This is a genomic window from Micromonospora lupini str. Lupac 08, assembly GCF_000297395.2.
Classification (GTDB): Bacteria; Actinomycetota; Actinomycetes; order Mycobacteriales; family Micromonosporaceae; genus Micromonospora; species Micromonospora lupini.
On the sequence record NZ_HF570108.1, the window covers coordinates 976,148 to 1,033,818 of the forward strand.

Genomic DNA, 57,671 nt, shown 5'->3' on the forward strand with positions numbered 1-57,671 from the left:
CGGCCGTTCCCTGAGCACCGCCGAATCGATCTCCAGGCAGGTGTACGAGTCGCCGCAGCCGAACGGGTGCGCCACCGCCATCTCGTCGCCCGGCCGGGTGAGCAGGACCGAAGTGGCGTCGGAGAGCCCCACCCTGCCGTTGAGCCGCCGCCGGTACGCCCCGGAACGACCCAGCACGATCTTGTGCCGGTCCTCCGCGGCGGCCTCCGTCCAGCCGTGGTCTTCCACGATGCAGCGCACCTGGTAGATCAACATCCCGTCCGGGTGCCCCAGCACCCGCCACCGCGCGGGCGTCGTGCGGCGACGCGGATCACTGCCGACTCCCTCAGCGGGCATCGCTTCCCCCTGGCGCGGTGACCGTCCACTCTCCATAGGAATGGTGCGGACTCACCATCCCCCCGTCCAGCCCTCGCCCGACGCGGTGGATCAGCAGGCGCTGCTGTTGACGTTGGTCGGCCGCACACGGACCCGGCGTCGCGGTCGCGTGGTCACCGGCCGACGACGGCGAAGGCGCGGACCGGGAACGTGCCCATGCCGGCCACCATCGGTGGGGCCGCGGTGAAGCGGAACCCGGCTGGCGGCAGCGCGCCCAGTCCGGTCAGGTGCTCCACGATCGGGATGCCGGCGGCGAGCAGGGCGCTGTGTGCGGGGCGTACGCCTCCGGCAGCCGGGCTCATGTCGTCGATGTTGATCGAGTCGATGCCGACCAGGGCCGCGCCGGCGTCGACAAGCGCCTGGGCGGCGTCCCCGGTCAGGTACGGCGCTTCCGGCGCGCCGTACCGTTCGGTGCCGAAGTGCGCGTCCCACCCGGTGTGCAGCAGCACCGCCCGCCCGGCCACCTCGTACGGGGCCAGCATCAGCCGGTCCACGGCGCGGGTGTCGGCCGGCACCCGGACCACCACCCCGGGCAGGTCGGCGAGGCGGTCCAGCGGCACCCCGGTGAGGTCGTCCCGGCCCGCCCAGCGGTGGGCGGGAGTGTCCACGTACGTGCCGGTGTTGGCGATCATGTCGATCCGGGCCACGTGGAACTCGGTGCCCGGCGCGTAGTTCGCCCGGGACGCCGCGAAGGTCAACCAGTTGGTGATCCGCGGCGCCGGCCAGCCGGGCAGGGTGGTCATCCCGTCGCTGATCACGTGGCTCAGCTCGACCAGCCGGCGATCGGCGCCGGACCCGTCGACGGCGACGCCCCGGCCGCCCTTGTGCGGCTCCTCGATGATCGTCTTCGCGCTGATCCGGACCTCCGCGACCATCAGCAGCCCCAGATGCCGCACGAACAACGCCGCCAGATCGCCGTCGGTGATCTCCCGACCGGGGATGTCCAGCCGGAACCCCTCGGTACGCAGCCCGCCGCCGTTGGCGAAGCTCACCTCCGCGTCGAACTGTGCCCGCCACTGCCCACCCATACCGAAACCCGACCACGCCGACTGCCAGCGGTCAAGATCTGCACAACAGCACCGAAGTTGCTGCCTCCCGCGCCCCGGAAGCAGCAACTTCCGGGAAGTTGCCCGGATCTTGGGCTGGGGTGGCGTGCGGGGCGTGCCGTGGGGCGTGGGGCGACGCGCCGGGGTGACGCGGACCTGGGCGGAAGGGGGTGGCTGTCGGTGGACGGGGATAGGCTTGTCGGCGTGCACCCCCCGTCCGGCTGGACGAGGGGCCGCAGTCGTGTGCGTCGACTCCCCGGAAAGGTTTCCCTTGCTCACCGGTCTGTTCTCCGCCGCCCTGGCCGACCCCGGGCTGGCCCGGGCGCGTGACCTGGCGCGCTCCGGTGCCGCCCAGGTCGACGGCCTCGACATCACCGCCCCCGCCGCGCTGCGCCCGTTCGCCGTCGCGGCGGTCGCCGCGGACAACCAGGGGGCCGGGCGACCCGTGCTCGCGGTGACCGCCACCACCCGGGAGGCCGACGACCTGGCCGCCGCTCTGGGTGGGTTGCTGCCGCCGGAGCAGGTGGTGGTCTTCCCCTCCTGGGAGACGCTGCCCCACGAGCGGCTCTCCCCCCGCTCGGACACGGTGGGCCGCCGGCTGGCGGTGCTGCGCCGCCTCGCGCACCCCGAGTCGACCGACGCGCACGGCGGCACCGGGCCGCTGCGGGTGGTCGTGGCGCCCGTCCGGTCGCTGCTGCAACCGCAGCTCAAGGGCCTCGGCGACCTGGAGCCGGTGCAGCTCGCCGCCGGCGAGGAAGCCGACCTGGAGGAGGTCGCCCACCGCCTGGTCGACATGGCGTACGCCCGAGTCGACCTGGTCACCAAGCGCGGCGAGTTCGCGGTGCGCGGCGGCATCCTGGACGTCTTCCCGCCCACCGACGAGCACCCGTCCCGGGTCGAGTTCTGGGGCGACGAGGTGGAGGAGATCCGCACCTTCGCCGTCGCCGACCAGCGGACCATCGAGCAGGTTCCGCTGCTCTGGGCGCCGCCCTGCCGTGAGCTGCTGCTCACCCCGGAGGTGCGCGGGCGGGCCGCCGCGCTCGCCGAGCAGCACCCCGAGCTGGCCGAGATCCTGGACAAGCTGGCCGAGGGCATCCCGGTGGAGGGGATGGAGTCGCTGGCTCCGGTGCTTGTCGGCCCCGACTCGCTGGAGCTGCTGCTCGACGCGATGCCGGCCGGCACCCACGTCCTGCTGTGCGACCCGGAGCGCATCCGCACGAGGGCGCACGACCTGGTGCGTACGTCGGAGGAGTTCTTGCAGGCGAGCTGGGCCGCCGCCGCGGTCGGCGGCCAGGCCCCGGTGGACGTCGGCGCCGCCGCCTTCCGCACCCTGGGCGAGGTCCGCGCCACCGCCGGCACGCTCGGCCAGCCGTGGTGGACGCTGTCCCCGTTCGGTCTGGTGGAGGCGGAGACCGCCGAGACGCGGCAGCCCTGGGAGGACGCGCCCGAGCAGGCCGCTGTCACCCCGGACGACGCCATCGCGGTGACCCTCGCTGCCCAGCCGGCGCCGCTCTACCACGGTGAGACGTCGCGGGTGGTCGAGGACCTCAAGCGGTGGGCCGGCGAGGGCTGGTCGATCGCGCTGGTCTTCGAGGGGCACGGCCCCGCCCAGCGGGCGGTGGAGGTGCTGCGTGACGCCGGGCTGGGTGCCCGGCTGACCGAGGAGGTGCCGACCGCGCCCGCCCCCGGCGAGCTGGTGGTCACCTGCGGCGCGCTGAGCAGCGGGTTCGTCGACGAGGCGTCCCGTTTCGTGCTGCTCACCGGCAACGACGTGACAGGCGGTCGGGGCACCTCGACGCGGGACATGCGCAAGATGCCGAGCCGCCGGCGCAACACCATCGACCCGCTGGAGCTCAAGGCCGGCGATTACGTGGTGCACGAGCAGCACGGCATCGGCAGGTACGTCGAGCTGGTGCAGCGCACCGTCAACGGCGCCAGCCGCGAATACCTGGTCATCGAGTACGCCGCCAGCAAGCGCGGTCAGCCCGGCGACCGGCTCTTCGTGCCGACCGACCAGCTCGACCAGCTCTCCCGCTACGTGGGCGGCGAGCAGCCGACGCTGCACAAGATGGGCGGCTCGGACTGGCAGAAGTCCAAGGCACGGGCCCGCAAGGCGGTCCGGGAGATCGCCGCGCAGCTCATCCAGCTCTACGCCGCCCGCAAGGCGTCCAAGGGCCACTCGTTCGGCCCGGACACCCCGTGGCAGCGCGAGCTGGAGGACGCGTTCCCCTGGCAGGAGACGCCGGACCAGCTCGCCGCGATCGACGAGGTCAAGCGGGACATGGAACAGACCGTTCCGATGGACCGGCTGATCTGCGGCGACGTCGGCTACGGCAAGACCGAGATCGCGGTCCGGGCGGCGTTCAAGGCCGTGCAGGACGGTAAGCAGGTGGCGGTGCTGGTGCCGACGACCCTGCTGGTGCAGCAGCACTACAACACCTTCGCCGAGCGGATGAGCCAGTTCCCGGTGGAGATCCGGCAGCTCTCGCGGTTCCAGACTCCGAAGGAGACCGAGCGCACGCTGGAGATGGTCGCCGACGGCACCGTCGACATCGTCATCGGCACCCACCGGCTGTTGCAGACGGCCACCCGGTTCAAGCAGCTCGGTCTGGTGATCGTCGACGAGGAGCAGCGTTTCGGCGTCGAGCACAAGGAGCACCTGAAGACGCTGCGGGCCTCGGTGGACGTGCTGAGCATGTCGGCAACCCCGATCCCGCGGACCCTGGAGATGGCGATCACCGGCATCCGGGAGATGTCCACGATCGCCACCCCGCCGGAGGAGCGGCACCCGGTGCTCACCTTCGTCGGCGCGCAGGACGACAGGCAGGTGGCCGCGTCCATCCACCGCGAGTTGCTGCGCGACGGGCAGGTCTTCTACCTGCACAACCGGGTCGAGTCGATCGACCGGGCGGCACGGCGGCTGCGGGAGCTGGTCCCCGAGGCGCGGGTCGCGGTGGCGCACGGCCAGATGGGTGAGGACGCCCTGGAGAAGGTCATGGTCGGCTTCTGGGAGAAGGAGTTCGACGTCCTGGTCTGCACCACGATCGTCGAGTCGGGGATCGACATCCCGAACGCCAACACCCTGATCGTGGAGCGGGCCGACCTGCTCGGCCTGGCCCAGCTGCACCAGATCCGCGGTCGAGTCGGCCGGGGTCGGGAGCGGGCGTACGCGTACTTCCTCTACCCGCCGGAGAAGCCGCTCACCGAGCACGCCCACGAGCGGCTGGCCACCATCGCGCAGCACACCGAGCTGGGCGCCGGCATGTACGTCGCCATGAAGGACCTGGAGATCCGGGGCGCCGGCAACCTGCTCGGCGGCGAGCAGTCCGGCCACATCGAGGGCGTCGGCTTCGACCTGTACGTGCGCATGGTCGGCGAGGCCGTCTCCGCGTTCAAGGGTGAGCGGCCGGAGGAGGAGACCGACGTCAAGATCGACCTGCCGGTCGACGCCCACCTGCCGCACGACTACGTGAGCGTGGAGCGGCTGCGCCTGGAGATGTACCGCAAGCTCGCCGAGGCCCGCGACGAGGAGCGGCTGACCGAGGTCGTCGCCGAGATGACCGACAGGTACGGCGAGCCGCCGGCCCCGGTGCAGAACCTGGTGGCGGTGGCCCGGTTCCGGCTGCTGGCCCGCCGGTACGGCCTGTCCGACGTGACCATGCAGGGCAAGCACATCCGGTTCGGGCCGCTGCCGCTGCCGGACTCGAAGCAGTTGCGGCTCAAGCGCTACCACCCGGACGCCGTCTACAAGCAGGCCACCGACCAGGTGAGCGTGCCTCGGCCGACCACCCGTCGGATCGGCGGCGAACCGCTGCGGGACCAGGCGCTGCTCGAGTGGTGCGGGCAACTGCTCTCCGACGTGCTGGGCGCCCCCGCCCCGCTTGTCGCCGCGGCCGGCTGAGCACGGCGCCTCCGTCGTACCGGCACGGCGCCGGTGCGGCGGAGCCGCCGGGCGGCCGGCGGATGGAGGTGGGGGGCGTCACAGCGCCGGGGTGCTGGCGTGAGAGAGTGACGGTCATGCGTGCTCGCCGTCTTGTCGCCGTCGCCACCGTGGCGGTCGGGATCGTCGCCCTCTCCGGTTGCCGTGCCGAGCCCGGTGTCGCCGCCTACGTCGGGGATCACCGCATCACCCAGGATGCGGTCACCGCCGTGCTGGACGACCTGCGGGCGAAGAACCCGACGCCCCCGGCGGAGGACCCGTCCACCGCCGCGCAGCCGCCGCTGCCCGGCCCGGCCCAGGTGGCCAGCGTGCTGGTGCTGGGCGAGGTGTGCGCGCGGGTGTCGAAGGAGAAGAACTACCAGCCGCGCGCCCAGGTGTCGCCGGAGCAGGCGGCCCAGCAGTTCGGGCTCGCGCCGGACACCAGGTACGTGCGCTCGGTCGCCGAGCTGTACACCTGCCTGTCCGGGGTGCCGGCCGGCGAGGCGGTCGCCCCGACCGAGAAGGAGTTGGCCGACGTGGTCGCGGCGGGTCGTAAGGCCGCCAAGATTCCGGCCAACGTGAGCGACGAGGACGCCGCCCGTCAGCTCGACGGCGAGCAGTCGCGTGAGCAGTTGCGCGCCGCGCTCGCGACCCGCAGGTCGCTTGTCGAGGCGGTCGAGAGCTACGACGTGACAGTCAACCCCCGGTACCGGCCGTTGGAGTTCCCGGTGTTGACCTTCGAGGGCAACGCTCCCGCGGTGAGCGTTCCGCTGGGCGAGGCGGGCACCGACACGGTCACCGACGTCTCCACCCCGGACGCGACGCCGTCGAGCGGGAACCCGGACGCCGAGGGCACGGCCAGCTGAGCATGACGGCACGGATCGTCCTGCTGGTCACCTCACCCCGGTTGCCGGCCGGTCTGCTGACCTCGGCCGCCTGGGACGTCGTACGCCAGCATCCGGTCCTGGCCGGCGCGGAGAGCGAGTTGACCACGGCCGTGCGTCAGGCGGGCGCCGAGGTGACGGTCGTCGACGGCCCGGCGACGCAGCCGCTGCTCGACACGGTGGCGGCGCACGGCGCGGCCGTCTGGTTGGCCGGCCCCGCCGGTGACGAGTCGCTGGCCCGGGAGCTGGGTCTGCGGCTGGCCCGGGAGCCGGGGCTGGCCGAGATGGAGCTGATGTACGGCTCGTGGGACCCGCCGGGTGCCCGGCTGCTCGACGCGGTGGCCGTGCTGGACCGGCTGGCCTCGCCGGGTGGTGACCCGTGGAAGCGGGCGCAGACGCACCAGAGCCTCGCGGGCTACCTGCTGGAGGAGAGCTACGAGGCGTACGACGCGATGATCGCGGACGACACCGACTCGCTGCGTGAGGAGTTGGGCGACGTGCTGTTGCAGGTGGTCCTGCACGCCCGGCTCGCGGAGGACCTGCCCGAGGGCGAGCGGTGGACCATCGACGACGTGGCGGGTGGCCTGGTCGACAAGATGATCCGGCGCAATCCGCACGTCTTCGCCGGCGCCCAGGCGGGCACGCTGGACGAGATCACCGCAAACTGGGAGCGGATCAAGCGGGCCGAGAAGGCGCGCGATTCCGTCCTGGACGGTGTGGCGTTCAGCCAGCCCGCGCTGGCCCTGGCCGCGCAGATCCTGGACCGCGCCGCGCGCAACGGCCTGACCACCCCACTGCCGAACCCGGACGCTGAGCCCGACGACGAGGCGAAACTGGGCGCCACCCTCCTGACGATGGTCGCCAAGGCCCGCGAAGCCAACCTGAACCCGGAATCAGCCCTCCGCAAAATCACCCTGACCCAAGCCGAAAAGATCCGCGAAACGGAGTCCCAACCCGCGGCTGACCCGCGTTGATCATGAAGTTATTGCCGCGACAGGCCGAAGCGGGCGGCAATAACTTCATGATCGACCGAAGTGGGGTTGGGGCAGCGGGGTGTCGGTAGGGTGGGTTGGTGGAGGAGTTCGGGGTACTTGCGGAGCGTGTTGTCGAGGCACTGCTGGAGTCGCGGCCGGGGGTCGCCACCGCTGCCGGGGATCATCGGTTCGACTCTCGGCTTCCGGATTTCTCCGTCGACGCGGTGGCCGCCGACCGGGTGATGCTCTCCGACGCGGCGAACGCGCTGTCCGAACTGGACCCCGACTCGCTTGACGTCGACGAGCAGGTCGACCACGCGCTGCTCGCCTCATTCGTGGACCGGGAGCTGTTCGAGCTGACCGAGATCCGGTCGCACGAGTGGGACCCGCTGCACCACAATCCGGGCCCGCTGCTGCACCCGCTGCTGGCCCGCTCGTACGCCCCCGCCGAGGTGCGGTTGACGCAGGTGGCCGGCCGGCTCGCCGCCGTACCCGACGCCCTCGCCACCGCGCGCGCGACGCTGCGGGACATGCCGCGGATCCACGCCGAGACGGCGGTCGGGCAGTTCACCGGCACGGCCGCGCTGATCCGGGACGAGCTGCCGGGCCTGATCGCCCAGGCGCCGGGCGGCTTCGACGAGGTCGAGCCCGCGGCCACCGCCGCGATCGCCGCGCTTGACGAGTTCGTCGCCTGGCTACGTGCCGGCCTGGCCGCCGACGCGGGCCCCGGCCGGGACCCGCGGCTGGGCCGCCGCCGCTGGGAGGCGCGGCTCTGGCACACCCTCGACAGCGAGCTGGGGGCCGCCGAGATCCAGCGTCGTGCCTGGGCCAACCTCGACCGGGTGACCGCGGAGATCCGCGCGGCGGCCGTCGAGCTGGTCGGTGGGCCGGCCGACGACGAGGCGGTACGGCGGGCGCTGGACGTGCTCGCCGCCGAGCACCCGGACGACTCGACAATCGTCGAGCTGGCCGGGGTGAGCCTGGACGAGGCGACCGACTTCGTCCGCACCCACGACCTGGTCACCCTGGTCGACGACCGGTGCGTGATCCAGGAAATGCCGGAGTTCGCGCGGGGCGTCGCGGTGGCGTACTGCGACTCGCCCGGCCCGCTGGAGACCGCGGCGGTGCCGACCTTCTACTGCATCGCGCCCACCCCGGCGGACTGGTCGGCGGGGCGCGTGGACTCGTTCTACCGCGAATACAACGATCACATGGTCCGCAACCTGACCGTGCACGAGGCGATGCCCGGCCACTTCCTCCAGCTCGCGCACGCCCGGCGGCACGTCGGCGGCACGCGGGTGCGGGCGCTGGCCCGGTCCGGCCCGTTCGTCGAGGGCTGGGCGGTGTACGCCGAGGAGCTGATGGCCGGGCTCGGCTTCGGTGGCCTGCCGGTGCGGTTGCAGCAGCTCAAGATGCAGCTCCGCATGACCATCAACGCGCTGCTCGACCAGTTGGTGCACGCCGAGGACCTGCCGGAGGCCGAGGCGATGGCACTGATGACCGGGCGCGGCTTCCAGGAGGAGGGCGAGGCGGCCGGCAAGTGGCGTCGGTCGCTGCTCACCTCGACGCAGCTCTCCACCTACTTCGTGGGGTACAGCGAGGTGGCCGAGATCGCCGCGGCCCGCCCGGACGGGGTGTCGGTGCGCGACTGGCACGACGCGATGCTCGCCCAGGACTGCCCGCCCCCGCGCCACCTGCGCACGCTGCTGGGCATCTGAGCGGGGTCAGGAGCCGCCCGGTCGGCGGTCCACCACGCCGGCCCCGGCGGGCGGGTCGAACGCGTTCTTCTCCACCGTCTCGGAGTAACCGCTCAACGCCAGCTCCATCGGTTTGCCGTCGACCGAGCCGAGGAAGCTGCCGAGCACACCCTCGGTGGTCACGCAGGCGCTGAAGTCGCCGTCCGAGCGCTGCACCTCGACGCAGGCGGCGTGGTGCCCCGCGACTGTGGTGTCGCTCTGCCTGATCACCGCCTGCGGGTCGAGCGCGGCGGCGGTCAGCAGCCCGACCACCACCGGCGGGGTGACGAGACCCTGCCGGTTCGCCTCGGTGAAGAGCGCCACGGTGGGCTTGCTGCCGGGGGTGGGTGGCGCGACGAGTGTGCACGCCATCCGACCGTTGGTCGCCGTGCAGCGGGTGACGGCGTCCGGGGTGACGGTGAGCCGCCCACCCGGGTAGGTGTAGGCGGAGCGGGCCGGATCCTGCGCCTGCACGATCGCGGCGGTCTGGCCGCCGGGCAGTTGGTAGTCGGCCGAGTACGTCAACTCCAACGCCCGGTCGAGGCGGGCGGCGAGGTCGTTGACGAGATCCGAGCGCCCCATGGCGCTTCCGGCGTCCTCGAATGTCTGACAGCCGGTGACCGTGAGCGACGCGATGACCGACACGGCGAGCATGCGGAGGGTGGTCGAGGCGGCGGGCATGACGACCAGCCTGGTGGATCAAGTCGGCGCAGCGCAAACCCGTTGCCGGTTGACGCCCGGAAATCCGGGAATGTCCGTCAACGCGGGGCGACTCGGGTGCGCGGGCGACGCCGTGCCCGATCCCGCCGCCCGATACGCTGCGTTCAACACCTGCCTCAGCCGCACCGTCGCGGCCCACCCACGGACCGGATCACAACAACGAGGAGCGACTCAGTGGCAACCATCGAGGGAATCGTCGCCCGGGAGATTCTCGACTCGCGGGGCAACCCGACGGTCGAGGTCGAGGTCGGCCTGGACGACGGCACGGTGGCCCGCGCCGCAGTGCCCTCCGGCGCCTCCACCGGCGCGTTCGAAGCGATCGAGCTGCGCGACGGTGACGCCGACCGCTACCAGGGCAAGGGCGTGGAGAAGGCGGTCTCCAACGTCGAAGACAAGATCGTCGACCAGATCATCGGGTACGAGGCGAGCGAGCAGCGGCTCATCGACCAGAAGATGCTCGACATCGACGGCACCGACAGCAAGTCGGAGCTGGGCGCGAACGCCATCCTCGGGGTCTCCCTCGCGGTGGCGAAGGCGGCCGCCGGCAGTGCCGAGCTGAGCCTCTTCCGCTACCTGGGCGGCCCGAACGCGCACTTGCTGCCGGTGCCGATGATGAACATCCTCAACGGTGGGGCGCACGCCGACTCCAACGTCGACATCCAGGAGTTCATGGTCGCGCCGATCGGTGCGCCCACCTTCCGCGAGGCGCTGCGCTCGGGCGCGGAGGTCTACCACGCGCTGAAGTCGGTGCTGAAGAAGAAGGGCCTGTCCACCGGGCTCGGCGACGAGGGTGGCTTCGCCCCGAACCTGCCGACGAACGCGGCCGCCCTGGACCTGATCTCCGAGGCGGTCGAGAAGGCCGGTTACCGGCTCGGCACCGACATCGTGTTCGCCCTCGACGTGGCGGCCACGGAGTTCTTCGACAACGGCACCTACACGTTCGAGGGCGCCGCGAAGTCCGCCGAGGAGATGAGCAACTACTACACCAAGCTCGCCGGTGACTACCCGATCGTGTCGATCGAGGACCCGCTGGCGGAGGACGACTGGACCGGCTGGCAGACGCTCACCGCGTCGATCGGCGACCGGGTGCAGATCGTCGGCGACGACCTGTTCGTGACCAACCCGCAGCGCATCGCCCGTGGCATCGCGGAGAAGGCGGCCAACGCGGTCCTGGTCAAGGTCAACCAGATCGGTTCGCTCACCGAGACCCTGGACGCGGTGGACCTGGCCCACCGGGCCGGTTTCAAGTGCATGATGAGCCACCGCTCCGGCGAGACCGAGGACACCACCATCGCCGACCTGGCGGTGGCCACCGGCTGCGGCCAGATCAAGACCGGCGCGCCGGCCCGCTCGGACCGGGTCGCGAAGTACAACCAGCTGCTCCGCATCGAGGAGGAGCTGGCCGACGCGGCGCGCTACGCGGGCGCGGGCGCGTTCCCGCGTTACCGTTCGGCCTGAGAGATTGTCGGGAAGCCCCGCAGCGGCCCTGGGGCTTCCCGACGAACTCGGCAACACACGTAGCCTCGGGGGAGGGGTGTGACGATGCAGCGCCGCACACCGGGTGGTCAACGTCCCGCCCGCCGACCTGGTCAGGCCGGCCGGCCGGGTGCTGGCCGGACCGCCCGCGGGTCGCTCCGGGACGCCGGCGTACGCGCCGAACCGCGCGGCGCAGCCGGTCGGGCGCCGGGCGCGGTCCGGGGCGCCGAGGGCGTGCGCTCCGCGAACCGTCCGGCCGCTGCCCGGCGTACGGCCTCGGGCGGCGCCGTGAAGCGCCTCGCCGCACCCCATCCCCGTCGCTTCACCGGCCGGGCCACGGTGCTCTGCGCGGTGCTGATCGCGCTCGCCCTCGCGTACACCTACCCGGTGCGCGTCTACCTGGACCAGCAGGCCGACATCGAGCGGATGGAGGCCGCCCAGGCGGCGCAGGAGGAGGAGATCGCCAAGCTGGCCGCGGAAGCGGCCAAGTGGCAGGACGACGAGTACATCACCACGCAGGTTCGGGAGCGGTTCTTCATGGGCCGGCCGGGCGAGAAGATGATGGTGGTGCTGAACGACCCGGACGGCGCGGCCCGCGACGCCGGGAAGTCGCCCGGCTCGGGCGCCCCGGCCGGTCCGACGACCTGGTACGACACGCTCTGGTCGAGTGTGCGGGCGGCGGACAGCCAGCAGCCGGGCAAGTGAGCCACCGACCAGCACACCAGGAGAGACGAGCACCGTGACTGTCGCACCACCGCCGGAGTCGGCGGCGGATTCCGTACCCCTGCCGCAGCGGGAGCCGGCCACCGAGGCCGACCTGGCCGCGGTGGCGGCGCAGCTGGGCCGGACGCCCCGGGGCACCCGGGCGGTGGCCCACCGCTGCCCGTGCGGCCTGCCCGACGTGGTGGAGACGACACCCCGCCTCGCCGACGGCACCCCGTTCCCGACGCTGTACTACCTGACCTGTCCCCGGGCCACCGCGGCGTGCAGCCGGCTGGAGTCGGCCGGGCTGATGCGGGAGATGGCCGACCGGCTGTCGACGGATCCGGAGCTGGCCGCCCACTACCGGGCAGCGCACGAGGACTACCTGGCCCGCCGCGAGGCGATCGGCGAGGTGCCGGAGATCGCGGGCATCTCCGCCGGTGGGATGCCGGGCCGGGTGAAGTGCCTGCACGTGCACCTCGGCCACGCCCTGGGCGCCGGCCCCGGCGTGAACCCGTTCGGCGACGAGACGTTGGCGCTTGTCGAGCCCTGGTGGGCGAGCGGCCCGTGCGTCGACGTGCCCCCCACGGAATGACCACGCAGGCCGAGGGCCGGGTCCTGGTGCGGCGGGCCCGCACCCGGGACGTACAGGGCATCCGCCGGTTGGTCGACACGTACACCGACGACCGGCGGTTGCTGAGCAAGGCCACCGTCACCCTCTACGAGGACGTGCAGGAGTTCCGGGTGGCGGTCCGGCCCGACGACGGCGTCGTGGTGGGCTGCGGGGCGTTGCACGTGATGTGGGAGGACCTGGCCGAGATCCGCACGGTCGCCGTCGACCCGTCCTGTCGTGGCCAGCGGATCGGGCACCGGCTGGTGGGTGAGCTGATCGACGAGGCCCGGCAGTTGGGTGTGGCGCGGATCTTCGCGCTCACCTTCGAGACCCGGTTCTTCGGCTCGTTCGGCTTCCGTGAGATCGACGGCGCTCCCGTGCCGCAGCCGGTCTACGAGCAGTTGCTGCGCTCGTACGACGAGGGTGTCGCGCAGTTCCTGGACCTGGAGCGGGTCAAGCCGAACACGCTTGGCAACACCCGGATGCTGCTGCGGCTGTAGATCGCACCGGGCGGTGGCTGTCGTAGGGTTGCGGGGTGACGACGCGTGTGGCGGCCATCGACTGCGGGACCAACTCGATCCGACTGCTGGTCGCCGACCTGCCCGAGGCCTCGGCCGGGCCGCAGGCCCCGCTCACCGACGTGACCCGACGGATGGAGATCGTCCGGCTCGGGCAGGGCGTGGACCGGACGGGACGGCTGGCGCCGGAGGCGATCGAGCGGACGCGGGTGGCGCTGGCGTCGTACGCGGCCGACATCGAGAAGCTTGGCGCGCAGCGGGTCCGGATGTGCGCCACCTCGGCCTCCCGGGACGCCGCAAACGCCGACGACTTCACCGAGATGGTGCGCAGCACCCTCGGTGTCGCGCCCGAGGTGGTCAGCGGCGACGAGGAGGCCCGGCTGTCGTTCACCGGCGCGGTGCGCGGGCTGCCCGCCGACGCGGTGGAGCCGTTCCTGGTCGTCGACATCGGCGGTGGCTCCACCGAGTTCGTGGTCGGTGACCGGGCGGCCGGTGTGCGCTCGGCGATCTCCGTGGACATCGGGTGCGTCCGGATGACTGAGCGGCACCTGTCCGACGACCCGCCGACGGCCGCGCAGATCGCCGCCGCGCAGGCCGACATCGCCGCCGTCGTGGACCGGGCGCTCGCGGCGGTGCCCGGCCGCGAGGCCGCCACCCTGGTCGGCCTCGCCGGTTCGGTCACCACAGTGGTCGCCATCGCCCAGGGCCTGCGGGAGTACGACCCGGAGCGCATCCACCACGCCCGGGTGTCGTACGAGGCGGTGGCGCGGGTGACCACGGACCTGCTCGGTCAGACCAGCGCGCAGCGGTTGGCGATCCCGGTGATGCACCCGGGCCGGGCCGACGTGATCGGGGCGGGGGCGCTCGTGCTTCGCGTGATCATGGAGCGGGCCGGGATGCCCTCGGTGGTCGCCTCGGAGCACGACATCCTCGACGGCATCGCCTGGAGCCTCCAGTAGGCCAGCCGCGCCCCTGATCGACTCGGTTTCGCTGAAATCGCGGTGTCCCCCGCATCGGGATGCCCCGATTTCCAGGAACTCGTGTGGATCAAGCCCGACCTCGCTCGGCGCGTCGGGGGTGAATCGTTGACGCTACTTCGCATTACGCACTAGTGTGCAATGCGTGGACACCACACAGTTGTTGAAGGGCGTGCTCGATCTGGCCGTCCTGGCCGTCCTCCGGGAGGAGGACGGTTACGGTTACGACATCCTGCGCCGGCTCCGCGAGGCCGGCCTGGAGGAGATCGGCGACGCCTCGGTCTACGGCACGCTGCGCCGGCTCTTCGCCGCCGGCCTGCTCACCACCTACGTGGTGCCGAGCGAGACCGGCCCGCACCGCAAGTACTACTCACTCAACGCCGCCGGGCGTGACCAGTTGACCCGCTCCGGCAAGCTCTGGCGCTCGTTCGCCACCACCATGGACACTCTGCTCGACGATCGGGGGCTGGCGGCATGACCGTCACGGAGCAGGAGATCACCGACTACGTGGCGCGGGTCCGGGCCGCTCTGGCCGACCTGACGCCCGACCGGCGCGACGAGCTGACCGAGGATCTCGCCGACCATCTCACCGAGGTCGCCGCCGAGGGCGAGGGCACCCTCGTCGAGCGGCTGGGCGAGCCGGAGACGTACGCCGCCGAGCTGCGCGCCGCGGCCGGCGTCGGCGTGGGCGGTGGCCGCAACCTCGACCAGCGGGTCGCCACCGCCGTGGTCCGGGCGCGCGGCCGACTGCGCGCCATCGACACCCGGCTCGGCCCACCACTGGGGTACGAGACGGCGAGCGACTTCCTCCGACTGCTGCGCCCGGGTTGGTGGGTGCTGCGCGGCTACCTGGCGGCGATGCTGGTCACCGTGATCACCACGGGTGGCAGCTTCGGTCTGCTGCCCCGCTTCGGTGGCGAGCTGCTGGCCGGCCTGATCATGCTTGTCGGTTTCGTGCTCGCCTCGATCTGGCTCGGTCGCCGGTCCGGTCAGTTGAGTCGCTGGCCACGGTCCGCGATGCAGGTCGGTAGCGCGGTGCTCGTGGTGTTCGCGCTGTCCGCCCTGATGCAGGCCGAGGACCGGATGCGCTACGGCGACTACGGCTACGACCCCACGTCGGTCGACAACCCGTACGACCGGATCAGGGACGTCTTCGTCTACGACAGCGAGGGCCGGCTGGTCGAGAACGCCCGGCTCTTCGACGAGAACGGCAATCCGATCCGACTCGGCTATCCGGACTGCAAGGAGCTCGCCGAGGCCTACGCCAATCCGGTGCTGCGGGCCTACCCGTACTGCCCGGACCGGGCGCCCTTCGGGCCGCGAGGCCCGGGCATGCCCGCCCGGCCGACGGTCGGCCCGCAGCCGACCGACACGTCGACGCCGAGCGAGACTCCGGTTGTCCCGACACCCACGTCGACCCCGGCGAGCCCGAGCGCGACACCGAGCGCGACACCGAGTGGCGACCCGACCCCGACGCGGACGAGCTGACGGGCGATGTGAACCAGATCATGCACACGATGCTGGGAAATAGCTGAACGGACGAGGCGAGCGGGACGACACCGGAAATCAATGATCGTTACGGTGTCGTCTGCTCATCCACCCCTCGGAAGGAACCCCCGTGTCAGAGCAGGTCGCACCGCCCCCCGCGTCCGACGCCGCGCCGCAGCAGCCGGCCGTCGAGACGCCGCCCCCGGCCGAGCCGGAGGCGAAGAGCTCCGGCGGGAAGAAGGCGCTCGGCATCATCGGCGCGATCGTCGTGTTTCTCGTCGTCGCCGGCCTGAAGTTCGGTCTCGGCGCGGCGATCGGCAACTTCCTGAACAAGGACGAGACGGCCGACGCCAAGTCCGGCGACTGCATCGCCGAGCTGCCCGAGATCAAGGGTGACAAGGAGGAGGAGGTCGACGGCGCCAAGGTCGTCGAGTGCACCTCCACCGACGCCGCGTACAACGTGGTCGGTCGGATCGACGGGCAGACCGAGGCCCAGGCCAAGTCCGAGACCACCTGCACCGAGTTCTTCAAGGAAGGCCAGGAGGGGTACGTCTTCTACAGCATCGAGTCGGGCAAGAAGGGCTACGTGCTCTGCCTGACCAAGAAGGCCTGAGCAAGAGGGTCTGACCGGGCTGAAGCACCGACGACGGCGGCGGGGGAGCGTTCCCCGCCGCCGTCGGCATACCCCCGGTCACCGTCCGGCGAACAGGAGGTGAATGCCACTGTTCCGGCGTCTTCCCGACGGGAGGCGCGGCATGGCAGGCTACCGGCACGTAGGACCACTGGGCGACCAGCCAACGATGACTGACCGCTAGGAGGACGGCCGATGGGCGACATGGTGAGCTACCGCAGCAACGGGGGTACGAGCGAGGGGTATCTCGCGATACCCGCCAGCGGCACGACCAGCCCCGCCGTCATCGTCATTCAGGAGTGGTGGGGTCTCGTCCCGCACATCCGGTCGGTCGCGGACCGGTTCGCCGAGGCCGGCTTCGTCGCCCTCGCCCCGGACTTCTACCACGGTGAGACCACCAGCGAGCCGGACGAGGCGCAGCGTCTGCTGCTGGCGATGCGGATGGACGAGGCGGCGAAGGACATCGCGGGCGCCGCCGACTACCTCGCGGGGCGGCCGGAGGTCACCGGCAAGGTCGGCGCCGTCGGGTTCTGCGCCGGCGGCAGCCTGGCCCTCTGGTCGGCGACCCTCTCCGAGCGGATCGTCGCCACCGCCGGCTTCTATCCCGTGCTGCCCTGGGAGTCGATGCGCCCCGAGTGGGTCGACTACGCCGGCAAGGCGGCGGTCATCCACTGCTCCGAAGAGGACGGCACCTCGACCGCCGAGGGTGTGCAGACCGCACGCCGGGCCATCGAGGAGGCCGGCGGCACCTGCCAGCTCTACGACTACCCGGGCACCTCGCACGCGTTCTTCAACGACGACCGGCCGGAGGCGTTCGACCAGCGTTCCGCCGCCAGCGCCTGGGCCCGCACCCTTGAGCTCTTCCGGGCCAAACTTGGCTGAGCCGCGTACCCCCGACCAGGTCGTCGCCCGCGCCGCGCGGGCGACGGACCTGGCCGACCTCGACGCGGCCGTCAGTGACTGTTTCGCCTGCCCCCGGCTGGTCCGGTGGCGGGAGGAGGTGGCCCGCACCCGGCGGGCCGCCTTCCGCGACCAGGAGTACTGGGGTCGACCGGTGCCGGGCTTCGGCCCCGCCGACGCGCGGATCGCCATCCTCGGGCTCGCGCCCGCCGCGCACGGTGGCAACCGCACCGGCCGGATCTTCACCGGCGACCGCTCGGGCGACGTGCTCTTCGCGGCGCTGCACCGGGCCGGGCTGGCGAACCAGCCGACAAGTGTCGCCGCCGACGACGGGCTCACCCTGCGGGATCTGCGGATCTTCTCGGCCGTCCGCTGCGCCCCGCCGGACAACAAGCCCACCCCGGCCGAGCGGGACACCTGCGCGCCCTGGCTGCACCGCGAGGTCACCCTGATCCGGCCCACCCTGCGCGTCGTGGTGGCGCTTGGCGCGTTCGCCTGGGCCGCGTGGTGGCCGGTGCTGCGCCAGGTGTACGGGCAGCGCCCGCCCAGCCCGCGACCGGCGTTCGGTCATGGGGCACACTGGTCCGGCGCGGCCGTGCCGGAGTTGCTCGGCTGCTACCACGTCAGCCAGCAGAACACCTTCACCGGGCGGCTGACACCGGGGATGTTGGACGATGTCTTCGGCCGGGCCAAGCAGTTGGCCGAAGTGGACTGAGAACGCGTGGGGTGGTGGCGATGACGAACGGAACACGCCCGCCCACGCCGTCCCCGGTCGCCGGCTCGGGTGTGGTCCGCCCGGTGCTCGGCCTGCTGCGCCGCTGGTGGCCGGTGGGTGCGGTGACGGCGCTGCTCGCGGCCGCCGCACTGGCCTCGGCGCACTCGTCGATCGGTGCCAGTCAGATCCCACCCGCCGCGGACGACGTGCCCTGGGTGCCGGAATATCCGACGGACACGCCGTCGCCACCGCCGTCGATCCCGGTCGAGCCGAGGGACGCCGGCGAGGCCACCCAGGCGCACATCCCGCAGTGGATCGCCACCGTGGCGATGGCTCTGCTCGGGCTGGCCATCCTCGCGGTGCTGGGTTACCTCGGCTGGCTCCTGATCCGCGGCGCGCTGCGCCGCACCTCGCGAGCGCTGCCGGCGCAGCGGGCCCGGCGTACGGCCGAGGGCACCGCCCGGGAGGTGGTCGCCGCCCTCGACGCCGGCCTGGTGGAGCTGGACGACCAGGCCACCGACCCCCGCGTCGCGGTGATCGCCTGCTGGGTCCGCCTGGAGGAGGCCGCCGCCGTGGCCGGTCTGTCCCGGCGTCCCGGCGACACACCTACCGACCTGGTCACCCGGCTGCTGCGCGGTGACCCGTCGACAGGCGTCCCGGCGATCGTCAGCGCCGACGTGCTGGCCGAGTTCGCGCACGTCTACCGGGAGGCCCGGTACGCCACGCGCGAGGTCGACGAGGGCACCCGCGACCAGGCCCGTGCCGCGCTGCGGCGGCTCCGCGGTGAACTCACCGTCGTGACGGCGGGCGCCCCCGAGGTGCCGTCGTGAACGGGCCGGGGACGGTGGAGCGGTGAGCGGCAGCGCCAGCATCGACGACCTGCTCACCTTCGAGGAGGAGCGGCCGAAGCGGGACGACCGTGACAAGCCGGGCCGGGCCGGGCGTGTGTTCCGGGCCCTGGCCGGCAACGCCGCACTGGTCGCCGTGCTTGTCGTCGGCCTCCGGGCGGTGGGTCTGCAGGTGTCGCTGGTGATCCTGGTGGCCGGGGTGTTCGCGGTGTCCGCGGTGCGTCGGATCGCCGCCGCCCTCGCGGCGCCACCGCCGCCGGCGACCCGGCGCTCCTCCACCACCCAGTACGACGAGGGCACCTGGAACTGGGGTGCCCGGGACGCGCTGCGCGCCGCCATCAACGGCTGGGAACTCCCGCTGGACTGGTCAACGACGCGACCCGAACGCTTCACCGGGGTCATCCTGCCCCGGCTCGCGGAACTGGCCGACGAGCGGCTGCGCCTGAAGCACGGCGTGACCCGCGAGTCGGACCCGGGCCGTGCCCGTGCCCTGCTGGGTGACCGGCTGTGGACGTTCCTGGAGAGCCCGCCCCGCCGCCCCCCGTCGCCGCGCGATCTCGCGGTGATCGTCGCCGAACTGGAGAAGATCTGATGAACGACGTGGACCGGAGCATGTCCGCCGCCGAGGTCGGTCGCCTGGCCCGGGCCGTCCTGGACGCGGTCGGCACCGTCGTGGTCGGCAAGCGCGACGCGTTGGAGCTGGTCCTCGCCGGGATCCTGGCCGGCGGGCACGTGCTCCTAGAGGACCTGCCGGGCCTGGGCAAGACGCTCACCGCGCGCTCCTTCGCCCAGGCGCTCGGGTTGGACTTCCGCCGGCTCCAGTTCACCCCGGACCTGCTGCCCGCCGACGTCACCGGCTCCTTCCTCTACGACCAGCGCAACGGCGACTTCACCTTCCGGGCGGGGCCGGTCTTCACCAACCTGCTCCTCGCCGACGAGATCAACCGGACGCCGCCGAAGACCCAGTCCGCGCTGCTGGAGGCCATGCAGGAGAAGCAGGTCTCGGTGGAGGGCGTGACGTACAAGCTGGACGAGCCGTTCCACGTGCTGGCCACCGCCAACCCCATCGAGTACGAGGGCACGTATCCGCTGCCCGAGGCGCAGCTGGACCGGTTCCTGCTGCGGGTCTCCTTCGGCTATCCGGAGCACGAGGAGGAGTGGGAGGTCCTGCGCCGCCGGATGGGTCGCCGCCGCGAGGAGGCCGACATCAAACCGGTGGTCGACGCCGCCACCCTGCGGGCGATGCAGGCCGCCCTGGAGGACGTGGTGGTGGAGGACTCGATCGGCCGGTACATCGTGTCCCTCACCGCTGCCACCCGGGAACATCCGTCGGTGCTTGTCGGCGCCTCGCCGCGTGGCTCGTTGGCGCTGCTGCTGCTGGCCCGGGTGCGCGCGGTGTTCGGCGGCCGAGACTACGTGGTGCCGGAGGACGTCAAGGAGGTGGCGGCGCCCGCCCTGGCCCACCGGATCACCCTGCGCCCGGAGATGTGGCTGCGCCGCGTCGACCCGGCCTTCGTGGTGGGTGAGGTGTTGGAGGCGACGCCCGCTCCGGCCAGTGGCGCGTTGCCCAGCTACGCCGCCGGCGGGCTCCGGCGCTGATGACCGGCCCGACCGCGCCCGTGCCGCCGTCCACCGAGCCGGAGTCGACAGCCGGCTGGGCGCCCACCCCGGCGCTCGGCCGCGCGGTGCTTCTCGCCGGCCTGTTGCTGGTGGCGGGGGTCCTGCTGGGGAGGGTCGATCTCGTCGTGCTGGCGGCGCCGTTCGCGCTGGGCACCGCGTACGCGCTGCGCCGCCGGCCCACGACGCTGCCGCAGGTCTGGATCACCGCCGGGGACGACGCGCCGCTCGTCGAGGGTGGCGAGGTGTCCGCCGCGGTAAGTGTCGGCAACCCGGACGCGGTCGACTACGACCTGGTGGTGGTGCGGTCCCGGGTCTCGCCGTGGTTGCGGATCACCCGTGCCGGCTTCGCCGGGGCCGGTCCCGCCGCCGATGTCCCGCCCGCCGAGGTCCCGTCCGCCGCCGGCACGCCCGCCGGGAACCGTCGTTCGGCCGCCGACCGGCCGTTCGTGACCTCGGTGCCCGCCGCCGAGGCGGTGGACCTGGAATTGGCCGGCCGGGCGCTGCGCTGGGGTCGACACCCGGTCGGTCCCGCCGGAGCGCGGGTCGCCACGGCGGGTGGTCTGCTGGTCTCCCGAGCGGTGTTCACCGAGCCGGTCGGGGTGCGGGTCTATCCGCGTACCGAACCGTTCGAGGCGGTGGAGGCGATGCCCCGCGCCGCCGGCCTGGTCGGCGCGCACCACTCCCGCCGGCCCGGTGAGGGCGGCGAACTGGCCGGCGTACGGATCTTCGCCCCCGGCGACCGGCTGCGCCGTGTCGACTGGCGGGTGTCGCTGCGCGCCCGGCAGTTGCACGTGGCGGCCACCCTCTCCGACCGGGACGCCGAGGTGGTGGTGCTGCTCGACGTGCTCGCCGAGGCCGGGCGCTCCGGCGGGGTGGACGGCTCGGCCTCGGTGCTGGACACCACAGTGCGGGCCACCGCGGCGATCGCCGAGCACTACCTGCACCGGGGCGACCGGGTGTCGCTTCTGGAGTACGGGCCGGGAGCCCGCCGCCTGCGCGCTGCCGCCGGTCGCCGGCAGTACCTGACCGTCCTGGAGTGGCTGCTCGACGTACGCGCCGACGCCTCCCAGCACGAGCCGTACGAGCAGGTCTTCGGCCCGCAGCAGCTCTCCTCGGACGCGTTGGTGGTGGTCCTCACCCCGCTGCTGGACGAGCGGTCGGCGCAGATGCTGGCGCGGCTGGCCCGCTCCGGCCGGTTCGTGGTGGCTGTCGACACGCTGCCGGCCAACCTGACGCCGCCGAAGGATCGGGGGTGGGCCGAGGTGGCGTACCGCCTGTGGCGGCTGGACCGGGAGACCATGATCGGGCAGCTCCGGGAGCACGGCGTGCCCGTGGTGCGCTGGGCCGGCGCGGGGAGCCTGGACCAGGTGCTGCGGGACGTGGCGCGGCTGGCCACGGCCCCAAGGGTCGGTTCCCGGTGAGCGTGAGGAGTGAGCCGGGTTTGCGAGCCCCGCAGTCGCGAACGAAAAGCGGCCCGGTGAGGATCGAGGGTGAGTGCAGATGATCGACGCGGTCACCGGGCGGGTTCGGGCTGCCCAGGAGGCGGTGGCTCGGATCAGCGCCGTTCCGCTGATGGTCCGGGTCGCGATCTTCGTCACCGCGCTGGCCGGGTTGGCGCTGGCGTTTCCCGCCGAGGTGCTGATCGGCCGGCCGCTGCTGTTTCTGGCGGTGGCGGCGGTGCTGCCCGCGGTGGGTCCGCGGCGGCTGTGGCCGACCTTCGTGGCGCTGGTCATGGTCGGTGGCTGGTTGCTCGCCACCGACGGGTACGGCCGGCCGGTGGCGTTGTGGCGGCTGCTCGCCGTCGCCGCGCTGCTGTACCTGGGGCACTCCCTGTGCGCGTTGGCGGCGCTGCTGCCCTACGACGCGGTGGTGGACCCGGAGCTGGTCACCCGGTGGTTGCTGCGGGTGGGGGCGGTGCTGTTGGGCACGGCCGTGCTGGCGGTGCTGCTGTTGCAGGCGGCGGGCCTGGGCGGGGAGGCCGGGTATCAGTGGGTCACCGTGCTGGGGTTGTTGGTGGCGGTGGGTGTGGTCGCGTTGCTGGGTTGGCTGCTGCGGCGTAGGTGAACACCTGAGGCGACAGGGTTACGCAGGTCACAGGGGTTGTGTTCCGTCACAGATGGGGGGCGCGAGCGGGATTACCTGAGCCGGGCGGGGAAAGATAGATGACGTGAATCCGAAGCGGATCCTTGTGGTGGGTGCCGGGCACGTTGGTCTCTACGCGGCCCTGCGCCTGTCAAAGAAGCTCAGCTCCCGTGAGGCTGAGGTCATCGTCGTGGACCCCCAGCCCCACATGACCTACCAGCCGTTCCTGCCCGAGGCTGCGGCGGGAAACATCTCCCCCCGGCACTCCGTGGTGCCGCTGCGGCGCGAGCTGCGCCGGTGCAAGGTGGTGGCGGGAACGGTCACGCGTGTCGAGCACGACCGCAAGGTGGCCACCGTGCAGCCGATCGTCGGCCCGGCCCGGGAGATCGCGTACGACCACGTGATCGTCGCGCCGGGTTCGGTGTCCCGGACGCTGCCGATTCCGGGCCTGCACGAGCAGGGCATCGGGTTCAAGACCATCGGTGAGGCGATCTACCTCCGTAACCACGTGCTGGACCGGCTGGACGTCGCGGCCGTGACCCCGGACCCGGAGGTTCGCCGCTCGGCGCTGACCTTCACGTTCGTCGGTGGCGGTTACGCGGGCATCGAGGCGCTCGCCGAGATGGAGGACATGGCCCGCGACGCCCTGCGCTATTACCCGGAGCTCGAGCCGGAGGACATGCGCTGGGTGCTGGTGGAGGCCACCAACCGGGTTCTGCCCGAGGTCGATCGGGACATGGGCGCCTACACGGTGCAGCAGCTGCTCAAGCGCAACATGGACATCCGACTGGACACCCGCCTGGAGTCCTGCGTCGACGGGGTGGTCAAGCTCTCCGACGGCGACAGCTTCCGCTCCGACACGATCGTCTGGACGGCCGGCGTGAAGCCGTCGCCGATGCTGGACGCGACGGACTTCCCGCGTGACGAGCGCCGGCGGGTCACCTGCATCCCCACGCTCCAGGTGGTCGACGGCGACCAGGTCATCGAGGGCGCGTGGAGCGCCGGTGACTGCGCCGCCGTGCCGGACCTGACCAAGGAGCCGGGCAACTTCTGCTCGCCGAGCGCGCAGCACGCGGTGCGTCAGGCGGCGCGGATGGCCGACAACATCGCGGCCGTGATCCGGGGTCGCGAACCGGTCAACTACAAGCACAAGCACGCCGGCAGCGTGGCCAGCCTCGGCCTGCACAAGGGTGTCGCCCAGGTGTACGGCATCAAGATGACCGGCTGGCCGGCCTGGTTCATGCACCGGACGTACCACATGAGCCGGATCCCCTCGTTCAACCGCAAGGTCCGCGTGGTGGTGGACTGGTCGCTGGCGTTCTTCCTCAAGCGTGAGGTCGTCGCCCTCGGTCAGTTGCACGACCCGCGCGAGGAGTTCGTCGAGGCGTCCCAGCCGGTGGGCGCGCCGCGCGTCTGAGCAAACTGGACGAAAGGGCCCCTCCCGACCGGGAGGGGCCCTTTCGTGCTGTCTGACGTCGGGTGGCGTCAGACCCGCCAGATCCAGGCGTCGGCGATGCGGGTGGCCGGACCGTACAACTGCTCCAGGGTCGCCCGCAGGCTGTCGGCGTGCGGCGCGTCGTCGGCCAGCGCCACGCAGGACGCGCCCCAGAAGTCGACGTCCCGGGCGGCCTGCCGGCGCTGCTCGTCGCCGATGGCCGGCTGGTCGCCGCGGCGGGCGACGTCGGCCAGCAGGGCGGAGGTTGGCTGCTTGAAGGTGCCCATGGCGGCGGTGCCACCGCGCCCGTACGGGCCGATGAAGAACCCCTCGGGCAGGCCGAACCCGGCGTCGGCGGCGGCCGCCCAGCGCATCGGCCACGGTTCCTTGGGGGTGGGCAGCGGCACCGGGACCAGCACCCCGCCCGGGCGGACGCACTGCCGCCAGTGCCCGCCGGTGATGAACTCCGGCACGGCGGGCCGCTCGGCGGTCGGCAGCGGGGTCGGGAAGATCGGCAGCAGGGCCGCGACGACGGCCAGTGGCACCAGCCGTCGTGCCCGGCCGGTGCCGCGCAGGGCCCGGTCGACGGCCAGGACCAGCAGTGTCGCCACGATCGGAAGCAGTGCCAGGCCGAACCGCATCGGCAGCGCGCCGTCCACCACCGGCAATCCGGCCAGCAGGGCGTACGGGCCGGGCAGTGCGGTGCGGGTGCCACCGAGAACCACCTCCGGGCCGAGGGAGAGCGTGCCCATCACCAGCGCCGCCACCACGCAGGCGAGCACCAGCCGCCGCCGGCCGGCCCAGACCGCGCAGGCGGCGGTGACCAGCAGCAGTGGCCAGCCCAGGAAGGTGTTGTACTCGGCGGGGCCGGTGGTCAGCCGGGACGCCTCGTCGCTGCCGGCGATCGACAGCGGGGAGACCGCCCACCAGCTGCCGAGGTCGGCCGAGAAGTAGGCCGGGCTGAACATCCCGTCGGCGACGCCCTGCGGCCCGGCGAACTGGAACCACAGCGGGTAGCCGAGCACCAGCAGCGCCAGGCCGGCGGCGATCGCCAGCCCGCCGGCGAATCCGGGAAGTGCCCGCCGGGCGAGGTCCCGGTCCGCGACGGCGTAGCTGACCGCCATCACCAGCAGTGTGACGGCGGAGAGGAAGAGGACCTCCTCGCCGATGAAGACCTGCGCGGTGACGGCCGCGGCCAGCCCGACAGCGGAGCTGATCATCCGGCGTCGGTCCGGGCCCGCCGACCGGGCGCGGCCCGTCCCGTCGATTGTCGTGGGGCCGGGATCGGACGCGCGGAGCAGCCGGACCACCAGCCAGACGATCACCGGCACCAGCCACTGCGCCGTCATGTGCAGGTGGCTGTTGGACTGCGAGATCATGCCCGGTCCGAAGCCGCACAACCCGCCGCCGAGCGCGGCGGCGAGGCGGTGGGCGCGCAGCGTCCGGTGGAACAGCAGGTACCAGGCGAGGGCGGTGCCGGCCAGGTTGGCGGCGGCGAGCAGCGCGAAGGTGGTGGGCGCGCCGAGCAGGAGGGTGATCGGCGCGCAGACGACACCGAGCGCGATGACAGTGGTGTTGGCCATCAGGTTGACGCCGTCCGGGGCGTTGAGCCGGTCGGTGAGCAGATGGAAGTCACCGAGCAGCGCTCTCGCGTCGACCGCCAGGAACCACTCGTAGAGCGTCTGGTCCTCGGGGTTGAGCGCCAACGTCCGCCCACCCGGGTCGGGCCACAGCCCGTGGGTCAGCCAGCCGGCCAACGCCACCCAGACCACCACGATCAGCAGGTCCGTCCGGTGGCGGCGGGCGGCGGCCAGCAGCCGGACGGCCCGGGGCCGGCGGATGACCTGATCGTCGAGGCGGAAGACCTGGTCAGGGGCGGCGTCGGGGGCCGTTGGGGCTGCGCTGCTCACGGCATCGACCCTAATGTGGCCAGCCTGGCGGGGTACGCCGGGTCGCCGTCGACCCGCTACGGTGACACTGCACCGTGCGTGTCGGCGCGCGGGTGCCACCCGCCCGGGTGGTGGAAAGGCAGACACGGCCGCCTTAAAAGCGGCTGCCGAAAGGCGTGCGGGTTCGACCCCCGCCCCGGGCACCCAGCCGCCACGGCCTCCGCGTTCCCATTCGTGATCACCAGGAGTGGGCTGGGCAGTTTACTCTTGGAGGGCACGTTCACGTGCAAACGACCCCCTGAGGGAGGCCAGAAAGTGAAGACCTCGAACCCGGTGCTCGCCCGGCTCGGCCAGGCGGCCGAGCGGGAGCGCTCCGCCGGGTACGCACCGACCGGGCCGTACGGACAGCCCGGCATTCCCCAGCAGTACCCGTCCCAGGCCGGCTACCCGGCAGCGCCGCCCGCCGTGGCGCCCATGACCGTCGACGACGTGGTCGTCAAGTCGGTCGCGCTGCTCGGCATCACCGGCATCACCGCCGCGGTCGCCTGGGTGCTCGTGCCCGACGCGCTGGTCCGCACCGCCTGGATCGGCGCGGCGGTGGTCGGCCTGGTGATCGGCCTGATCATCTCGTTCTCCCGGATGGCCAACCCGGCGCTCGTCATCGCGTACGCGGTGGTCGAGGGCGTCTTCGTCGGCATGATCAGCAAGGCGTTCGAGTCTTTCTACGACGGCATCGTGCTCCAGGCCGCCGTAGCGAGCTTCGGCATCTTCTTCCTGATGGCGATGATCTACAAGGCGAAGATCATTCGGGCCACCCCGATGTTCGTCAAGGTCGTGACCGCCTCGATCGTCGGCCTGGCGGCCGTCATGCTGATCAACCTGGTGCTGGCGCTGTTCGGCATCAACACGGGCCTGCGGGACGGCAGCCCGCTGGCGATCGGCTTCAGCCTGGTCTGCATCGTGTTCGCGTCGCTGAACTTCGTGCTCAGCTTCAAGGAGATCGAGGACGGCGTCCGGATGGGCCTGCCCCAGCGCTACTCCTGGGTGGCCGCGTTCGGCATCCTGGTCAGCCTGGTCTGGCTCTACATCGAGATCCTGCGCCTGCTCAGCTACTTCCAGGGCGACGACTGACAGTCGTCCGCTCTGCCGACGGCGCCCGTCCCCGCTCTGGTGGGGGCGGGCGCCGTCGTCCGCGCCGTTTCACCGCCACCGCCGGTCCGGGCGGGGCAGAGTGACTGCGGGGGGTACGCGGGCGGAGGAGGCGACGGTGCGCAGCAACAACCCGGTGCTCAACCGGCTGGACGAGACCGGCCGGTTGGAGTCCCGGGTGGTCAGCTCCCGCGACGTCGAGCCGATGACCGTCGACGACGTGGTGCTGCGTACCGTCGGGTTGCTCCTGCTCACCGGCGTGGCCGCCGCGGTGTCCTGGGCGGTGGTGCCCGACGCGGCGTGGCTCGGGGCCGCGCTCGCCGGCAGCGCCCTGGCCTCGATCGCGCTGGTCCTGGTCATCTCGCTGCGGGCGATCACCAACCCGGTGCCGATCGTCGGTTACGCGTTGCTCCAGGGGCTCCTGCTGGGGGTGGCCAGTCGCGCCTTCGAGCAGGTCTACCCGGGGATCGTGGTGCAGGCGGTGGCCGGTACCTTCGGCGTCTTCCTCGGCATGGCGGCGCTGTACCGGGCGCGGGTGATCCGTGCGACGCCCCGGCTGGCCCGACTGGTGATCGGCACGCTGCTCGGCATCGCCGTGCTCAGCGTGGTCAACCTGGTGTCGTACCTGATCTCCGGGCGGCCGGGGTTGGAGGTCTACAGCGTCAGCGGGAAGGTCGGCTGGCTGCCGTACGCCTTCTCGGTGGTGGCGATCATCGCCGGCGCGTTCAGCTTCATCCTCGACTTCGACCTCGTCGAGCGTTCGGTGCGCGACGGCCGACCCCGCCGGTACGCGTGGCTGAGCGCGTTCGGCCTGCTCACCGGCCTGGTTTTCCTCTACTGGCAGTTGCTACGGCTGCTCAGCTACCTGCGCCGCTGACCGGCCTGGGTGTCGACGCACGGGTCGGCCGTAGACTCGGCGGCGATGAGCGCAGCGGAGTTGGAGCGGGCCGTGCAGTTGCTGGTCCGCCAGGTCGGGCACTGGGAGCAGCCGCGCTGGGCGGCGGCCGCGACCACCGGCAACGTGCCCCGCGCCGACCTGGTGCACCGGCTGGTTCAGGAGATCGCCAATCTGGCCGCCGATGCCGAGGGACAGCCGCGCCGGACCGTGCCTCGGCTGGACAACGACCTGGCCCTGCCCGATCAGGTGCGGGTGGTGGCGGCCGACCTGCTGGCCGCCGGGGCCGACGCGGAGGTGCTGGCGCGGGCCGCCGCCGAGGTCACGGCGACCCGCGGCGCGCTCTGAGGCCCACTCCGCGAGCCGCGGGTCAGGCCGGCGTCAGCTCAGCTCAGGCGTTCGAGCACCATGGCCATGCCCTGGCCGCCGCCGACGCACATGGTCTCCAGACCGATGGTCTTGTCGTGCCACTCCAGCGAGTTGAGCAGGGTGCCGGTGATCCGGGCGCCGGTCATGCCGAACGGGTGGCCGACAGCGATCGCGCCGCCCATGACGTTCAGCTTCTCCTCCGGGATGCCCAACTGGCGGTAGGAGGGGATGACCTGGGCGGCGAACGCCTCGTTGATCTCGACGAGGTCGACGTCGTCGATGGTCATGCCGGCCCGGCGCAGAGCCTGCCGGGACGCCTCGACCGGCCCGAGGCCCATGATCTCCGGCGACAACGCGGTCACGCCTGTGGAGACGATCCGGGCCAGCGGGGTCAGTCCCAGCTCCTCGGCCCGCTGGGCGCTCATCACGACCACGGCGGCCGCGCCGTCGTTGAGGGGGCAGCAGTTGCCCGCGGTGATCCGGCCGTCCGGGCGGAACACCGGCTTCAGGCCGGCGACCGCGTCCAGGGTGACGCCCGCGCGGGGGCCGTCGTCGGTGCTCACCACGGTGCCGTCCGGCGTGGTGACGGGAGTGATCTCCCGGGCCCAGAAGCCGTCGGCGATGGCCTTCTCGGCGAGGTTCTGACTGCGGACGCCGAGCTCGTCCATGTCGGCGCGGGTGACGTCGTACACCTGGGCCAGGTTCTCCGCGGTCTGCCCCATGGTCAGGTAGATGTCCGGCAGGTCGCCGGCCTCGCGCGGATCGGTCCACACCTCGGCGCCGCCCTGCGCGCGACGCTTCGAGCGCTCGGCGGCCGCCGCGAAGCGCGGGTTCTCCCACCTGCCGCCGACCAGCGCCTGAGCCTCCGGTGGCAGACCGTCGGAGCTGCCGCGGGCGTAGCGGGAGACCATCTCGACGCCTGCGGAGACGAACACGTCGCCCTCTCCGGCGCGGATGGCGTGCAACGCCATCCGGGTGGTCTGCAACGAGGAGGCGCAGTAGCGGGTAAGCGTGGCGCCGGGAACGGTGTCCAGCCCGAGGAGGGTGGCCACCACGCGGGCCATGTTGAAGCCCTGCTCACCGCCGGGCAGGCCGCACCCGAGGTAGATGTCGTCGATGGTGGTCGGGTCGAGTTGGGGGATCTTGTCCAGGGCGGCCTGGACGATTGTTGCGGCGAGGTCGTCGGAGCGGACATCGCGCAGGGACCCCTTGTGCGCCCGGCCGATGGGGGAGCGGGCGGTAGCGACGATGACGGCGTCGCGGGACGACTCAATCGGCATGAGCCAACGTTAACCCGCCGGTAACATGGCGCGGAAGAAGCAGGCGTGGCGGGAAATGTCACCCCGGCCTAGCGTCGGGAGGCGACCGCCGCGGCGGCCGCTACGGCCGGCAGCAGGGCGTGCGCCCACACCCGGTAGCCGTCGGCGGAGGGGTGGAAGCCGTCGTGGCAGAGCGTCCCCGCGTCGGCCCGGAAGACGGGCCCGGTCTCGGTGGCCAGGTCGACCACCGCGCCGCCCGCCTCCAGCACCGCCGTGGTCTGCGCGCGGGCCATCCGCCGTCCGGACCAGCCGACCAGCTGACGCAGCGGCGGCGCGATGGCGCGTACGGCGCCGAGGTCGGGGCAGGTGCCCACGACCACCTCGACCCGTGCCTCCCGCAGCCGGTGCACCGCCGCCGCGAGGTAGGCGGACGCGTCGGCGGGCCGGCGCAGCCCGGTGGCGTCGTTCGCGCCGATCAGGATCAACGCCACGTCGGGCCGCTCGCCGAGCAGGGCCCGGGCGACCTGGGTGGCCAGGTCCGTCGAGCGGGACCCGGAGACGCCGACGCTGGACAGGTGCACCCGCCGGCCGGTCGGGCCCTCGGCGAGCAGGTTCGCCAACTGTCCGCCGATGGTGTCCTCGAGGCGGTCGACGCCCACCCCCAACGCCGACGAGTCACCGAGCAGCACCAGCCGCAGCGGCGCGGCGTCGGCCCGACCGATGGTGGCCCGCAACGCCAGCCCCAGCTCCGGCTCGGCGTACCGCCGGTGGCGCGCGACGAACGCCTCACCGGCCAGGACTGCGGCGCCGCCCACCGTGCCGGCGAGCAGCGAGAGCGCCGCCGCCCGACCCAGTCGGCCGGGAAGACCGGCGGTCACGCCTCGCTCGCTGCGCTCGTTCATGCCAGTCCCTCCACTGTCGAGGTGTCCGTAGCGGAGCCGGGTTGCGGCACCGTGTTGACACCGAAGAACGCCCGGCGACGCAACTGCGCCCACCGACCGGCCGGCCCTCGGTCGCGGCCCCGGACCTGGGTGCCGCTGACCTCGGTCCCGGCGTGCCGGGCCGCCTCCTGCGCGGCCTTTGGCAGCGACCGTACGCCCTCGCCCCGCGCCGGTGTGGCCCGTCGTTCCTGCCCCGAGCCGAGCGCCGAGAGCATCGTCGGCAGCAGAGCCGCGGCGGCCATCGCGTACCCCTCGGCGGACGGGTGGAACCGGTCCCAGGCGAACATTCGGTGCGGTTCGGCGACGAACCGTGGGCCGAGCAGGTCGCCGAGGGACACCGTCCAGCCGCCCGCCTCGACCACCGCCACCGTCTGGGCGGCGGCGAGCTGGCGGCTCCACCGGTGCGCCAGCCAGCGCAGCGGTGGTTGGATCGGCCGGATCGCGCCGAGGTCGGGGCAGGTGCCGACGACGACCTCGCAGCCGGCGTCACGCAGCGCGTGGACCGCCTCGACCAGGTAGCGCACCGCCAGGCCGCGTGGCGTGCGGTTGGTGATGTCGTTGCCGCCGATCAGGATCACCGCGATGTCCGGCGCGCACTCCAACGCCGCCTCCACCTGGTGCCGGAGCGCCGCGGAGATGGCGCCGACCACCGCGAAGCGGCGCACCAGGACCGGCCGGTGCAGCCGCCGGGACAGCCCGGTGGCCAGCAGCGCCCCGGGTGTCTCCCGGCGGCGGTGCACCCCGTAGCCGGCAGCCGACGAGTCGCCGAGCACGACCATGGTGAGCGGGGGTCCGGGGAACTTCGCGCCGTACATCCCGTCGCAGCGCGGCGGCGGGGCCTCGGCCATCGGGATCGTGCGCCGGGCCTGGCGGGCCTGGCCGAGCAGCACCCCGCCGGTCGCCATCGCGGCCGCCGCGGTGGCGCCCGTCCCGATGGCCGCCAGCCGGGCGATCCGCCAGGCGTGCCGCCAGCGCGGACCAACGGGTACGACAGAACCAGCCACCCCCATATGCCGACATTATCGCGCCGGCCCGACACACCGCTGTCGTCGTCCCGGCTCGGGAGTGCCTGGAAACCGACGCGACGGGGTACTTCTCAGGTGGAGGCCGGCCGACTTGCGCCGACCCGCCACGCTGATCCGGCGGAGAGGAGCGCGACGATGGGGAAGACACTGAAGCGCAGCGCGGCGTTCACGGCCCTGGCGCGGGCACTGATGGCGGGGGCGCGCGGCGGGCCCTCGCTGGGCACCCGACTGGCGGCGCTGCCCCGGATGATCCGCGCCACGACCCGGGGGGAGTACGACGGTGGCCTGCGGCTGGCGCTGATGACGGCGGCCACGGCGTACATCGTCTCGCCCATCGACCTGCTGCCGGAGATCCCGCTGGCGATCTTCGGGCTGGCCGACGACGCGGTGATGGTCACCTGGTTGGCGGGCAGCGTGCTCGCCGAGACGGACCGATTCCTCGAGTGGGAGGCGCGACGCAGCTCGGTCATCCCCGGGGGGCTGGTGCCCTGACGGCACGTACGCTGGTCGGCGAGGATTCGTCTGCCCGGCCGCCGTCGCCGGCGCCGCAACGAAGGGCACACCGTGCAGTTCTACGACAACGTCGTCGACATGATCGGCAACACGCCGCTGGTCCGCCTGCGCAACGTCACCGAGGGCATCCAGGCCACCGTGCTCGCCAAGGTGGAGTACCTGAACCCAGGCGGCTCAGTGAAGGACCGGATCGCGCTGCGCATGGTCGAGGACGCCGAGGCCGCCGGCCTGCTCAAGCCGGGCGGCACCATCGTCGAGCCGACCAGCGGCAACACCGGCGTCGGGTTGGCCCTGGTGGCCCAGCTCAAGGGCTACAAGTGCGTCTTCGTCTGCCCCGACAAGGTCAGCCAGGACAAGCAGGACGTGCTGCGGGCGTACGGCGCCGAGGTGGTGGTCTGCCCGACCGCCGTCGCTCCGGAGGACCCGCGCTCGTACTACAACGTCTCCGACCGGCTGACCCGCGAGATCCCCGGCGCGTGGAAGCCCGACCAGTACAGCAACCCGGCGAACCCGCGCTCGCACTACGAGACGACCGGCCCGGAGCTGTGGAAGCAGACCGAGGGCGGGCTCACGCACTTCGTGACCGGGGTCGGCACCGGCGGGACGATCTCCGGCATCGGGCGGTACCTGAAGGAGGCGTCCGAGGGTCGGGTGCGGGTCATCGGCGCCGACCCGGAGGGCTCGGTCTACTCCGGCGGCACCGGCCGGCCGTACCTGGTGGAGGGCGTCGGCGAGGACTTCTGGCCGGCGACGTACGACCGGGGTGTGGCCGACGAGATCGTCGAGGTCTCCGACAAGGCGTCCTTCGAGATGACCCGGCGGTTGGCCCGCGAGGAGGGCCTGCTGGTCGGCGGCTCCTGCGGGATGGCGGTGGTCGCCGCGCTGGAGGTGGCCCGCAGGGCCGGCCCGGACGACGTCGTGGTGGTGCTGCTGCCCGACGGTGGCCGGGGCTACCTGTCCAAGATCTTCAACGACTCGTGGATGGCCCGGTACGGCTTCCTGGACAACTCCGGTCACGAGCCGACGGTGGCCGACGCGCTGGCCAGCAAGCCGGGCGGCCTGCCCGAGCTGGTGCACGTGCACCCGACCGAGACGGTCCGGGACGCGATCGACTACATGCGCGAGTACGGCGTCTCGCAGCTGCCGGTGCTCAAGGCCGAGCCGCCGGTGGTGACCGGTGAGGTCGCCGGCTCGATCGCCGAGCGGGACCTGCTCGACGCGCTGTTCACCGGTCAGGCCCACCTGCACGACACCATCGAGCGGCACATGGGCGACCCGTTGCCGATGATCGGTGGCGGGCAGCCGGTGAGCGAGGCCGTCGGCCTGCTGGAGAAGTCCGACGCCGCGCTGGTCCTGGTCGACGGCAAGCCCAAGGGCGTCCTGACCCGCCAGGACCTCCTGGCCCACCTGGGCGCTCACTAGTCCCTTCCCGGCCCGTCCTGGCTACCGCCCGCAGCACCGGGTGTCCCTGCGCCGTCCTTTGCTCTGCTTCACTCCACGCACCAGCGAGTGTCCGGTAATCGGACATCCGCTGGTGCGCATGGTGAAGCAGAGCAAAGGACGTGCGGCGGGGGTGGGCTCCGGCGGGCGGAGGCGGTGCTCAGAGCGGACGGGCGTAGCGCAACTGGCGGGTCGGCGCCGATCCGATCGCCTCGTCCCGTTCGTCCCCGGTCCGGGTCCAGCCGCCGCGCTCGTAGAAGGCGCGGGCGTGGGCGTTGTCGCGCAGCACCCAGAGCACCGCACGACGCCAACCGAGGGCGCGCATCGCGTCCAGGGCGTCCACCATCAACAGGCGGCCGGTGCCCCGACCCTGCTCGGCCGGCTCCAGGTGGATCGCGTTGAGCAGCCCGGTCGCGGGGTCGTCCTCGTCGTCCGGGCCCACGTAACTGAACCCGACGAGCGCTTCCGCGCGCTCGGCGACGGTCAGCCGGTGGGTGTCCCGCTCCCACTGCCACCGTTCGGCCCAGTACCGCCCCATCGCCTCCGGCGTGGGGTCGGCCAGTGCCTCGGGCGGCAGAAAGGCGGAGTACGCGGCGACCCGGGAGCGCTGGTGCATGGCGCCCACCGCCATCAGGTCGTCACCGGTCGCGGGGCGGAGCGTGACGGTCACCCGGCCGAGGCTACCCGGCGCGGCGGGACCTGCACGGTGGTCAGATCCTCGGCGATGACCAGGTCGCCGTCGAAGTGCGCACGGGCCTCGTCGAAGAACCGGCCCGGGTCGGGGTAGCGCTGCGAGAAGTGCGTGAGCACCAGCGTGCGTACCCCCGATTCGGTCGCCACCCGCGCGGCCTGCGCCGCGGTCAGGTGGCCGACCTCGGCGGCGAGCGCGGCCTCCGACTCCAGGAACGTCGACTCGATGACCAGCAGGTCGGCGTGCTCGGCCAGGGCGTACACCCCGTCGCAGAGGCCGGTGTCCATCACGAAGGCGAACCGCTGCCCCGGCCGGGGCACGCTCACCTCGTCGCGGGTGACGCGACGTCCGTCGAGGTCCAGGTGCCCGACGCGGATCAGCTCACCGACGGCCGGACCGGCGATGCCGTACGCGGCCAGCTTCTCCGGCAGCATCCGGCAGCCGTCCGGCTCGACCAACCGGTAGCCGTACGTCTCGATCGGGTGTCGCAGCCGGCGGGCCTCCAGGGTGCCGCAGCGCAGGGCGATCCGCTGACCGTCGGTCTCGATCGGGGTGACCGCCAGTTCGGCCGTCTCGTAGAAGGAGGTGGCGTGCCGCAGGCGGGCGAAGTACTCGGCGCCGCCCGCCGGGAAGTGCACGGCGACCGGATGCGGCACCCGGTCCAGCGAGAGGCGTTGGATGGTGCCCGGCAGGCCGAGACAGTGGTCGCCGTGGAAGTGCGTGACGCAGATCCGGGTCAGGTCGGTGGCGGTGACGGTGGTGTGCAGGAGCTGCCGCTGGCTGCCCTCGCCGGGGTCGAAGAGGATCACCTCGTCGTCCCAGCGCAGCACGTACCCGTTGTGGTTGCGCTGCCGGGTGGGGGCCTGGCTGGCCGTCCCGAGCACCACCAGCTCGCGCATGGACATCGCCGGTCCTCCGGATATGGAGCGACCCCCGGGGCGCTCCGCGCATGTGCGCGGGCCGGCTGGACTTGGCCGGCACCCCGGGGGTCGGGTGGCTGTCGTGGATTCGCCGCACCGCTGCCACACGGTCTCGACGGTCGTACTGGTTGCCCGCCTCGCGGCGGACGGATCACTGTCGAGGACAGCGGCTAGCTGACAGCCACCTCACGAGTCCGATTGCTATACAAGTCTGGACCACCTCCTTTCACGTGTACGGCCACGTTATCGAGTTCCCGGCGGGCTCGGCAACGGATTTCGATCACAGGGCCAAACGGGAATGCCCGGCCACCTCCTCGGCGGCCGGGCATCACGCTGGTGCGGTGGGCTGTGGTCAGCCGGCGGTACGGGCCACGCCGACCGGGCAGCTCAGCCCGTTCGGGCCGTGGTTGCAGTACCCGTTCGGGTTCTTCGTCGGCGCCAAATACTGCTGGTGGTAGTCCTCGGCAAAGAAATAATCGCCGAGCGGGGCGATCTCGGTGGTGATCTCACCCTTGCCGGCCCGGCTCACGATCGGCTGGAAGGCGTCGCGGGACGACTCCGCGATGGTCCGCTGCTCGTCGGTGGTCGTGTAGATCGCCGACCGGTACTGGGTGCCCACGTCGTTGCCCTGGCGCATGCCCTGGGTCGGGTCGTGGTTCTCCCAGAAGACCTTCAGCAGGTCCTCATACGTGATCTTGCTGGGGTCGTACACCACCTGGACGACCTCGGCGTGCCCGGTCCGGCCGGAGCACGTCTCCTCGTACGTCGGGTTCCTGGTGATGCCGCCCGCATAGCCGGCGGAGGTGGTGTAGACGCCGGGCAGCGTCCAGAACAGCCGCTCGGCACCCCAGAAACACCCCATGCCGAAGACGGCCACCTGGAGACCCTCCGGGAACGGGCCCTTCAACGGGGTGCCCAGCACCTCGTGGCGGTCGGCGACCGGCATGGCGATCGGCCGGCCCGGCAGGGCCTGCTCGGGCGAAATCATCTCGGCATTCATACGGCGCAGGAACACGGTGGGACTCCTCTCGTACCTCTCCCAGCGTGTAACACCGGTAGGTCTTCCTTCCTTACCCGCGCCACTGTGAGTCAGGCCCCGCCGTCGAGAGCGGCGGCGATCCGGTCGGCGTAGGTCTGTGCCTCGGTGTCGTCGGTGTAGCGGGTGCGCGGCCAGAAGAAGCCCCGCAGCCCGTCGCCCTTGGTACGCGGCACCACGTGGGTGTGCAGATGTGGGACGGACTGGGACACCTTGTTGTTCATCGCCACGAACGTCCCACCCGCCCCCAGGGCGGCCTCCACCGCCACCGCGAGCCGCTGGACCAGCGCGAAGTAGCCGGGCAACAGATCGGCCGGAAGCTCGGCGAGGGTCACCAGGTGCACCCGGGGCACCACCAGCACGTGCCCCTTGAACACCGGACGGGTGTCCAGGAACGCCACCCCGTCCGGTTCGTCCGCGACCCGGAACGCCGGCACGTCACCCGACACGATCCCGCAGAACACGCACCCGCTCATCGCCCCAGGCTATGCCGCCGGCCCCGCGGGACGCGCCCCCCGCACATCCATCGACTGTGGTAGTCATTTACGGGTCTGGATCAATACATGGGGGGAAGGACGCACCTTGCGCATCAGAAGAGGCACGACCCTGGCGTTGGCGGCACTGACCGCCGGCCTGCTCACCGTCGCGATCCCGGGCCAGGCCCAGGCGGCCGCGGCGCCGACCGCCACCCCGCTGCCCCTGAAGACGGTGGCCGACGTGGTGTCGGCGGGTGACCGGGTCTTCGTCAGCGGTGGCCGTACCTCGACCGACGTCGTGGTGGCCAGCTCGACGGGCGCGGTGGTCGGCACCCTGTCCGGCCTGCCCGGCCCCACCGATCTGCTGCTCAGCGCCGATCGGCGGACGCTCTACGTGGCGCTGCCCAGCGCCAACGCCATCGCCGCCTTCGACACCGGCACGCTCGTCGAGTCGGCCCGCTACGACACCGGCGCGGGCGAGTGCCCGTCGTCGCTGGCGTTGACCGGTCGGTACCTGTGGTTCGGCTACGGCTGTGACCAGTGGGGCGGCAACATCGGCCAGATCGACCTCGGCCGGCAGCCGGCCCGGTTGACCACGCGGGTGGTCAGCCAGGACTACCACGACTACCCGCTGCTCGCCGCGGCCGGCCAGAACCGGTCGGTGCTGCTGGCCGGGCAGCCGTCGTTGAGCCCGTCGTCGGTGTACGCGTACGGCATCGGCGCCGGCGGAGCACTCACCACCCTGCGGACGAACGACTGGTCGGTCCTCGGCAGCAACCTGCGGGACATCGCGCTCGACCCGACCGGCACCACCCTCTACACCGCCGCCGGAGCGCCGTACGAGGTGCAGGCGTTCCCGTTCGCCGACATCTCCACCCCGTCGGCGACCTACCCCACCGGGGCGTACCCGAACGCCGTCGAGGTCTCCCGTGACGGCACCCGGATCGCCGCCGGAGCGGACGCCACCTACGACCCGGACGTGTTCGTCTTCACCCCGGACGGCACCGAGCTGGCCCGCTTCGAGCTCGGCGACGAGCTGAGCGACGGCGCGCTGGCCTGGGCGCCGAACGGCGCCCGCCTCTACGCGGTCGCCTGGGACTGGACCGGCGTCGACCAGGCCACCCTGCACGTCCTGCCGATCCCGGCCGGCTGACCGGCCTGCCGGCCCCTGGCCGGCACGTGGGGGCCGGGCCGGACGGGTCCGGCCCCCACCCCGGGAGCGCGGGTTCCGTTCCAGCCCTCGGGACCGGGGCACTAGCCTCACCAGCATGAGTCACGGCTTCGAGACGCTCGCCATTCACGCCGGTCAGGACCCTGAGGCACGCACCGGCGCGGTGATCCCGCCGATCTACCAGACCAGCACGTACGCCCAGGACGCCGTCGGCGCGCCCCGGCTCGGCTACGAGTACAGCCGCTCCGGCAACCCGACCCGCGACGCCCTCCAGGAGTGCCTGGCCGCGCTGGAGGGCGGGCCGGTGGGCCTCGCCTTCGCCAGCGGCCTGGCCGCGGAGGACACCCTGCTGCGGGCCGTCTGCCAGCCGGGCGACCACGTGATCATCCCGGACGACGCGTACGGCGGCACCTACCGCCTCTTCGCCCGGGTGGCCCAACGCTGGGGCCTGGAGTTCACCCCGGCCAAGGTCTCCGACGTGGCCGCCGTCCGGGCCGCCGTGCAGCCCGGCCGGACGAAGATCGTCTGGGTGGAGACGCCGACGAACCCGCTGCTCGGCATCGCCGACATCGCCGCCCTGGCCTCCATGGCGCACGACGCCGGCGCGCTGCTGGTGGTCGACAACACCTTCGCCTCGCCGTACCTGCAGCAGCCGATCGCGTACGGCGCCGACGTGGTGGTGCACTCCACCACCAAGTACATCGGCGGGCACTCCGACGTGGTGGGTGGCGCGCTCGTCGTCGCCGACGCCGCGCTCGGCGAGGAGCTGCGCTACCACCAGAACGCGATGGGCGCGATCAACGGCCCGTTCGACGCCTGGCTCACGCTGCGCGGCATCAAGACCCTCGGTGTACGGATGGACCGGCACTGCGACAACGCCGAGCGGCTCGCCGCGTACCTCGACGGGCACGCCAAGGTGGCCCAGGTGATCTACCCCGGGCTGCCCTCGCACCCCGGCCACGAGGTGGCCGCCAAGCAGATGCGCCGGTTCGGCGGCATGATCTCGTTCCGGGCCTCCGGCGGCGAGGACCACGCCGTGGAGATCTGCAACCGGACGAAGCTCTTCGTGCTCGCCGAGTCGCTCGGCGGCGTGGAGTCCCTGATCGAACACCCCGGTCGCATGACACACGCAAGTGCTGCCGGCTCGCCGCTTGAAGTTCCCGGCGATCTCGTGCGACTGTCTGTCGGCATCGAGACGGTCGACGACCTGCTCGCCGATCTGGAGCAGGCGCTGGGCTGACCGCTGGGGAGGATGGCCGTGCAGGACATCATGGCGACCTGGGTCGGGGCGACCGCCAAGCAGATCGCCCGGGGCGTACGCCGAGGTGACGTCTCGGCCACCCAGGTCGTCGCCGACCACCTGGAGTACATCGCCTCGGCCGACCGCGAGCTGGCCGCGTTCCGCGCCGTTCGCGGCGGCGAGGCGATCACCGAGGCCGAGAAGGTCGACGAGCAGGAGGACCTGGCCAACCTCCCCCTGGCCGGAGTGCCGGTGGCGGTCAAGGAGAACACCCCGGTCGCCGGCCTGCCCACCTGGAACGGGTCGGCGGCCGTACGCACCGACGTCGCGGAGGCCGACCACGAGGTGGTCCGCCGGCTCCGCGGCGCCGGTGCGGTGATCCTCGGCGTCACCCGGATGCCGGAGCTGGGGCTGTGGGCGCTCACCGACGACGACAGCGCGGTGACCCGCAACCCGTGGGACAACACGCGTACACCCGGGGGCTCGTCGGGCGGCGCCGCCGCCGCGGTCGCCGCCGGTCTGGTGCCGATCGCGCACGGCAACGACGGGCTCGGCTCGATCCGGATCCCGGCGGCCTGCTGCGGCCTGGTCGGTCTCAAACCCGGCCGGGGCGTGGTGCCCTGCCAGCTCGGCGCGGACGACTGGTTCGGCCTCACCGAACACGGCATGCTCACCAGCACCGTCGCGGACGCCGCGGTCGGTTTCTCGGTGCTCGCCGGCCGGCGAGCGGAGAAGCTGGTCCCGCCGCAGCGGCTGCGGGTCGGCGTCTCACTGCGCTCGCCGGTGCGCGGCGTCTCCCCGGACGCGCCCAACCGGGACGCGGTGGCCACCGCCGGCCGGCTGCTCGCCGCCGCCGGGCACGACACCGTGCCGGCCGATCCGGTCTACCCCACGGCCCTGGGCCTGCAGGGCATCGCCACCTGGTTCGCCGCTGCCGCCACCGACGTCCGGGCCGCCGGGCTGGACCGACGCGGCCTGCAACGCCGTACCCGGCGGCACGTCGCGCTGGGGGAGTGGGCGCAGCGCCGCGGCTACGTCCGGGAGGCCGACCGGGCCGCCTGGCGGCAGCGCTCGGTCGACTTCTTCACCGACCACTCGGTCGACCTGCTGCTCACCCCCGCGCTGGCCAGCGCGCCGCCGGAGGCCGGGCGCTGGTCCGAGCGGTCCTGGCGGGCGAACATGTCGGCAAACATCCGGTACGCCCCGTACGCCGCGCCGTGGAACATCGCCGGCCTGCCGGCGATCGTGGTGCCGGTGGGCCGCCGGCCGGACGGCCTGCCGGTCGCCGTGCAGATCGTCGGCCCGCCCGGCTCGGAACTGCTGCTGCTCGGCGTGGCCGGTCAGTTCGAGATGGCCGCCCCGTGGTCGCGGCACGCCCCCGGCTATCCCCTCGTCGGGACGGGGTCGCCGGCCGCCGCATGATCGTCTAACGTGTGCGCGCACCGTCGCGCGGACCCGAAGGACACCAATGCGCTGCCAGACCTGCGGGGACGCCACGTCCACCGAGCACAACGACTGCCAGCGCTATTACACGCCGCTGGGGCAGCCCGCCGTCACGCCGGGGTTGCCGACCTACCGTGTACGCGGGATCGGCCTGGCCGCCACCATCGCCGTCGGCGCGACCGCCGTGTTCTACGTGGTGGTGTCGCTGTCCCCGCTGATCGGCATCGTGATGACCCGTCAGGCCATGGCCAACGACGACGCGGACCTGCTGCTCGGCGCGGCCGTCGTCGGTGGGCTGTTGGCGCTGCCCATGGTGGTGGCGCACCTGACCGCCGCCGTGCTGGTGATCATCTGGACGTGGCGGGCGCGCAAGAACACCGACGCGTTCCCGGGCGCGTTGCCGACCCTCGGGGCCGGCTGGGCGATCGCCGGCTGGCTGGTGCCCTTCGCGAACTTCGTGGTGCCGGCCCGGGTGATGGCGGGCGTGGCACGGGACAGCCTCTGGCGGCGGTTCACGCCGACCCTCGTGGTCGTCTGGTGGTGCGCCTGGCTGGTGTTCAGCGTCGGCGGGCGACTGAGCAGCCGCGCCGACGAGAAGGCGTACGACAGGTTGCCGGAGACCCCGTTCAACGACGCCGGCTACCAGGCGTACGTCGACTACTACGGCGACTCCCTGCTCCGCAACGCCCTGCCCGCGGTGGCCTGCGCGGTCTCCGCGGTGACGCTGATCCTGCTGATCCACCGGATCTCCGCCGCGCAGGAGGCCCGGATCGCCCGCGCCGCCCCGGTGTGGCCGACCGCCCCGATGTGGCCGGGCGCCCCGGTCTGGCCGGCCCAGACGTGGCCGGCGGCCCCGCCGACCGAGACGTGGCCGACGGCCCAGCCCGTCCAGCCGCCCCCGGCGGTCCCGGCGGCCCGGCCAGCCCAGCCGGCCCCGGCGGCCCAGCCTGCCCCGGAGGGGGCGCCGGAGGCCACGCCCACTGCGTGATCCACTCCGGGTTACCGAGGTCGCGGTGTCGGAGCGCGGTTGATGCCGCCACGTCGGGGATGTCGAGTGGATCAACCCGGTGTCGCCGCAGGGGGCGCCGAGGTCGGGTGGCACGATCGGGGCATGACGGAACTGGTCGGCCTCGACGACGTACGGGCTGCACGGAAACTCCTCGCCGACGTCGTCCGGACCACCCCGCTGGAGCCCTCCCGGCCACTGAGCGCGGCGCTGGGCGGACCGACCTGGCTCAAGTGCGAGAACGTGCAGCGCGCCGGCTCGTACAAGGTGCGCGGCGCGTACGTGCGGATCTCCCGACTGTCGGCGGCCGAGCGCGAACGCGGCGTGGTGGCCGCGAGCGCCGGTAACCACGCGCAGGGCGTCGCGCTCGCCGCCGGGCTGGTCGGCACGCACGCGACGGTCTTCATGCCGGTCAACGCGCCGCTGCCGAAGGTCGCCGCCACCAAGGGGTACGGCGCGCAGGTCGAGCTGGCCGGCAACACGGTCGACGAGTCGCTGGTGGCGGCCCAGACGTACGCCGAGCGCACCGGCGCGGTGCTCATCCACCCGTTCGACCACGTGGACGTGATCGCCGGGCAGGGCACGGTGGCGTTGGAGATCCTCGAACAGTGTCCGGACGTGCGGACGATCATCACCGGTGTGGGCGGCGGCGGCCTGATCTCCGGCATGGCGGTGGCCGCCAAGGCGCTGCGGCCGGACGTACGCATCATCGGTGTGCAGGCGGCGGGCGCGGCGGCCTTCCCGCCCTCCCTGGTGGCCGGGGAACCGGTCCGGCTGCCGGCGTTCGCCACCATCGCGGACGGCATCGCGGTCGGCCGGCCGGGCGTGATCACCTTCAACCACGTCCGCAAGCTCGTCGACGAGATCGTCACCGTCACCGAGGAGGACATCTCCCGGGCCCTGCTGATGCTGTTGGAGCGGGGCAAGCAGGTCGTCGAGCCGGCCGGGGCGGTCGGCGTGGCCGCGCTCCTGGCCGGGGTGGTGGAGGTGGAGACGCCAGTGGTCGCGGTGCTCTCCGGCGGCAACATCGACCCCCTGCTGATGATGCGGGTGATCGAGCATGGTCTGGCGGCCGCCGGACGCTACCTGCGGGTGACGGTGCGGTGCTCCGACCGGCCCGGGCAGCTCGCCTCACTGCTCAGCCAGATCGCCGAGCACCGGGCCAACGTGGTGGACGTGGAACACCAGCGGGCCAACCCGCACCTGCGCCTCGGCGAGGTGGAGGTGGCCCTGTCGGTGGAGACCCGTGGCGTGGAGCACTCCGACACGCTGATCAGTGCGCTGCGAGCCAGCGGTTACCAGGTGGTCTTCGCCGCCGAGGCGTGACACCTGGTGTGTCGCACCTCGACGGCGGTACGCCTCGGGCGGCGCTCAGGCGCCCTCGGGGTGCTGACGCCGGTCGGCTCGGCGACGGTGGCGCGGAGCCGCGGGACGCTCAGCCGGAGAACGGCTCGAAACTGACCACTGTCACCTTGATGTCGGCGCCACTCGGTGCCGTGTAGGTGCAGGTCTGCCCGGCGCGGCCACCCAGGATCGCCTTGCCGAGCGCCGACTCGGGGCTGTAGACGGTGAGGTCGGTGGTGGCGGCGATCTCCCGCGAGCCGAGCAGGAAGGTCTCGGTGTCGTCGGCGTCGTCGTCGAAGTAGATCGTCACGACCATGCCGGGCGACACCGCGTCGGCCGTCGGGGCCCCGCCGACCTTGGCGGTGCGCAGCAGCTCCTGCAGGTAGCGGATGCGCCCCTCGGCCTTGCCCTGCTCCTCGCGGGCGGCGTGATAGCCGCCGTTCTCGCGCAGGTCGCCCTCCTCGCGCCGAGCGTTGATCTCGGCTGCGATCGCCGGACGGTTGGCGATGTGCTCGTCGAGCTCGGCCTGGAGGCGGTCGTACGCGTCCTGGGACAGCCAGGTGGCGGGCGCCTCGTTGCCAGTGGACACAGGCGTTCTCCTCAGTTGTGCGTGGCTGGCTGACAGGTGAACTACCAAGTTACCAGTGCGGTACGACACAGCGTGTCGGCGATCACCGTCGGTGTCCGGATCTGGCACGGGCGGTAGACCCGCCGCGACGGGTTGCCCGGAGTCGATGCGAGGTGGCGTATCCGCAGCTCAGGCGGGTGCCCGGCAGCGCAGAACCTCGCCGATGAACGGGCGGGCGGAGGTGCTCAGACGGTGCCGGGTGCTGACGTGCCGGTCGCCGGGGGCCGCGCGCACCGTGACCTCCGCTCGGGCCACCTCGACGCCGGCGCGGTCCCGGGCGCGCAGCACGCAGACCGCCGATCCGCCCGGCGGCACGGTCACCCGGAAGTCGACCACCACCTGGCTGTCCGTGATGTCGGTGTACGTGATCACCTGGGCGTCGTAGACCGGGTCGCCGTACTGCCGGTAGAGCCGCAAGGAGATCAGACTCAGCACCGCCACCAGCACCACGAGCACCAGCGCGGCCAGCAGCGTACGACGGCGTCCGCCGCCGGGCGCCCGGCGGCGGCCGTAGCGTCCGGCGGGGAAAACCGGCGCGCCCGGTGAAATTGTGGCGTGCGTCTCGGTCACCGGCGGGTATCTCCTGGCGTTGTTGTCGGCGGCATCGGCAAGAATGGCAGAAGTCCATCATCCCAGCCCGGCCAAAGCGCAGGAATGGCAGGTCGGGCCCCGCGATGCCGACCGGCGGCGGGGTGGGGAGGGTCCCGGCAGGTCAGCCGGGCGAGCCCGGTCGGGTCCACCGGCCGGCACAGACGAGGAGCGCCGAAGTTGGCAGAGCAGCTGCGTCTCATGGCCGTCCACGCGCACCCGGACGACGAGTCGAGCAAGGGTGCGGCGACGATGGCGAAGTACGTCGCCCAGGGGGTGGACGTGCTGGTGGTGACGTGCACCGGCGGCGAGCGCGGCAGCGTGCTCAACCCCAAGCTCGATCGGCCCGACGTCTGGGCCAACATCGCGGACATCCGGCGCGGCGAGATGGACGCCGCGCGGGCGATCCTCGGCGTCGACCAGGCCTGGCTCGGGTTCGTCGACTCCGGCCTGCCCGAGGGCGACCCGCTGCCCCCGCTGCCCGAGGGCTGCTTCGCCCTTCAGGACGTCGAGGTGGCAGCCGGCCCACTGGTGCGCCTGATGCGTGAGTTCCGTCCGCACGTGGTGACCACGTACGACGAGGAGGGTGGCTACCCGCACCCCGACCACATCATGTGCCACAAGGTGAGCGTGGCCGCGTTCGATGCCGCCGGCGACCCGGAGCGCTACCCGGAGCTGGGCGCCCCCTGGCAGCCGCTGAAGCTCTACTACGACATCGGCTTCTCCAAGGCCAAGATCATGGCCCTGCACGAGGCCATGCTCGCCACGGGCGCCGAGTCGCCGTACGAGGAGTGGCTCAAGCGCTGGGACGAGCGTCCGGACAAGGGCCCCCGCATCACCACCCGGGTGGACTGCGCCGAATACTTCCCCGTCCGCGACGACGCGCTGCGTGCCCACGCCACCCAGGTCGACCCGGACGGCTTCTGGTTCCACGTGCCCATGGAGCTGCAACAGCGTGCCTGGCCGACGGAGGATTTCGAGCTGGCCCGCACCGTGGTGGACAGCCCGCTGCCCGAGTCCGATCTCTTCGCCGGAGTGCGGGAGACGGCGCACGCGGGCTGATACCCGGCCGGGGCTACTGTGGTAGGCAATCGCACATCGGAGGAACGCCATGCTGACCGCTGCCCAGGTGCTCGCGGAGAACAACTTCGGGGACACCCGCACGGGTGGTCTGGCCGGGCCGATGGGCCTCTTCCTCATCCTGCTGCTGGCCGCCGCGACCATCCTGCTGATCCGCAACATGAACGCCCGACTGCGGCGTCTGCCTGACCGGTTCCCCCAGCAGGGGCGGTCGGTCGATGCGACCAGGACCGACGCTTCAGTCGTCGATCCGACAGACGGGACGAGCACGCATGATTCATCCACGCCCGCTCCCAATGGGCACCAGCAGCAGCGGAACGGGTAGTCCGGGCATGATTCACGCCGAACCGGGTGGTGGACCCCTGTTGCGACCACCCGGTTTGGCTTAGCCTTCCGCCGGGGGGACCAAAAGTCCCCGAGCCGTGCACGGAAGGGGGCGCCGATGACCGTCACAGCACCGGCCGCCCGCCGTACCGTCGGTCGGTCGGCTGACGGGGGAGGTCGATGACCTCCGGCCCGGCCGGCGACCCGTTCGACCGGCTCGGGGTGCACGGCATGCCTGCCCGGCTGCTCGTGCTGACGGCTGCGGTGACGGTGACGGCTCTGGTCGCCGCCGTGGTCGGTCTGACCCTTCCGGCCGGGCTGCCGTCCGACGATCCTCTCGGTGGTCCGGCCCGCTTCGGCATCGCCGTCGCCGTCCTCGCCGTGGCCCAGCTCGCCCGGCTCCGCTTCCGCAGCTCCGCCGGCATGGTCAGCATCACCTGGGGCGAGGCCGCCCTGATCGTCTGCCTCTATCTCGCGCCGGCAGGCTGGCTGCCGTCGGCCACCCTGCTCGGCACCGGGCTGGCCTGGACGGCGCTGTCGCTGCACAGCGACCGCCGTCCGCCGCTGGAGATCGTCCGGATCGCCGCGTCGCTGACCGCCGCGTCGGCGCTGGCCGTGTCCGTGACCACCGCCCTGGGGCACCCGCTGCTCACCGCGCCGACGCCGATGCTGGCGCTGGCCGTTATCGCCGGGTCGGTGACCTACCTCCTGGTGACCGCCTGGCTCGGTGGGGTGACGCTGGGCCTGCGCCACGGGCTGCCCATCGGGCCGCCGCTGCTCGCCGCGCTGCGCAGCAAGCTGCTGATGTTCGTGGGCAACGTGGCGGTCGGCCTGGTCGTGATCGCGCTGCTGGAGCTGGACCCGCGCTGGTTGCTGCTGCTCCCGCCGTTGCTCTGGCTGCTGCAACAGACCTACCGCTACCGGCTGCGCGCCGACCAGGAACGCCGCACGTGGCGTGCCTTCGCCGAGGCCACCGCGGCCCTCAACCAGCTCGACGAGCGGGGCGTGGCCAGCGCGGCGGTGACCGGCGCGCTGGCGCTGTTCAACGCCGAGCTGGTCGACGTGGACGTGGCTCGGGCCGACGGCAGGTGGCGTCGCTACCGGGGGGACGCCGGCGGTCAGCTGCTCGACCGGGAGGTGGGTCCTCCGGACCGGTCGGAGCCCGACGAGTACGAGTTGGTCCGTTCCCTGTCGGTGGGCGCCGCGCTGGTCGGCCGGCTACGGGTCCGGTTCCCGCGCTCCGCTCCACCCGCGATGAGGGAACGGGACGCGGTGGCGGCCTTCGGTGACGCGCTCGCCGCCGCCCTGCACGACGCCGCGACCCATCGTGAGCTGCGGCTGGTCACCGCCCGATCGTCGTACGAGGCGGTGCACGACCCGCTCACCGGGCTGGCGAACCGCACGGCGATGCTCGGCAAGGGCGACCAGTCGCTGCGGCAGCTCGCCCACGATCATCCGGTGGCGCTGCTGCTGCTGGACATCAACCAGTTCAAGGAAGTCAACGACACCCTCGGGCACGCGGCCGGCGACCAGTTGCTGCGGCTGACCGCCAACCGGCTCAGCGCGCTGGCCCGCCCGGGCGACCTGCTCGGCCGGCTCGGCGGCGACGAGTTCGCGCTGCTGCTCACCTCGGTCCCCGTGCTCGGCGACCGGGCCGCGCCGATGGCGCACGCGCTGCGGCAGGCCCGCGAGATCGCCGAGCGGCTGGCCGCACCGACCGAGGTGGCCGGGGTGCGGATGTCCATCGAGGTCTCCGTCGGGGTGGTGGTCGCCGACGCCGGCACCGCCGACCTGACCGAGCTGCTGCGCCGCGCGGACATCGCGATGTACCAGGCCAAGGAGGGCGGCGGCAGCGTCGCCGCGTACGACAGCACCCGGGACGCGGCCAGCACCGACCAGTTGGCCCTGCTGGCCGAGCTGCGCGAGGCGCTGAAGGTCGACGACCAGTTGGTGCTGGCGTTGCAGCCGGCTGTCGACCTGGCCACCGGCGCACCCACCGGGGTGGAGGCGTTGATCCGCTGGCAGCACCCTCGGCGCGGTTGGCTGAGCCCGGCCGACTTCATCCGCCCGGTGGAGAACAGCGAGCAACTCGGCACGTTCACCCGGTACGTGCTGGACAAGGCGCTCGGCGTGGCGGCCGGTTGGGCCCGCGAGGGGCTGGACGTCCCGATCTCGGTCAACCTCTCCGCGCGCAGCCTGCTCGACCCGCGCCTGCCGGCGGAGATCGCCGACGCGCTGCGCCGCCACCAGGTGCCGCCGCACCGGCTGGTCCTGGAGATCACCGAGACGGTGGTGATGAGCGAGCTGGAGATCATCGACGAGGTGCTCGCCACGCTCCGGTCGATGGGTGTGCAGCTCGCGGTGGACGACTTCGGCACCGGCTTCTCCTCGTTGACCTTCCTCACCCGGATCGCCGTGGACGAGTTGAAGGTGGACCGTTCGTTCGTGATCCGGATGGCCGACTCTCCGGAGGCCGCGGCGATCGTCCGGACCACCGTCGGGCTCGCCCACGAGCTGGGGCTGCGGGTGGTCGCCGAGGGCGTCGAGACCGCCGAGCAGCGGCTGGCCCTGGCCGAGCTGGGCTGCACGTCCGCGCAGGGCTACCACTTCTTCAAGCCGATGCCGGCGGACAAGATCGGTGCGGTGCTCGGGTCGCTGCGCGACTCGGCCGAGTCGAACGTGTTCCGGCTCCGCGCCGACGGCGCCTCCTGACCGACCGCGCCAGCAACACCCGGGCCCGCGTGGCCCGGGCCGGGTGACCGCCCGGCGCGGCCCGGCGGTGGTGGTTATGGTCGTCGGGTGAACCGACTCGTCGACGCCACCAGCCCGTACCTGCTCCAGCACGCCGACAACCCGGTCGACTGGTGGCCGTGGTGCGACGAGGCGTTCGCCGAGGCGAAACGGCGGGACGTCCCGGTCCTCATCTCGGTGGGCTACGCGGCCTGCCACTGGTGCCACGTCATGGCGCACGAGTCGTTCGAGAACGAGCAGGTCGCCGCCCTGCTCAACGACAACTTCGTGTCGATCAAGGTGGACCGTGAGGAGCGCCCCGACGTCGACGCCGTCTACATGACCGCCACCCAGGCGATGACCGGTCAGGGCGGCTGGCCGATGACTGTCTTCGCCACCCCGGACGGCACCCCGTTCTTCTGCGGCACCTACTTCCCGCGCGCCAACTTCGTTCGCCTGCTCCAGTCGGTCACCACCGCCTGGGCGGACCAGCGTGCCGAGGTCCTGCGCCAGGGCGCCGCCGTGGTCGAGGCGATCGGCGGCGCACAGGCCGTGGGCGGCCCCACCGCCCCACTGGACGGCCCGTTGCTCGATGCCGCGGCCGGCAACCTCGCCAGTGGGTACGACGCGACGAACGGCGGTTTCGGGGGCGCCCCGAAGTTCCCGCCGCACATGAACCTGCTCTTCCTGCTGCGCCACCACCAGCGCACCGGAGACCCGCGCAGCCTGGAGATCGTCCGGCACACCGCCGAGGCGATGGCTCGCGGCGGAATCTACGACCAGCTGGCCGGTGGCTTCGCCAGGTACTCGGTGGACGCGCACTGGACCGTGCCGCACTTCGAGAAGATGCTCTACGACAACGCGCTGCTGCTGCGCGTCTACGCGCAGCTCTGGCGGCTGACCGGCGACCCGCTGGCCCGTCGGGTCGCCCGGGACACGGCCCGGTTCCTCGCCGACGAGCTGCACCGGCCGGGGGAGGGGTTCGCGTCCGCGCTGGACGCCGACACCGAGGGCGTCGAAGGGCTCACGTACGCCTGGACGCCGGCCCAGCTCGTCGAGGCGCTCGGCGAGGACGACGGCCGCTTCGCCGCCGACCTGTTCACCGTCACCGACGAGGGCACCTTTGAACACGGCATGAGCGTGCTCCGGCTCGCCCGGGACGTCGACGACGTCGCGCCCGAGGTCCGGGCCCGCTGGCAGCGGGTGGTCGGGCAGTTGCTCGCGGCCCGCGACACCCGTCCCCAGCCGGCCCGCGACGACAAGGTCGTGGCCGCCTGGAACGGGCTGGCGATCACCGCGATCGCCGAGTTCCTCCAGGTCGCCGCGCTGTACGCGTCGCCGGAGGACGAGGACGCCAACCTGATGGAGGGCGTCACCATCGTCGCCGACGGCGCGATGCGCGACGCCGCCGAGCATCTGGCCACCGTGCACGTGGTCGACGGCCGGCTGCGGCGGGTCTCGCGCGACGGCAGGGTCGGCGCGCCGGCCGGGGTGCTGGAGGACTACGGCTGCGTGGCCGAGGCGTTCTGCGCGCTGCACCAGCTCACCGGCGAGGGCCGCTGGCTCACCGTGGCAGGTCAGCTGCTGGACGCCGCGCTGGAGCACTTCGCCGCGCCCGGGGGCGCCTACTACGACACGGCCGACGACGCGGAGCAGTTGGTCGCCCGGCCGGCCGATCCGACCGACAACGCCACCCCGTCGGGTCGGTCCGCGCTGGTCGCCGGCCTCGTGTCGTACGCCGCGCTGACCGGGGAGACGCGTTACCGGGAGGCCGCCGAGGCGGCGCTGGCCACCGTGGCACCGATCGTCGGGCGGCACGCCCGGTTCGCCGGCTACGCGGCAATGGTCGGCGAGGCGCTGCTCTCCGGGCCGTACGAGATCGCCGTGGCGACCGACGACCCGGCCGGCGACCCGCTGGTGGCCGCGGCCCGGCGGCACGCCCCGCCCGGAGCGGTGGTGGTCGCCGGTCGCCCGGACCAGCCCGGAGTGCCGTTGCTCGCCGACCGGCCGCTCGTCGACGGACACTCCGCCGCGTACGTCTGCCGGGGTTTCGTCTGCCAGCGACCCGTCACCTCGGTCGACGACCTGGTCGGGCAGCTCGGCCGGCGCTGAGACTCACGGCCAGAGCAGCTCGCGCTCCCAGGCCGCGCCGGTACGCAGGTAGCGCAGGCGGACGTGCCGGCGCTCGGCGTCCGCCTGCCAGAACTCGACGCTCCGCGGCGCGACCGTGTAGACGGTGTGCGTCCCGGCGACCAGGTCCGGGTCGCCGGCCAGCTGCTCCCGGATCCGGGCCAGCTCACGGTCGAGGTCCGCGCGGTCGGCGAGCACGTCACTCTGCCGTCCGGCCAGACTGGCGACCCGCGAGCCCTCGGGGCGGGCCAGGAAGTCCGCCCGGGAGACGGCGGGGTCGGCCGCGCTGGCGATGCCCCGTACCCGGACCTGCCGGCCCTGCTCCCGCCAGTGGAAGCTGAGGGCGACTGCGGGGTTCGCGGCGAGTTGGTGGCCCTTGGCGCTGGCCGAGCTGGTGGCGAAGTGCCAGCCTGCATCGTCGAGGTCCTTGAGGATCAGCACCCGCGCGTCCGGCGCGCCGTCCGCGTCAACAGTGGAGACCGTCATCGCGTGTGGCTCGTCGACCCCGGCGTCGATCGCACCCGCCATCCAGTCGACGAAGAGCGCCAGCGGGTCGGCCGGAGCGGTGGTCGGGTGGAACGGCGGCATCTCGTGGGCGAGTACCGGCAGGCCGCGGAGCAGGTCACGCAGAGTCATGTGGTGATCTTTCCACCCCTGCTGGCGAACGGGCGATGCGCCATCCGGCGGCGCAGCTCACCAGCCGCCCCGCTAGGCTGGCCGCGCTATGGATTCCCGTACCGGTCTGCCCGTTGTCGGCATGGTGGGTGGCGGCCAGTTGGCCCGGATGACCCACCAGGCCGCGATCGCCCTCGGCCAGTCACTGCGTGTGCTCGCGAGCGCCCCCGACGACGGCGCGGCCCTGGTCGCCGCCGACGTCCAGTACGGCGACCACACCGACCTGGCCGCCCTGCGCACCTTCGCCAAGGGCTGTGACGTGGTCACCTTCGACCACGAGCACGTGCCGTCCGAGCACATCCGCACCCTGGCGGCCGAGGGGGTGACCCTCTACCCGCCGGCGGACGCGCTGCTGCACGCCCAGGACAAGCAGGTGATGCGGGAACGCCTCACCGAGCTGGGCGCGCCCAACCCGGCGTGGCGGCCGGTCGGTGAGCCCGCCGACCTGGTCGGCTTCGGCGAGCAGGTCGGCTGGCCGGTCGTGCTCAAGGCGGCCCGGGGCGGCTACGACGGTCGGGGCGTCTGGATGGTGGACGACGCCACCCAGGCCGCCGAGCTGGCGACCACGCTGCTCGCCGGCGGCACCCGGCTGATCGTCGAGGAGCGGGTGCCGCTGCGTCGCGAACTCGCCGTGCAGGTGGCCCGCTCGCCGTTCGGGCAGGTGGCCGCGTACCCGGTCGTCGAGACGGTCCAGCGCGACGGCATCAACGTCGAGGTGCTGGCCCCGGCGCCCGGCCTGGACGAGGAGCTGGCCGTCGCCGCCCAGCAGCTCGCCATCGACCTGGCCACCGCCCTCGGTGTGATCGGCCTGCTGGCGGTGGAGCTGTTCGAGGTGCGTGACGACGCGGGTCGGCCGGCGATCGTGGTCAACGAGCTGGCCATGCGCCCGCACAATTCGGGGCACTGGACCATCGAGGGCGCTCGGACCTCCCAGTTCGAGCAGCACCTGCGCGCGGTCCTGGACTACCCGATGGGTGACACCGCGCTGACCGCGCCGGTGGTCGTGATGGCGAACGTCCTCGGCGGCGAGCCGGGCGGCATATCGATCGACGAGCGCCTGCACCACCTCTTCGCCGCCGAGCCGGGCGCCAAGGTGCACCTCTACGGCAAGCAGGTACGCCCCGGCCGCAAGATCGGGCACGTCACCGTGCTCGGCGACGACCTGGACGACGTACGGGCGCGGGCCGCGCGAGCCGCGCGTTGGCTGCGCGCGGGGCACGAGTGAGCGACGGTTTCGGGAACGACGAGAGGGCCGCAGTGAGCACCGTTGGGCTGATCATGGGCAGCGACTCGGACTGGCCCACCATGCGGGCCGCCGCGGAGGTGCTTGACGACTTCGAGGTGTCCTACGAGGTGCGGGTCATCTCGGCACACCGGACCCCGGTCGCGATGATCGACTACGGTCGCGACGCCGTCGACCGAGGGCTCAAGGTGATCATCGCCGGCGCCGGTGGTGCGGCAGCCCTGCCCGGCATGGTCGCCTCGGTGACCCCGCTGCCGGTGATCGGCGTGCCGGTGCCACTGAAGCACCTCGACGGCATGGACTCGCTGCTGTCCATCGTGCAGATGCCGGCGGGCATCCCGGTGGCCACCGTGTCGATCGGCAACGCCCGCAACGCCGGCCTGCTGGCCGTCCGGATCCTCGGCGCCTCCGACGAGACCCTGCGCGCCCGGATGGCGACGTACCAGCAGGATCTGGAGCAGCTCATCAAGACCAAGGACGCGGCCCTCCAGGCCACCCTCCCCTGACCCTCATCCGGGCGCCGGCCACTGACCGGTGACCGGCCGACGAGCCCGGCCCACTCGGCGTCGACCGGCCCGCGAACCTGGCCCACTTGCCAGTGACCGGCCCGCGAACCCGGCCCACTTGCCAGTGACCGGCCCGCGAACCCGGCCCACTCGGCGTCCCCACTCACGCAGCCTGCCGTGACCCTCGAATTCACCTCATGCCGCGTAGCGCGGTCTGGAGGCGTTCCTGGGCCCGGCGGCGGCGCTCGTTGCTGGCCCCGAGGACGAGCAGCAGGAGCCCCACGGGAATCAGTGCCAGCCACGGGCCGAGGCTGAACAGCGCGTGGATCGCGGCGATCGCGGTGACCGACGCGCCGACGATCACCGGTGCCTGCTGCCGGCTGGACGAGCCGAAGATCAGCACCGCCACCGCACCGAGCAGCAGCAGCACCTGCCGCAACGTGCTGGATTCGGTGGCCAGCACGATCGCCAGCGTCGGCAGGAACGCGGCGACAAGCGCCGGCCCGTACGCCACCCAGCTGCTCAGATCCGGTCGGTGGCGCAGCTCCAGCACGCCGACGAGCAGCGCCAGCGCGGCGAACGGCAGCGTGTACGCCTCGGGCAGCGCCACATCGGCGACGCGCATCAGGATCCACCAGGCGGTGATCTCGCAGAACACCACCGACCAGAAGAGGATCCGGCGTTCCACCGGCCGTCGGCCGGGTCGGGTCGCCGCCACGCCGAGGACCGCTCCCCAGGCGGCGAGCAGGGCGGCGATGTGGCGGGGGGAGTCGAAGGCGAGCGCCAGCGCGATCAGGGCCGCGGCGTACCCGCTCCACTCCACGGTGGATGCCTCCCGCTGTGCCTCCGGGCGGCGCAGTCGGGGCAGGGTCGCGGCGAGCACCTGGAGGACGGCGCCGACCGCGAGCACGCCGAACGCGGACCAGACCGCCGCCAGCCCGGCGACCAGACCTGCGGTGAGCACGAAGAGCTGGGCCATCAGCGACGCGAAGAGCCAGCCGAGGATGCGTGCCCGCTGTGTGACGCCGAACAGCGCCGCGACGGCGCCCACGCCGACGGCGCTGCCGAGGGTGAACAGGGTCAGGTCTCGGACGGCCAGACTGCCGGACAGGCCGGCGCTGCCGCCGGCCAGACCGATGGCGAACACGAGCACCCGGGCCAGCCGCAGGGAACGGGCCCGCTCGACGATCGGCGGCGGTGGCGTCAGCGCGAGGCCGAGCATCGCGATGGTGAAGACGGACAGGGCGGCGACGGTGCTCGCGGGCCAACCCCGGCCCAGCGCGGTGGGCGCGATCAGCAGGGTGACGGCGGCGCCGGGCAGCACCACAGGTACGGCACGGGAACGCCGTCCCCCGCTGAACCCGGTGGCGGCCAGGGCCGCCGTCGCGGTGAGCAGCAGCGCGGTCAGCACGTGGGTCGGGTTGACCACGTCCGACGGCGGGGTGAGCAACTCCGGCGGAGGACCCTGCCAGATGCGGCTCAACACGCGGTGCGGCTCGACGAGGGCGACGATCAGGGCGGGTGTGATCGACGCGACCGCCAGGGCGGTCGGCAGCGCGGCGGCAGCGAGCGCTCCGGCGGAGGGGCTGACCCGCCACCGTCGCCGGTCCGGGTCGTCGGGCAGCCGCCGCAGCGCACCGTCGAGGAGCACCGCCCAACGACGGACCGGCTGGGCGGAACCGGTGGGCGGCACGGTCGCCGCGCGGATCAGTTCGGCGAGGACGCCGAGCAGCGCGGCGGCGGCCGCGTAGACCCCGGCGGGTAGGCCGGTGGGGATGGCGGCGAGCGCGCTGATGCTGGCGCCGCCGACCACGGCCACGCTGACCCAGGGCAGATACTGCGGAACGTGCCGGCGTACGGCGGCCACGCCGGCCAGACCGAGGCTGGACGCGGCCAGCGCGGCGGTCAGCACCACCTGTGCCGAGTGCTGGAACTCGACGGCCAGCGCCGCCACCGCGCCGGGCAGGGCGAGCAGTGCGGCACCGGCCGCCGCGCCGCCGATCTGCACCAGGTGCGGCGGCATGCCCTCGGTCTCCAGGTCGGTCACCTGCGGCCCGGCCAGCACACGCGCCAGCGTGGCCACCACGATGCCGATCAGCGCGATGCTGCCCAGCGCCAGCGCGGTGGTCCACGGGCGGACCAGGCCGGCGCCCGCCCCGTGCAGCGCGACCACCCCGGCCACGGTGGCCCGGGACAGTCCGGCCCGGGCCTCCTCGCTGGCCACCGCCGCCATCCCGTAGACGGTGGCGACCATCGCCCCGACGAGCACCGGCGACCACCAGGGCAGGTCGAACGCGGCCGGCGCGCCGATCGTGGCGAGCACCACCGCCACGCCGGACGCGTCCCACCGCCAGGGCGGCGGGAGCAGGACGCCGGCGGCAACGGCCAACAGCACCAGCGCGATCGGCGCCTGCCAGGTCGCGCCGCCGGTCGGCGCGGCCGGCCAGCCGCTCAGGTCGCCGTCCCAGATCGGGCCGGGGGTGGCCAGCACACCGACCCCGCCGCGCAGCGCCGTCCAGCCGGCGAGCACCCCGATGAGCAGGCCGCCGACGGCGATGCCGAGGATCGGGCCACGCCGCCACTCCTCGGGCATGGCGCGGGCGGCCACCGCGACCACCAGGACCAGGCCGGCGGCCACCGCCAGTTGCCCACCCGGTGCGAGGACCGCGGCGATCCGCACCATCGTGGCGATCAGGGCGGTGGTCACCGCCGCGGCGGCCAGGTCCGAGCCGTCCAGGGTGAGGTCGGAGCGGCGGCCGGCGTCGATCGACGGGGCCAGGAAGAGCAGCACAGCGGCGACCAGCAGCAGCGCACCGACCCAGGCGTCGGCCACCGTCGCACCGGGTGCGCCGAAGGCGGCGGCGGTGACGACGAGCGCGCCCAGCCCGGTGCCGACCGACAGGGGCGCCGGGATCCGGCGCTGGGAGACCTGCACCATTGCGGCGTACCCGAGGGTCACACAGACGGCCAGGAAGCTCGCCGCCAGCACCGGGACGGTCGCCTCGCGGAGGCTGGCCGGGGTGGGGGTCTCGTCGACGGGCATGGTGGCCGCCACGAACGCGGCCACCGCTCCGGGCAGCGCGAAGGCAGCGCCTCCGGCGGCCCAGTCCGTGACCGTGTCGGCGGCGGCCGACGCGATCCGGACCCGGGGGGCCAGCGCGACAAGCGCGCCGGCCGCGAAGAGGGTGAGCAGGACCGCCGCCGTGAGCGCGGGACGGGACAGGCCGGCGCCCGCGCCGAACAGGCCCACCACGGCGGCGCCGACGGCGTGGGCCAGCGCGGCCCGGGTGGTACGCGCGGAGAGACCGATGACCCCGATGCCGATCGCGGTGACCACCATCGGCCAGGGCGCCGCCGCCCAGCCGAGCCCGAACGACGCCGGTACGGCGAGCGCGGTCAGCGCGGCCCCGGCGACCGCGAACTCGCGGCGGATCTCCGGTGGCAGGGCCAGCACCGCGGCGATGGTGAGCAGGAACGCGGCGGCGGCGAGTTGCCACGTGGTCGGGCCGACGGCGGAGGCCAGCTCGGCGGCGTACCCGTCGAGGTCGGCGCTCCACGCGGGCAGTGCCGCCCGGACCGGGGCGACCCCGGCACGCAGGGCGCCTCCGGCGACCACCAGACCGCTTACCGTGAGCGCGACCGCCGAGGCGATCTGCGGGCCGCGTCGGGCGGTCTCCGGGATCGCGCGTACCGCCAGCCCGGTCACCGTGATCACCGCCGCGATCAGCAGCAACGCCTGGCCGGGCAGGGCCACGGAGGCGATCCGGCCGAACGCGCCGATCACGGCCAGGGTGACGATGCCGGCCGCCACGTCGGGCAGCGGTGGGCGGCGCAGCACCAGCGCGCCGGCCAGCCCGACGACGGCGGCGAGCAGGAGCACCAGCCCCGCGCCGGTCGCCGTCGGCACGGTCTGCGCCCGCAGCAGGGCGGTGACCGCGTACGCCAGGGCGACCGCGACGGCCACCGCGTGCAGCGACCAGGTCAGCTCGCGCAGTCCGGGCACCGGACGGGCGGGCCGGGCGTCGACAACGCCCGCGTCGGCGTCGATCAGCTCGCCGGCCTCCTCCGGGTCGGCCTCCGGCCGGGCCTCGGCGTCGCGTTGGCGAGGCGTCGCCGACGGGGTGGCCGGGCCCGGCAGGTCCTCCCGGACGGGGCGCTCCACCACGAGCGGGGAGCGGGCCAGCCAGAGGTCGAGGAGGGCCACCAGGGTCAGCACCAGCGCCCAGCCGCCCGGCCCGGTGATCCGGTCGTACGCGAGCAGCGGCAGCACCGGCTGCGCGGCGATCACTGTCGCGAAGCGGGGCGTGCGCAGCCCGGTCCAGGCCGCGTACCCGACGGACACCGCGGCGGTGGCCGCGAAGATCAACCCGGCGAAGACGGCTCCGGAGGTGCCGCCACCGCCGATCCGGTCCACCGCCCACAGCGCGTTCCCGGCCAGCGGCACGAGCAGCAGACCCACCGCGGAGATCGTCTCCGCGGTGGAGGTGAGCCCGCGCCGGGCCAGCGCGGGCGGCGCGAGCAGCATCAACGCGGTCGCGACAAGCAGGACGCCGAGGCGGGCCAGCGCGTCCATCGAGCTGGTCGCCACCGCGGCGAAGACCACCGCGGCCACGGCGAGCAGCAGCGCGCCCAGCCCGAGAGGGATGTTCTGCACCTCCCGGGACGACGCCTCCGGGGGGTGCTCGGGGTCGTCGGCGTCCAGCCAGGACGCCCGGGGCGGGGGCGGCGGCGGATCCTCCGGGGTGGGCGGGGTGCCCTGGCGCGGAACCCGGGGCGGCGCGCCGGTGGTGGCCGTCGGCGGGCGGCGGCCGGGGCGGCGGCGCAGCACCCGGCGGGGCCGGGTGGCCTGCTTGAGCCGCTCCTCACCGGCGTGGGCGAGGATGTCCCGTTGGAAGAGCGCGGCCTGCATCTTGGCGGCGATCTGCCGCTGTTCGCGGGCGATGGCGGCGTCGCGCGCCTTCATCTCCGCGATCGAGCGCTCGATGTCCGCCAGGTGATCGCGCCACTGCGGTTGATCGGCCCCGCAGTGCGGGCAGCGCACGGCCGGCTTGATCTCCCGGCCGCACGAGGAGCATTGAAAGGTCGCCACGACACCCCTCCACCCGCACTGTGGACTCCCACTGTCGCAGCATGCCCAAAGCTGGCGCAGATTTCGACACTTGTCGGCGGGTCCGGGGCAAACAACATCACCGGCCGGCCGCGAAGGGGTGCTTCGCGACCGGCCGGTGAGTGGTGAACCGTCAGGGGCGACCCATGCCCCGGTACTCCCAGCCGGCCTGGGTCCACAGTGCCGAGTCGAGG

The 57,671-nt window shown here is 72.9% G+C and carries 51 protein-coding genes, 1 tRNA gene and 1 pseudogene (2 of these 53 running past the window's edge); 37 read left to right on the plus strand and 16 right to left on the minus strand.

Going from position 1 to position 57,671, the window contains the following annotated elements:
* Nucleotides 1-336: the start of a helix-turn-helix domain-containing protein gene (locus tag MILUP08_RS05820; protein WP_007455670.1), read on the minus strand. It extends 585 nt beyond the left edge of the window; 336 of the gene's 921 nt are visible here — the first part of the coding sequence; the start codon lies at nt 334-336; its stop codon lies off the left edge, out of view.
* A 152-nt stretch (nt 337-488) separates the two neighbouring features.
* A complete protein-coding gene (locus MILUP08_RS05825) occupies nt 489-1,403 on the minus strand; it encodes a cyclase family protein (RefSeq protein WP_007455671.1) in 915 nt (304 codons plus the stop codon).
* Between the two features lie 289 nt (nt 1,404-1,692).
* Here MILUP08_RS05825 and mfd point away from each other — a divergent pair, with 289 nt between their 5' ends.
* From mfd to MILUP08_RS05845, 4 genes are all read left to right on the plus strand, one after another.
* Complete coding sequence (gene mfd / locus MILUP08_RS05830; protein ID WP_039905456.1) at nt 1,693-5,322, plus strand: transcription-repair coupling factor; 3,630 nt, start codon at nt 1,693-1,695, stop codon at nt 5,320-5,322.
* A gap of 116 nt (nt 5,323-5,438) precedes the next feature.
* Nucleotides 5,439-6,206: a hypothetical protein gene (locus MILUP08_RS05835; RefSeq protein WP_039905458.1), complete on the plus strand. Its 768-nt coding sequence runs from the start codon at nt 5,439-5,441 to the stop codon at nt 6,204-6,206.
* A 2-nt stretch (nt 6,207-6,208) separates the two neighbouring features.
* Nucleotides 6,209-7,198, plus strand: a complete 990-nt coding sequence (locus MILUP08_RS05840; RefSeq protein ID WP_007455674.1) for a nucleoside triphosphate pyrophosphohydrolase — start codon at nt 6,209-6,211, stop codon at nt 7,196-7,198.
* Between the two features lie 98 nt (nt 7,199-7,296).
* Nucleotides 7,297-8,916, plus strand: a complete 1,620-nt coding sequence (locus tag MILUP08_RS05845; protein ID WP_007455675.1) for a DUF885 domain-containing protein — start codon at nt 7,297-7,299, stop codon at nt 8,914-8,916.
* Between the two features lie 6 nt (nt 8,917-8,922).
* Here the strand turns inward: MILUP08_RS05845 and MILUP08_RS05850 are convergent, their stop codons facing one another.
* Nucleotides 8,923-9,615 (minus strand): hypothetical protein, encoded by a 693-nt coding sequence (locus MILUP08_RS05850; protein ID WP_007455676.1) that lies wholly within the window; start codon nt 9,613-9,615, stop codon nt 8,923-8,925.
* Nucleotides 9,616-9,828: 213 nt separating this feature from the next.
* Here MILUP08_RS05850 and eno point away from each other — a divergent pair, with 213 nt between their 5' ends.
* The 16 genes from eno (at nt 9,829) to MILUP08_RS05930 (ending at nt 23,641) form a co-directional block, all read left to right on the plus strand.
* Nucleotides 9,829-11,112: a phosphopyruvate hydratase gene (gene eno / locus MILUP08_RS05855; protein WP_007455677.1), complete on the plus strand. Its 1,284-nt coding sequence runs from the start codon at nt 9,829-9,831 to the stop codon at nt 11,110-11,112.
* A gap of 84 nt (nt 11,113-11,196) precedes the next feature.
* Nucleotides 11,197-11,835 (plus strand): FtsB family cell division protein, encoded by a 639-nt coding sequence (locus MILUP08_RS05860; RefSeq protein WP_007455678.1) that lies wholly within the window; start codon nt 11,197-11,199, stop codon nt 11,833-11,835.
* Nucleotides 11,836-11,869: 34 nt separating this feature from the next.
* On the plus strand, nt 11,870-12,427 hold the full coding sequence (locus tag MILUP08_RS05865) for a DUF501 domain-containing protein (RefSeq protein ID WP_007455679.1): 558 nt from the start codon (nt 11,870-11,872) through the stop codon (nt 12,425-12,427).
* On the plus strand, nt 12,424-12,945 hold the full coding sequence (locus MILUP08_RS05870; RefSeq protein WP_007455681.1) for an amino-acid N-acetyltransferase: 522 nt from the start codon (nt 12,424-12,426) through the stop codon (nt 12,943-12,945). The genes MILUP08_RS05865 and MILUP08_RS05870 overlap by 4 nt, the downstream gene beginning before the upstream one ends.
* 47 nt (nt 12,946-12,992) lie before the next feature.
* A complete protein-coding gene (locus MILUP08_RS05875) occupies nt 12,993-13,922 on the plus strand; it encodes a Ppx/GppA phosphatase family protein (protein WP_039905462.1) in 930 nt (309 codons plus the stop codon).
* 163 nt (nt 13,923-14,085) lie between these two features.
* Nucleotides 14,086-14,418, plus strand: a complete 333-nt coding sequence (locus MILUP08_RS05880) for a PadR family transcriptional regulator (RefSeq protein ID WP_007455685.1) — start codon at nt 14,086-14,088, stop codon at nt 14,416-14,418.
* Nucleotides 14,415-15,428: an HAAS signaling domain-containing protein gene (locus MILUP08_RS05885; protein WP_007455686.1), complete on the plus strand. Its 1,014-nt coding sequence runs from the start codon at nt 14,415-14,417 to the stop codon at nt 15,426-15,428. The genes MILUP08_RS05880 and MILUP08_RS05885 overlap by 4 nt, the downstream gene beginning before the upstream one ends.
* A 130-nt stretch (nt 15,429-15,558) precedes the next feature.
* Nucleotides 15,559-16,041, plus strand: a complete 483-nt coding sequence (locus MILUP08_RS05890) for an LppU/SCO3897 family protein (RefSeq protein ID WP_007455688.1) — start codon at nt 15,559-15,561, stop codon at nt 16,039-16,041.
* 213 nt (nt 16,042-16,254) lie between these two features.
* Nucleotides 16,255-16,941 (plus strand): dienelactone hydrolase family protein, encoded by a 687-nt coding sequence (locus tag MILUP08_RS05895; protein ID WP_007455690.1) that lies wholly within the window; start codon nt 16,255-16,257, stop codon nt 16,939-16,941.
* Nucleotides 16,934-17,674 (plus strand): uracil-DNA glycosylase, encoded by a 741-nt coding sequence (locus MILUP08_RS05900; protein WP_007455692.1) that lies wholly within the window; start codon nt 16,934-16,936, stop codon nt 17,672-17,674. Before MILUP08_RS05895 ends, MILUP08_RS05900 begins: the two co-directional genes overlap by 8 nt.
* Before the next feature lie 20 nt (nt 17,675-17,694).
* On the plus strand, nt 17,695-18,504 hold the full coding sequence (locus MILUP08_RS05905) for a DUF4129 domain-containing protein (protein WP_007455694.1): 810 nt from the start codon (nt 17,695-17,697) through the stop codon (nt 18,502-18,504).
* Nucleotides 18,505-18,526: 22 nt separating this feature from the next.
* Nucleotides 18,527-19,114 carry a hypothetical protein gene (locus MILUP08_RS05910; protein ID WP_007455695.1) on the plus strand — a complete coding sequence of 196 codons (588 nt, stop codon included), beginning with the start codon at nt 18,527-18,529 and terminating at the stop codon, nt 19,112-19,114.
* Nucleotides 19,114-20,121: an AAA family ATPase gene (locus tag MILUP08_RS05915; protein ID WP_007455696.1), complete on the plus strand. Its 1,008-nt coding sequence runs from the start codon at nt 19,114-19,116 to the stop codon at nt 20,119-20,121. Before MILUP08_RS05910 ends, MILUP08_RS05915 begins: the two co-directional genes overlap by 1 nt.
* Nucleotides 20,121-21,563 carry a DUF58 domain-containing protein gene (locus MILUP08_RS05920; protein ID WP_007455697.1) on the plus strand — a complete coding sequence of 481 codons (1,443 nt, stop codon included), beginning with the start codon at nt 20,121-20,123 and terminating at the stop codon, nt 21,561-21,563. The genes MILUP08_RS05915 and MILUP08_RS05920 overlap by 1 nt, the downstream gene beginning before the upstream one ends.
* Before the next feature lie 82 nt (nt 21,564-21,645).
* Entirely contained in the window at nt 21,646-22,206 is a 561-nt protein-coding gene (locus MILUP08_RS05925) for a hypothetical protein (protein ID WP_377555685.1), read from the plus strand.
* Nucleotides 22,207-22,309: 103 nt separating this feature from the next.
* Nucleotides 22,310-23,641 (plus strand): NAD(P)/FAD-dependent oxidoreductase, encoded by a 1,332-nt coding sequence (locus MILUP08_RS05930; protein ID WP_007455700.1) that lies wholly within the window; start codon nt 22,310-22,312, stop codon nt 23,639-23,641.
* A gap of 68 nt (nt 23,642-23,709) precedes the next feature.
* On the opposite strand, the gene MILUP08_RS05935 is transcribed toward MILUP08_RS05930, so the two are convergent.
* Nucleotides 23,710-25,569 (minus strand): hypothetical protein, encoded by a 1,860-nt coding sequence (locus tag MILUP08_RS05935; RefSeq protein ID WP_007455702.1) that lies wholly within the window; start codon nt 25,567-25,569, stop codon nt 23,710-23,712.
* Between the two features lie 101 nt (nt 25,570-25,670).
* Here MILUP08_RS05935 and MILUP08_RS05940 point away from each other — a divergent pair.
* From MILUP08_RS05940 to MILUP08_RS05955, 4 genes are all read left to right on the plus strand, one after another.
* A tRNA-Leu gene (locus MILUP08_RS05940) sits at nt 25,671-25,751 on the plus strand.
* A gap of 112 nt (nt 25,752-25,863) precedes the next feature.
* Nucleotides 25,864-26,679, plus strand: coding sequence for a Bax inhibitor-1/YccA family protein (locus MILUP08_RS05945; RefSeq protein ID WP_007455704.1), 816 nt, complete (start codon nt 25,864-25,866; stop codon nt 26,677-26,679).
* 136 nt (nt 26,680-26,815) lie between these two features.
* Nucleotides 26,816-27,574 (plus strand): Bax inhibitor-1/YccA family protein, encoded by a 759-nt coding sequence (locus tag MILUP08_RS05950; RefSeq protein WP_007455705.1) that lies wholly within the window; start codon nt 26,816-26,818, stop codon nt 27,572-27,574.
* 45 nt (nt 27,575-27,619) lie between these two features.
* A complete protein-coding gene (locus tag MILUP08_RS05955) occupies nt 27,620-27,940 on the plus strand; it encodes a hypothetical protein (RefSeq protein ID WP_007455707.1) in 321 nt (106 codons plus the stop codon).
* A 38-nt stretch (nt 27,941-27,978) separates the two neighbouring features.
* On the opposite strand, the gene MILUP08_RS05960 is transcribed toward MILUP08_RS05955, so the two are convergent.
* The 3 genes and pseudogenes from MILUP08_RS05960 to MILUP08_RS05970 form a co-directional block, all read right to left on the minus strand.
* Complete coding sequence (locus MILUP08_RS05960) at nt 27,979-29,241, minus strand: acetyl-CoA C-acetyltransferase (protein WP_007455710.1); 1,263 nt, start codon at nt 29,239-29,241, stop codon at nt 27,979-27,981.
* A 68-nt stretch (nt 29,242-29,309) separates the two neighbouring features.
* The gene (locus MILUP08_RS05965) at nt 29,310-30,122 is read right to left on the minus strand and encodes an SGNH/GDSL hydrolase family protein (protein ID WP_007455712.1); all 813 of its coding nucleotides are present in this window, start codon (nt 30,120-30,122) and stop codon (nt 29,310-29,312) included.
* A pseudogene (locus MILUP08_RS05970) lies at nt 30,105-31,171 on the minus strand (SGNH/GDSL hydrolase family protein); the annotation flags it as partial. The pseudogene MILUP08_RS05970 and the gene MILUP08_RS05965, both read right to left, overlap by 18 nt.
* A 150-nt stretch (nt 31,172-31,321) precedes the next feature.
* Here MILUP08_RS05970 and MILUP08_RS05975 point away from each other — a divergent pair.
* Nucleotides 31,322-31,678: a YkvA family protein gene (locus MILUP08_RS05975; RefSeq protein ID WP_007455716.1), complete on the plus strand. Its 357-nt coding sequence runs from the start codon at nt 31,322-31,324 to the stop codon at nt 31,676-31,678.
* A gap of 72 nt (nt 31,679-31,750) precedes the next feature.
* Nucleotides 31,751-33,121 carry a cystathionine beta-synthase gene (locus tag MILUP08_RS05980; protein WP_007455717.1) on the plus strand — a complete coding sequence of 457 codons (1,371 nt, stop codon included), beginning with the start codon at nt 31,751-31,753 and terminating at the stop codon, nt 33,119-33,121.
* A 178-nt stretch (nt 33,122-33,299) separates the two neighbouring features.
* Here MILUP08_RS05980 and MILUP08_RS05985 read toward each other — a convergent pair whose 3' ends face one another.
* The 4 genes from MILUP08_RS05985 to MILUP08_RS06000 form a co-directional block, all read right to left on the minus strand.
* The gene (locus MILUP08_RS05985) at nt 33,300-33,809 is read right to left on the minus strand and encodes a GNAT family N-acetyltransferase (RefSeq protein ID WP_007455719.1); all 510 of its coding nucleotides are present in this window, start codon (nt 33,807-33,809) and stop codon (nt 33,300-33,302) included.
* Nucleotides 33,806-34,735, minus strand: a complete 930-nt coding sequence (locus MILUP08_RS05990; protein WP_007455721.1) for a ribonuclease Z — start codon at nt 34,733-34,735, stop codon at nt 33,806-33,808. The genes MILUP08_RS05985 and MILUP08_RS05990 overlap by 4 nt, the downstream gene beginning before the upstream one ends.
* Before the next feature lie 367 nt (nt 34,736-35,102).
* A complete protein-coding gene (gene msrA, locus MILUP08_RS05995; protein WP_007455723.1) occupies nt 35,103-35,765 on the minus strand; it encodes a peptide-methionine (S)-S-oxide reductase MsrA in 663 nt (220 codons plus the stop codon).
* 74 nt (nt 35,766-35,839) lie between these two features.
* Nucleotides 35,840-36,262 (minus strand): HIT family protein, encoded by a 423-nt coding sequence (locus tag MILUP08_RS06000; RefSeq protein ID WP_007455725.1) that lies wholly within the window; start codon nt 36,260-36,262, stop codon nt 35,840-35,842.
* Between the two features lie 106 nt (nt 36,263-36,368).
* Here MILUP08_RS06000 and MILUP08_RS06005 point away from each other — a divergent pair, with 106 nt between their 5' ends.
* From MILUP08_RS06005 to ilvA, 5 genes are all read left to right on the plus strand, one after another.
* Nucleotides 36,369-37,415, plus strand: a complete 1,047-nt coding sequence (locus tag MILUP08_RS06005) for a YncE family protein (RefSeq protein WP_007455727.1) — start codon at nt 36,369-36,371, stop codon at nt 37,413-37,415.
* A 115-nt stretch (nt 37,416-37,530) separates the two neighbouring features.
* Complete coding sequence (locus MILUP08_RS06010) at nt 37,531-38,673, plus strand: cystathionine gamma-synthase (RefSeq protein ID WP_007455729.1); 1,143 nt, start codon at nt 37,531-37,533, stop codon at nt 38,671-38,673.
* A 12-nt stretch (nt 38,674-38,685) separates the two neighbouring features.
* A complete protein-coding gene (locus tag MILUP08_RS06015; protein WP_039905467.1) occupies nt 38,686-40,095 on the plus strand; it encodes an amidase in 1,410 nt (469 codons plus the stop codon).
* Between the two features lie 46 nt (nt 40,096-40,141).
* The gene (locus tag MILUP08_RS06020) at nt 40,142-41,104 is read left to right on the plus strand and encodes a DUF4328 domain-containing protein (RefSeq protein ID WP_007455732.1); all 963 of its coding nucleotides are present in this window, start codon (nt 40,142-40,144) and stop codon (nt 41,102-41,104) included.
* A gap of 123 nt (nt 41,105-41,227) precedes the next feature.
* Nucleotides 41,228-42,448 (plus strand): threonine ammonia-lyase, encoded by a 1,221-nt coding sequence (gene ilvA / locus MILUP08_RS06025; protein ID WP_039905469.1) that lies wholly within the window; start codon nt 41,228-41,230, stop codon nt 42,446-42,448.
* A 109-nt stretch (nt 42,449-42,557) separates the two neighbouring features.
* Here ilvA and greA read toward each other — a convergent pair whose 3' ends face one another.
* Both greA and MILUP08_RS06035 read right to left on the minus strand, forming a co-directional pair.
* Nucleotides 42,558-43,055 carry a transcription elongation factor GreA gene (greA, locus tag MILUP08_RS06030; RefSeq protein ID WP_007455734.1) on the minus strand — a complete coding sequence of 166 codons (498 nt, stop codon included), beginning with the start codon at nt 43,053-43,055 and terminating at the stop codon, nt 42,558-42,560.
* A gap of 168 nt (nt 43,056-43,223) precedes the next feature.
* Nucleotides 43,224-43,664 carry a DUF4307 domain-containing protein gene (locus MILUP08_RS06035; protein ID WP_007455735.1) on the minus strand — a complete coding sequence of 147 codons (441 nt, stop codon included), beginning with the start codon at nt 43,662-43,664 and terminating at the stop codon, nt 43,224-43,226.
* A 198-nt stretch (nt 43,665-43,862) separates the two neighbouring features.
* Here MILUP08_RS06035 and mca point away from each other — a divergent pair, with 198 nt between their 5' ends.
* The 4 genes from mca to MILUP08_RS06055 all read left to right on the plus strand — a co-directional run bounded on the left by mca (nt 43,863) and on the right by MILUP08_RS06055 (nt 49,928).
* Complete coding sequence (gene mca, locus MILUP08_RS06040) at nt 43,863-44,744, plus strand: mycothiol conjugate amidase Mca (RefSeq protein WP_007455736.1); 882 nt, start codon at nt 43,863-43,865, stop codon at nt 44,742-44,744.
* Between the two features lie 49 nt (nt 44,745-44,793).
* Complete coding sequence (locus MILUP08_RS06045; RefSeq protein WP_007455737.1) at nt 44,794-45,087, plus strand: hypothetical protein; 294 nt, start codon at nt 44,794-44,796, stop codon at nt 45,085-45,087.
* 230 nt (nt 45,088-45,317) lie between these two features.
* Complete coding sequence (locus MILUP08_RS06050) at nt 45,318-47,798, plus strand: putative bifunctional diguanylate cyclase/phosphodiesterase (RefSeq protein WP_237747239.1); 2,481 nt, start codon at nt 45,318-45,320, stop codon at nt 47,796-47,798.
* A gap of 87 nt (nt 47,799-47,885) precedes the next feature.
* A complete protein-coding gene (locus MILUP08_RS06055; RefSeq protein ID WP_007455740.1) occupies nt 47,886-49,928 on the plus strand; it encodes a thioredoxin domain-containing protein in 2,043 nt (680 codons plus the stop codon).
* Nucleotides 49,929-49,931: 3 nt separating this feature from the next.
* Here MILUP08_RS06055 and MILUP08_RS06060 read toward each other — a convergent pair whose 3' ends face one another.
* Complete coding sequence (locus tag MILUP08_RS06060) at nt 49,932-50,582, minus strand: pyridoxine/pyridoxamine 5'-phosphate oxidase (protein ID WP_007455743.1); 651 nt, start codon at nt 50,580-50,582, stop codon at nt 49,932-49,934.
* An 88-nt stretch (nt 50,583-50,670) separates the two neighbouring features.
* Between MILUP08_RS06060 and MILUP08_RS06065 the strand changes: the two genes are divergently transcribed.
* Complete coding sequence (locus MILUP08_RS06065) at nt 50,671-51,846, plus strand: 5-(carboxyamino)imidazole ribonucleotide synthase (RefSeq protein WP_007455745.1); 1,176 nt, start codon at nt 50,671-50,673, stop codon at nt 51,844-51,846.
* A 32-nt stretch (nt 51,847-51,878) separates the two neighbouring features.
* Complete coding sequence (purE, locus tag MILUP08_RS06070; protein WP_039905473.1) at nt 51,879-52,370, plus strand: 5-(carboxyamino)imidazole ribonucleotide mutase; 492 nt, start codon at nt 51,879-51,881, stop codon at nt 52,368-52,370.
* 190 nt (nt 52,371-52,560) lie between these two features.
* Here purE and MILUP08_RS06075 read toward each other — a convergent pair whose 3' ends face one another.
* Both MILUP08_RS06075 and MILUP08_RS06080 read right to left on the minus strand, forming a co-directional pair.
* The gene (locus MILUP08_RS06075) at nt 52,561-57,459 is read right to left on the minus strand and encodes an SCO7613 C-terminal domain-containing membrane protein (RefSeq protein WP_007455749.1); all 4,899 of its coding nucleotides are present in this window, start codon (nt 57,457-57,459) and stop codon (nt 52,561-52,563) included.
* Between the two features lie 151 nt (nt 57,460-57,610).
* Nucleotides 57,611-57,671, minus strand: partial view of a UDP-glucose dehydrogenase family protein gene (locus MILUP08_RS06080; RefSeq protein ID WP_007455751.1) — the end only. The gene runs 1,367 nt beyond the window's last position; 61 of the gene's 1,428 nt are visible here — the last part of the coding sequence; the start codon falls outside the window, past its right edge — the gene reads right to left on this strand; its stop codon occupies nt 57,611-57,613.

Excerpts from the sequence above, each read along its gene's own strand:
- MILUP08_RS05960 (WP_007455710.1), bottom strand. The coding sequence starts at position 29,241 with ATGCCGATTGAGTCGTCCCGCGACGCCGTCATCGTCGCTACCGCCCGC.
- MILUP08_RS05965 (WP_007455712.1), bottom strand. The coding sequence starts at position 30,122 with ATGAACGAGCGCAGCGAGCGAGGCGTGACCGCCGGTCTTCCCGGCCGA.
- MILUP08_RS05955 (WP_007455707.1), top strand. The coding sequence starts at position 27,620 with ATGAGCGCAGCGGAGTTGGAGCGGGCCGTGCAGTTGCTGGTCCGCCAG.
- MILUP08_RS06065 (WP_007455745.1), top strand. The coding sequence starts at position 50,671 with ATGGATTCCCGTACCGGTCTGCCCGTTGTCGGCATGGTGGGTGGCGGC.
- MILUP08_RS05870 (WP_007455681.1), top strand. The coding sequence starts at position 12,424 with ATGACCACGCAGGCCGAGGGCCGGGTCCTGGTGCGGCGGGCCCGCACC.
- MILUP08_RS05975 (WP_007455716.1), top strand. The coding sequence starts at position 31,322 with ATGGGGAAGACACTGAAGCGCAGCGCGGCGTTCACGGCCCTGGCGCGG.
- MILUP08_RS05915 (WP_007455696.1), top strand. The coding sequence starts at position 19,114 with ATGAACGACGTGGACCGGAGCATGTCCGCCGCCGAGGTCGGTCGCCTG.
- MILUP08_RS05895 (WP_007455690.1), top strand. The coding sequence starts at position 16,255 with ATGGGCGACATGGTGAGCTACCGCAGCAACGGGGGTACGAGCGAGGGG.
- MILUP08_RS05860 (WP_007455678.1), top strand. The coding sequence starts at position 11,197 with ATGCAGCGCCGCACACCGGGTGGTCAACGTCCCGCCCGCCGACCTGGT.
- MILUP08_RS05920 (WP_007455697.1), top strand. The coding sequence starts at position 20,121 with ATGACCGGCCCGACCGCGCCCGTGCCGCCGTCCACCGAGCCGGAGTCG.
- MILUP08_RS05835 (WP_039905458.1), top strand. The coding sequence starts at position 5,439 with ATGCGTGCTCGCCGTCTTGTCGCCGTCGCCACCGTGGCGGTCGGGATC.
- MILUP08_RS05905 (WP_007455694.1), top strand. The coding sequence starts at position 17,695 with ATGACGAACGGAACACGCCCGCCCACGCCGTCCCCGGTCGCCGGCTCG.
- MILUP08_RS05850 (WP_007455676.1), bottom strand. The coding sequence starts at position 9,615 with ATGCCCGCCGCCTCGACCACCCTCCGCATGCTCGCCGTGTCGGTCATC.
- MILUP08_RS05840 (WP_007455674.1), top strand. The coding sequence starts at position 6,209 with ATGACGGCACGGATCGTCCTGCTGGTCACCTCACCCCGGTTGCCGGCC.
- MILUP08_RS06015 (WP_039905467.1), top strand. The coding sequence starts at position 38,686 with ATGGCCGTGCAGGACATCATGGCGACCTGGGTCGGGGCGACCGCCAAG.
- MILUP08_RS05825 (WP_007455671.1), bottom strand. The coding sequence starts at position 1,403 with ATGGGTGGGCAGTGGCGGGCACAGTTCGACGCGGAGGTGAGCTTCGCC.
- ilvA (WP_039905469.1), top strand. The coding sequence starts at position 41,228 with ATGACGGAACTGGTCGGCCTCGACGACGTACGGGCTGCACGGAAACTC.
- MILUP08_RS05885 (WP_007455686.1), top strand. The coding sequence starts at position 14,415 with ATGACCGTCACGGAGCAGGAGATCACCGACTACGTGGCGCGGGTCCGG.
- MILUP08_RS05990 (WP_007455721.1), bottom strand. The coding sequence starts at position 34,735 with ATGTCCATGCGCGAGCTGGTGGTGCTCGGGACGGCCAGCCAGGCCCCC.
- MILUP08_RS06020 (WP_007455732.1), top strand. The coding sequence starts at position 40,142 with ATGCGCTGCCAGACCTGCGGGGACGCCACGTCCACCGAGCACAACGAC.
- MILUP08_RS06000 (WP_007455725.1), bottom strand. The coding sequence starts at position 36,262 with ATGAGCGGGTGCGTGTTCTGCGGGATCGTGTCGGGTGACGTGCCGGCG.
- MILUP08_RS06050 (WP_237747239.1), top strand. The coding sequence starts at position 45,318 with ATGCCTGCCCGGCTGCTCGTGCTGACGGCTGCGGTGACGGTGACGGCT.
- MILUP08_RS06010 (WP_007455729.1), top strand. The coding sequence starts at position 37,531 with ATGAGTCACGGCTTCGAGACGCTCGCCATTCACGCCGGTCAGGACCCT.
- MILUP08_RS06045 (WP_007455737.1), top strand. The coding sequence starts at position 44,794 with ATGCTGACCGCTGCCCAGGTGCTCGCGGAGAACAACTTCGGGGACACC.
- MILUP08_RS06060 (WP_007455743.1), bottom strand. The coding sequence starts at position 50,582 with ATGACTCTGCGTGACCTGCTCCGCGGCCTGCCGGTACTCGCCCACGAG.